Here is a 56819-nt window from a genome sequence, read left to right as displayed (position 1 = left end):
CGCGGACGACGCGAAGGCGTTCCTCTCCCTGCTCGCCGACCACGCGCACGCGAAGGGCCTTGCCGTCGGCCAGAAGAACACCGCGGAGCTGGCTCCCGCCCGCAGGGACGTCGGCGCCGACTTCGCCGTGGTGGAGGAGTGCGGCCAGTACGACGAATGCGGGGACTACACGGACGCCTTCGGTGACCACGTGGTCGTGATCGAGTACACCGAGCAGGGCATGGAGCGGGCATGCGAGGGCTGGGGCGACAGGATCAGCGTCGTCCGGCGGGACCTGGACCTCGTGGCCCGCGGCCAGGACGGCTACCACCGCGAGACCTGCGGGGGAACCGCCTGACCGGATCGGGTCGGCGCGTGGGCGGTGGGTGAGGTGGCTCGTTTCCCCCATGACGACCTCCCCGGCCGGGGAGGATGAGTCCATGACAGCCCACTCCGGTACCGCCTCCTACCTCGATGCCACGGCGCACGCCTACGACGATGTCGCCGACCTCTACTTCGGCCTGGTCCGCGACTCGCTCGACGGACTCCCGCTGGACCGCGCGACGCTCGCCGCGTTCGCGGAGGTCGTGCGGGCCACCGGGCCCGGCCCCGTCGCCGAGTTGGGGTGCGGTCCGGGGTATCTGACCGCGCACCTGCGGGATCTGGGACTGGACGTCTTCGGCGTCGACCTGTCGCCGGTGATGATCGGTCTGGCCCGTGAGGCCTACCCGGACCTGCGGTTCGAGGTCGGTTCCATGGACGCCCTCGCCGGCCTGGGGCTGGCCGACGGCGCGCTGCGCGGCATCGTGTCGTGGTATTCGGTCATCCACGTCCCGCCGCGCGAGCTGCCCCCGTACTTCGCCGAGTTCGGGCGGGTGCTCGCGCCCGGCGGTCACCTCCTGCTCGCCTTCTTCGAGGCGGAGGGGGGACCGGTCACGCCGTTCGACCACAAGGTGACGACGGCCTACCGGTGGCCGGTCGACGAACTCGCGGGGCTGGCCGGTACGGCCGGGTTCGTCGAGGTCGGCCGGATACTGCGGGAACCGCTGGAGGGGGAACGGTTCCGGCGGGGGCATCTGCTGATGCGCGGGGCGGGCGACCCGGCCGAGAGCCTGTCGGCCGGCCTCTGACGGACGGTACCGCCCCGCGCGGCGCTCCCCGTACCGTTCCGGCCCGCACCGCGGGCCCCGTTCCGGCCCTGCCGCGCGGGGCGGACGGGCCGGAGCGGGCCGGGACGGCGGTGGGGCCGGAACGGCGGTGGGGTCAGATGAGCCCCTGCGCCAGCATCGCGTCCGCGACCAGTTCGAAGCCGGCGATGTTGGCGCCGACCACGTAGTTGCCGGGGCTGCCGTAGCGCTCGGCCGTGGTGTAGCAGGAGTCGTGGATGTGGCGCATGATCTCCGCCAGGCGCTCCTCCGTGTGGGAGAAGGACCAGGAGTCCCGCGAGGCGTTCTGCTGCATCTCCAGGGCGCTGGTGGCCACACCGCCCGCGTTGGCGGCCTTGCCGGGCGCGAAGGCGACGCCCGCCTCCTGGAGGACGCGCACGGCCTCCGGGGTGGTGGGCATGTTGGCGCCCTCGGCGACCGCCTTCACACCGTTGCCGACCAGGGCCACGGCGTCGGCCTCGTGCAGTTCGTTCTGGGTGGCGCAGGGCAGGGCGACGTCACAGGGGACGTTCCACACTCCGGAACCGGCGACGTACGTGGCGTGCGAGCCGCGGCGCTCCGCGTAGTCGGAGACCCGGCCGCGCCCGGCCTCCTTGATCTCCTTGAGCAGGGCGAGGTCGATGCCCTTCTCGTCCACGACGTAGCCGTTGGAGTCGGAGCAGGTCACCACGGTCGCGCCGAGCTGCTGGGCCTTCTCGATCGCGTAGATCGCGACGTTGCCGGAGCCGGAGACGGCGATGCGCTGGCCGTCCAGGGACTCGCCGCGGCTGCGGAGCATCTCGGACGTGAACATCACACAGCCGTAGCCGGTCGCCTCGGTGCGCGCCTGGGCGCCGCCCCAGCCCAGGCCCTTTCCGGTGAGGACACCGGACTCGTAGCGGTTGGTGATCCGCTTGTACTGGCCGAACAGGTAGCCGATCTCCCGGCCGCCGACGCCGATGTCGCCCGCCGGAACATCGGTGTACTCGCCGAGGTGCCGGTGGAGCTCGGTCATGAACGACTGGCAGAACCGCATGATCTCGGCGTCGGAACGGCCCTTCGGGTCGAAGTCCGCACCGCCCTTGCCGCCGCCGATGGGCATGCCGGTGAGCGCGTTCTTGAAGATCTGCTCGAAGCCGAGGAACTTCACGATGCCGAGGTTGACCGAGGGGTGGAAGCGCAGTCCGCCCTTGTACGGGCCGAGCGAGCTGTTGAACTCGACCCGGAAACCGCGGTTCACGTGGATGTCGCCGGAGTCGTCCGACCACGGCACGCGGAAGATGAGCTGGCGCTCCGGCTCGCAGACCCGCTCGATGATCCGGGCGTCGACGAACTCGGGTCGCTTGGCGAGAACCGGGCCGAGGGTCTCCAGGACCTCCCGCACCGCCTGGTGGAACTCCTTCTCGCCCTGGTTGCGGCGGAGAACCTCCGCGTACAGGGGCTCGATGAGGCGGCTCTCGACGGCGTGCGGGGTGACGGTTTCAGGGGTGGTCTGCATCTGATCAAGACCTTCCATGGGTCGGCGTCGCGCGCGAAGGTGCCCCCGTCCCGGGGGACACCAGCGGTCCCCCTCCCCATTGAGGGCGTCGCCCAGACATCGCACGCTCTGGCGGCTCACGAAGGCGACGTACAGAACCGTTGTGGCACATCATTGTCCCAGTGGCTCCGCGAGAGCCGGAACGGCATCCACATAGTGGGCCCGATCTGCCCTGAAGCCGCCCGTCAATTCATGACAGAAGTGGTCAATACCTCAGGCGTCGTGGCGTTCGCGGAGCATCCACAGGCCCGTACCGGCTCCGAGTACGACCACACCGGACACCACGCTGACGGTGATCCGCACGCCCTCCTGGAGCGTGCCCAGGCTCGCGAAGGCATTGGTGGCGAGGGCGGCGACGAGGACGATCCAGAGCAGCGACTTCATGACGGTTTCCTCCGTGGTCGGTGAGGTCTCCATCGTCGTCGGCGGGCGGGCCGGGCACGAGGGAACGTCCACCCGGAACGGGGGTACAGCCGGCTACACCACGAACCGCCCCTCAGCACGCACCCCGCCGGGGCGGGGCGTACGAGGAACCGATCCGGTACTCCCCGGCCGCCGGCACCCTCAGCCGGGTCCACCGCCCCGCGCGCTCCAGGCATCCGGCGTCCGGTCGCAGCCACGGCGAGTAGGCGACGCGGACCGTCACCGACCCGCGCTCGCGGACCCGTACGACGAGCTCGGCGCCGTCCCGGCCGACGACGGACGCACCGGCGCCGGACACCAGGGGCGTCGCGTCCTCGACCCGGTAGACGCGCCAGTGTGCGTCGCGCCACACGAGCCGCAGCCAGTCCGGCCGGTCGCGGACGAGGGCGGCCTCCTCCTCCGCCGCCCAGTCCGGGGTGCCGTCGGGAAGGACGACGTAGCCGACCGCCCAGTGGTCGAGCCAGGAGCGGTAGGTCTCGGCGGAGAAGGTCCCGTCGTAGAAGAGGGCCCCGCGTTCCACGTCGATCTGGCGATTCCAGCCGCGGGCCAGGTCGACGTGCGGGCCGAGGACGGTCGTCTCCCGGTGGTCGACCGCCGGTACCGCCTCGACCCGGGTGCGGTCGGCACCGAGGCGGTCGAGGGCGGCCACCACGCCGTGCGCCTCCGCGGCCCATACCGGGACGGGGGTCGACATCCTCAGCACGTGAACGGCATGCTCCGTCACCCACTGCAGGGACAGCGCCAGGGCGGCGGCGAGGGCGACCCTCCGCCATATCCGCACCCCGTGGGCCAGGATCGCGGCGAGCAGGACCGGGGCGGCGAACAGTTCGGCGAGGCGGACGACGTTCGACCCGACCGGCGACGGAACGAGGAAGGTCAGCACGACCCCGGCCGCGTAGACCCAGGCGCCGTGGCGCAGCGCCCGCCACTCGCGCGGTGCCAGCGCGAGGAGCAGGACGCCGAAGAGCACCGGCTTCCAGATGTCGCCGGGCGACATCGGCATCTCGCCGCCGAAGGGGAACACCAGGGTGGTCGCTCCGACCACGGCCGCGGGCGGGACGCACAGAACGGCGGCCTTGCGCCAGTCCCGGTCGAGCAGCCACCCCGCACCCGCGACCAGCAGGAACAGTCCGGCGACCGGGCTGGCCATGGACGCCAGCGCACCGAGCACACCCGCGAGGACCGGGCGCCGCGACGTCCCCGTCAGCACCAGGCACGCCCCCAGGGCGAGGGCCACGCCGAGGGCGAAGGTGGAACGCCCGGACGCCACGTTGCACCAGAGGGTCAGCGTCGCCAGCAGGGCGGGCCACAGCGGCCGGTCCGTCCCGCTGCGCACGAACAGGGCCGCCGCCAGCCAGGAGGCGGCCGCGCCGGAGAGGACGGTGACGGTCCGTACCCCGAGCAGGGCCATCAACTGCGGTGCGAGGACGCTGTAGTTGCCGACGTGGATGCCGCCGTACCAGGAAAGGTTGTACGGGGCGCCGGGGTGCCGCGCCACGAAGTCGGTCCAGGACACCTGGGCCGCCAGGTCTCCGCCGCCGGTGGCGAGGAAGGCCGCCCAGAGCGCGTACAGGGGCAGGGACAGGGCGGTGGCCAGGAGCGGCACGCGCCACCGCGGCGGCAGGGGCGCGAGGGCCCGCCGGGACTCGCCGCGGTACGCACCTCGGGCGGCCGGTGCTGTCGTTTCGGCGGTGCGCTGTGCGGAGGATCGCACGGTGGTTCCGATCGGTAGTCGGGCGGGGGCGGCGGACACCGCCGCTCCCCCGCGCGCCGGGCCGTCGGGCCGACGCGTTCTCCGTGATCGAGACCTCGCCCTTGCGGATCGTGACCGGTCGCGGCGCCCGTCGGGCGATGGCGTTGTCGTGCGTGACCATGATGAAGGCAAGGCCCTGTTCCTTCCACACGCTCTCCAGCACCTCCGTGATCTCGTCGGTCTCGTCACGTTCAGGCCGATTCCGGCGACGGCGCCCGCGGCCCCGTCCTGTCCGCGCGTCGTCGTTGTCCTTGGAGTCGAACTCGGACCTCGGGTACGGGGACGCCGAAGGCGGCGGAGCCGCGGATCCTGGAGGATCCGGGCACCGCCGCCTTCGTACGGGGTTCGGTGCTGCGGGAGGAGTGGCGCGTGCGCGCCGGTCAGGCGACGGCGCCCGCCTTCCAGTCCGCCCAGTTCATGTTCCAGCCGTTGAGGCCGTTGTCCGGGGTGATGGTCTTGTCCGGGGAGTTCTTGACGACGACCACGTCACCGACGAGGGAGTTGTCGTAGAACCAGGCGGCGGGCTGGCCGCCGTCGCCCGCGCCCTTCACGTCGGCGAGGCCGACACAGCCGTGGCTGGTGTTGGCGCTGCCGAAGATCGACCGCGCGCCCCAGTAGTTGCCGTGGATGAAGGTGCCGGAGGTGGACAGTCGCATGGCGTGCGGGACGTCCTTGATGTCGTACTCGCCGCCGAAGCCGACGGTGTCACCGTTCATCCGGGTCTCCTTGTACTTCTCGGAGATCACCATCTGGCCGTTGTACGTGGGGTTCGAGGAGGAACCTGCCGATATCGGGATGGTCTTGATCGTCTTGCCGTCCCGGGTGACGGTCATGGTGTGGGTCTTGGCGTCGACCGTCGAGACCTGGTTACGGCCGATCTTGAAGGTGACCGTCTTCTGCTGCACGCCGTAGACGCCGTCCGCGCCCTCGACGCCGTCGAGGGCCAGCTTCAGCGTGACGGTGGAGCCGCCCTGCCAGTAGTTCTCGGGGCGCAGGTCCAGGCGCTGGTTGTTGAACCAGTGGCCGACGACCTCCTGGCCGCTGCTGGACGTCACGGTGATGCCGGCCTGGACGGCCTTCCGGTCCGTGATCGGCTTGTTGAAGTTGACCGAGACCGGCATCCCGACACCGACGGTGGAACCGTCCTCGGGGGTGAAGTTGCCGATGAAGCTGTTGGCGGGCGACACGGTGGTGAAGGAGGAGTTCTCGTGCGCCTCGCGGCCCTTCGAGTCCTTCGCCGTCGCGCTGATCTTGTACGTGGTCGAGCGCTCGAGCTGGCCGTCGGGCTTCCAGCTCTTGCCGTCGGCGGCGAGCGTGCCCTTGACCGCCTCGCCGGTCGACGTGGTCATGGTGACCTCGCCCAGCGAGCCCTTGGCGACGGTGACCTTGGCGGCGTTGTTGATGCTCGCGTTGTCCGAGCCGTCCTTGGGCGCGATGGATATCTGCGCTTCCGACGTCTCCTCGGCTGCCGCCTTGTCGACCTCGGAGGTCTGCGACTTCTTCGAGCCGTCGGCGCTGCTGTCGGCGCCGCCGTCGTTGCAGGCCGTGAGCACCAGTACGCCACCGAGCAGTGCGGACGCGGCCATGAGGCCCCTGCGCCGCTTGCTGTCCGTCATCACACGCTTCTCCATCGTTGCCGAATCCCCAGAAACCCCGAGCGGATTCGCCGGTGAACGGCGAAACCCGTCAATGTTCCAAGAACCCATGGACAGGGTCCTTCGTTCCACATCCGCGAAGGATGTGGGGAACAACACTGATCGACGCGCTCCGGGCCGCGGCGGTTCCCGGCGTCGGCCGCGATCCGTGAAACGGCCGATGACAGGGCCCCGCCCGACGCGGTCCCCTCGACGGGGGACGCCTTTGGCACCTCTGCCGTTCCGCCGTTCCACGGGGAAGGGACCGGGGCGTCTTCCCCACCGTGGTCCGTGTCCTTCCCCGCGGTACCGCTGCGGAACCGTGCGATCCGTGGCGCCCGGGAAATACGCGCGCTCCGGCGTACGAGGGGGCTCGGCCGCACACCTCCCGCGCGACCCGGCTCCCGCCCGCTGTTGCTCCCCGGCTCGTAAGTATCTCCCGGCCGACCGGGATTCCCGGCGGGCCCGTCGGGAATCCCGGACCCGCCGGGCCCGTCAGGCCAGCGGCCCGGTCACCGGTTCGACCGCGGCGACCAGACGGCCCGTGCGGACGAAGGCGTCCGCGGCGGCCAGGTCCGGCGACAGGAACCGGTCCGGCCCCGGCCCCTCGACGCCCGCCGCGCGCAGCGCCTCGACGGCGGCCCGTGAGGCGGGCGCGGGGGTGAGGCCCTGCGCGGCGCGCAGCTCGATGGCGCGGGTCGCCGCGTACAGCTCGACGGCGATGATCCGGGCGAGGTTGTCGACGGCGGTACGGAGCTTGCGCGCCGCCGACCAGCCCATGGACACGTGGTCCTCCTGCATCGCCGACGACGGGATCGAGTCGGCCGAGGCGGGGACGGCGAGCCGCTTCATCTCGCTGACCAGGGCGGCCTGCGTGTACTGGGCGATCATCAGACCGGAGTCCACACCGGCGTCGTCGGCGAGGAACGGCGGCAGCCCGTGCGAACGGTTCTTGTCCAGGAGCCGGTCGGTACGGCGCTCGGTGATCGAGCCGAGGTCGGCGGCGGCGATGGCCAGGAAGTCGAGGACGTACGCGACGGGCGCGCCGTGGAAGTTCCCGTTGGACTCGACCCGGCCGTCGGACAGCACGACGGGGTTGTCGACGGCCGCGGCGAGTTCGCGGTCGGCGACGGTGGCGGCGTGCGAGAGGGTGTCGCGTCCGGCGCCGTTGACCTGGGGCGCGCAGCGCACGGAGTAGGCGTCCTGCACGCGCGGGGCGTCGTCCTGGTGATGACCGGTCAGGCCCGATCCGGCGAGGACCCGCAGCATGTTGTCGGCGCTGGCTCCCTGGCCCGGGTGCGGGCGGATGGCGTGCAGCTCCGGGGCGAGCACCTTGTCCGTGCCGAGCAGCGCCTCCAGGGACAGCGCGGCGGTGATGTCGGCGGAGGTGTAGAGGGTCCTCAGGTCGGCGAGCGCCATGACGAGCATGCCGAGCATGCCGTCGGTGCCGTTGAGAAGGGCGAGGCCCTCCTTCTCGCGCAGTTCCACCGGGGTGATGCCGTGGGCGGCGAGCAGTTCGCCGGCCGGTCGCACGGTGCCGTCGGGTCCCTCCGCGTCCCCCTCGCCCATCAGCGTCAGGGCACAGTGCGAGAGCGGGGCCAGGTCGCCGGAGCAGCCGAGCGAGCCGTACTCGTGGACGACGGGGGTGATGCCCGCGTTGAGGACGTCGGCCATGGTCTGCGCGATCTCGGGGCGTACGCCGGTGTGCCCGGAGGCGACCGTCTTCAGCCGCAGGAACATCAGGGCGCGCACGACCTCGCGTTCGACCCGCGGGCCCATGCCGGCGGCGTGCGAGCGGACGATGTTGCGCTGGAGCCGGGCGCGGAGGTCCTGGCCGATGTGCCGGGTGGCCAGGGCGCCGAACCCGGTGGAGACGCCGTAGACCGGCTCGGGCTTGGCCGCGAGCGCGTCCACGATCTCGCGGGCGGCGGCGAGCGCGCTCACGGCGGTCGCGGAGAGCTCGACGCGAGCGTTGTCGCGGGCCACGGCGATGACGTCCCGGGCCGTGGCACCGGACGTCCCCACCACGACTGTGTGCATATCCATATTCAGCAGCGTACGGACTGAATCCCGTCATGTCACGAGTGGATGCGCCGTTGACCCCTTACGACCCCGCACCACGACCTCGCCCGGTGCCCCCGCCTGCGCACTGGGACCTGCGACCCCGCCCTCGCCCGCGGCGCGGCCACCGGGCCGGCCGCGCCGTCCGCCGATCCGGCCGCCCGGTCAGGGGCGGCTGCCGCGCAGATGCCGACGGTCGTGCGCGGACCTGGGCGGGGCGTCGGCGAGCCGCAGGGCCTCGTCGTCGCGCCCCGCCACCACCGGTCCCGTCGAGCGCGCCGCCTTCGCCCGGTACTGGGCCGCGTCCGCGAGCCGGAACAGCCGCCGCGCCGACACCACCGGCCCGATCGGGTCGCCGGTCGACGCGATTCCGCACGCCACCCCGTCGCCGAACTCCAACTCGGCCGCCCGGTCGCAGAGTTCGACGGCGACCCGGATCACGTCGTCCTCCTTCGGGCCCACCGCGAGGAGGCAGAACTCGTCCCCGCCGAGCCGGGCCGCGAGCGCGCCGGGAAGCATCGCGCCGCAGCGGGACAGCACCGAGCCGAAACGTTCCAGCAGGCGGTCGCCGACGGCGTGGCCGTACGTGTCGTTGACCCGCTTGAGCCCGTTGAGGTCGCAGACCACCAGGCTGATCACCGCCCCTTCCGCCCGGTGCCGCTCGATCGCCTCGTCGAGCCGTGTGTCGACGGCGCGCCGATTGGCCAGCCCGGTCAGCGGGTCGGTGAAGGCGAGCTTGCGGACCTCTTCGAGCCGCTCGGTCTGGGAGATCCCGGCGGCGACGACGGCGGCGAGCACGGTGGCGAAGTCCGCGTCCTCCCGCCCGAACACCGGCCACCCCGCCGGGCGGGCCACGTACAACTCGCCCCAGGCCCGCCCGTGCAGCACGATCGGCGCGACCACGCAGCAGCCGCGCCCGCGCCGGCGCAGTGCGGCCACCCGCTGATGGCGGCAGCCGCTCCCGTACCCGTGCGCCCCCGCGTCCGGGGCTCCGTCCGCCGGGGCGTCGGCGGTCTCCACCCAGGCGTCGGGCTCACCGCCACCGGCCCATCGTTCGTGCAGGAACTCGGTGATCTCCGGGAACCGGTGCACCGGATAGGTCTCCTCCTCGGGGAACTCCTCCTCCCCCTCGGCCCGTTCACCCGCGTTCACCAGCACCCGCAGCCGCCCCCGCCCGCGCTCCCACACGGAGAGCGCGGCGAAGGAGCCGCCCAGCGCCTCGCACGCCCCCAGCGCGGCGGCCCGCCACGATCCCCGCGGGGTATGTGCCGCCGCCATCGCCTGCGCAAGCGAAACCACGGCCCGCAGCCGTGCATCCTCACCACCCATCACCACAGCTTATGTAGCTTTGTGGTGATTTGATCAGCTTGGGGTGCCTTGATTGTCCACTGCGTGTCTCTTTGAACGCACAACATCACTCACCCTGGACGCACGACCTCACTCACCGGGCCAGTTCGGCTTCCTCTTCTCGTTGAACGCGGCCACACCCTCGGCCCGGTCGCCGGAGAAGGCCACCGACCGCCACGCGGCGTCCTCGACCTCCAGGCCGGCCCGCAGATCGAGACCGTGCCCGACCCTCAGGGCCCGCTTGGCGGCCCGCAGCCCGACCGGGGAGTTGGCCGCGATCCGCCCTGCCAGCGCGAGCGCGGCCTCGCGGTCCCGCCCCGCCTCCACCAGCTCGTCGACCAGGCCGGTCCCGTGCGCCTCGGCCGCCTCCACCCGCCGGGCCGTGAAGACCAGCTCGGCCGCCCGCGCCGCTCCGACCCGCCGCGGCAGCAACTGCGTGCCGCCCCCGCCCGGGATGACACCGACCGACACCTCGGGCAGGCCGACCACGGCGGTGCGGTCGGCGACGATCAGGTCACAGGACAGGGCCAGCTCGAAGCCACCGCCGAGCGCGAATCCGTGCACCGCCGCGATCGTCGGCATCGGCAGCTCCAGCACCCCGGTGTACGCGGCGCGGGCGGTGGGACGCTGACGCAGCAGTTCGGCGTCGGTGAAGGAGTTCCGCTCCTTCAGGTCGGCGCCCACGCAGAAGGCCCGCTCATGGCTGGAGGTGAGGACGGTGACCCGTACGGCCGGGTCGGCGGCGAGCGCGGCGCAGGCGGCGGCGATCGAGCGGGCCATGTCCGTGGACACCGCGTTCATCGCCTTCGGGCGGTCGAGGACCAGTTCGGCCACGTGGTCCTGCCCCTCGTGGACCCGCACCACGACGTATTCCCCGAACCGCTGCTCGGACGTGACGGCCATGACTTCACTCCTCCGGTTAACGATCGTTACCGGGGGGATCCTATGGGGGACCTCGGACACGGGTCCCGGCCGCGGTCGCAGGGATTTCGCGGGCGGTACGGGAGCGGTGTCCGTCCCCACCGCGGCGGACGCGTCCTCAGGACGTGCCGGGGGCGGGGCGTCGGGCCAGCAGCCAGGGTTCCACGACCCCGAGCCCGCGCACCGGCCGCTGCCACATGGGCTGAAGCCCGTAGCGGTACCTCGGCAGGGCCTTCGGCTCCAGGCCCTCCCGGCGCTCCTTCTCGGCGACCGCCGCCTCCTCGGCGGCCCGCGCCTCGGAGGCCGGGGCGTCGCCGGTGCGGGTCAGTTCCTCGGCGAACGCGCCGTCCACCAGCACGGCGTCCTTCGGCGCTATCGAGGTCAGCCGACTGGCGAGATTGACCGTCGTGCCGAAGACATCACCCATCCGGGTCGTGACGGTGCCGAAGGCGATGCCGACGCGCAGGGCGGGCATCGTCTCGTCCTGGGTCATCGCCTCGATGAGGCGCAGGGCGATCTCGGCGGCCGTGCCCGCGTCGTCGGCGGCGAAGAGGACCTCGTCGCCGAGGGTCTTGATGAGCCGGCCGCCGTGGGCGGCGACCAGGTCGGCCGAGGTGGTCTCGAACGCCTCGACCAGTTCGCCGAGCTCCTCCTCCTCCAGGCGTCTGGTCAGCCGGGTGAATCCGACGAGGTCGGCGAAGCCGACGGCGAGCCGCCGGTCGACCATCTCCTCGTCGTCGGCGGCCTGCACGACCCGGCCGGTGGCGGCGGCGAGCTGGCGCCGCCACACGTACACCAGGAACTCCTCAAGCTCCGGCAGGAGCAGTTCGACCAGCGGATAGGTGACCTCGGTCCGGGTCATGCCGGGCTCGGGCGGCTCGGTGAGCCCCTCCAGGAACGAATCGATCTGCCACTCCGCCAGCCGGGCGGTGGTCTGCCCGGTGGACCGGGCGACCTGGATCGCCATCGGCTCGCTGAGCAGCCCCGCCTCGACGAGACCGGCGAGACGGCGCAGCGCCAGTACGTCGGCCTCGGTGAGCGCCCGGGCCTGCCCGATGTCGGCGAAACCCATGGCCCGCCAGAACCGGGAGGCCAGATCCATCGAGACGCCCGCGCTACGGGCCGCCTGGAAAGGCGTGTAGCGGCGGTCGGCGCCCAGAATGAGCTGTTCCAGGCGGATCGCGAGGGGGTCGTCGGTCGGTTCCGCCGTGTGGTCGACTTCGTGATGCGGTGTGGGGTGGACCGAGGGCTCCGACCGGGGCTCCTTGCCCGCGCCGGAGGTCGTGTCGTCGACGGTCACCAGCCGCCTCCTGCCCGTTCCCTGCGCACTGTCCTGCCGATCTGTCGGTGGATCGCCTCAACGATACGGCAGGTGTGCCGTGGCTCACGTCCGCGAGCCGCCCGGAACATTCCCGGAGCATCGTCGAACGCACCCGGCGCGCCCCGGATACGCCCGGGTCGCATCACCGGAAACGGGCCGGGGACGGGCGCGGGCCCGGGTCAGGTGCGGACCTGGAACGAAGACGCACCTGCGGGTGCGGGCCCGGAACGGATACGGGCCGGAAACGGGTGCGGGCCCGGAACGGATGCGAATACGGATACGGACCGGGGCGGGTGCGGGGCGGTGCGTGACCCCGACGGATCACGTCCACGGCGCGGGCCTTCCCCGCACGGCAGTCAGGTCAGCCCGCCCCCGGCTCCCCGCAGATGCACGATGTCGCCCGCGGACAGGGGCTCGCGCAGGCCCTCGTCGGTGGACAGGACCAGTCGGCCGTCGCCGTCGATCGCCACGGCCTCGCCGGTGAGTGTGCGGTCGCCGGGCAACTGGGCCCGTACCGTGCGGCCGAGCGTCGCGCAGCCCGCCGCGTACGCCTCCCGGAGGCCGCCGGCCGCCGCGTCCCCGTCGGCCGCGCGCCACCGGCCGTACCACTCCTCCAAGGATCGCAGCACGCCGCGCAGGAGGGTCTCCCGGTCGGTGGAGACCGCTCCCGCCAGGGAGAGCGATCCGGCCGTGGGGGCGGGGAGTTCGGCGGCGCGCAGAGTGACGTTGAGGCCGGTGCCGATGACGACGCCGTCCCCGGCGCGTTCGGCGAGGATGCCGCCCGTCTTGCGTTCCTCGCCCGCCACCGTGACGAGGATGTCGTTGGGCCACTTCAGAGCGGTGTCGACGCCCGCGGCACGGGCCAGACCGGTCGCGACGGCGACGCCGGTGAGCAGCGGCAGCCAGCCCCACCGCTCGACGGGGATGTCGCCGGGCTTCAGGAAGACCGAGAAGAACAGCCCCGAACGGGCCGGAGCCGTCCAGGTGCGGTCGAGCCTGCCGCGGCCCGTGGTCTGCTCCTCCGCGACCAGCACGGTCCCCTCGGCGAGCCCCGAGGCCGCCCGCGCGGCAAGGTCGGAATTGGTGGACCCGGTGGTCTCCACGACGTCGAGCGAGGTCCACAGACCGCCCGGCCGCACCAGCCCGCGACGCAGCGCGGCAACGTTCAGGGGGGGCCGGTCCAGATCCGACCAGCGGCTGTGAGACGCATCCGAAGGTGTCATGCAAGCCAGACTAGATGTGGTAAACGACGCACTGCCGATCCGTATCCGCGCCGATACGCTACGGATCAGTAGGTGTGCCAGAAGCTGACCGGCCGGTGTTCCGGGCCTGATCAGCAGCACAGTCGTCCCCCGTGACCAGGCAGGGAGCCGCCACCCGATGTCCGAGCCGGAAGAGACCGACATCCACACCACCGCGGGCAAGATCGCGGACCTGCGCCGCCGCATCGACGAGGCGACGCACGCGGGCTCCGCACGCGCGGTCGAGAAGCAGCACGCGAAGGGCAAGCTGACCGCCCGGGAGCGGGTCGACCTGCTGCTCGACGAGGGTTCCTTCGTGGAGCTCGACGAATTCGCCCGGCACCGCTCCACCAATTTCGGCATCGAGAGGAACCGCCCGTACGGGGACGGCGTCGTCACCGGTTACGGCACGGTCGACGGCCGCCCCGTCTGCGTCTACTCGCAGGACTTCACGATCTTCGGCGGTTCGCTCGGCGAGGTCTACGGTGAGAAAATCGTCAAGGTGATGGACTTCGCGCTGAAGACCGGCTGCCCGGTCATCGGCATCAACGACGGCGGCGGCGCGCGCATCCAGGAAGGAGTCGCCGCGCTCGGCCTGTTCGCGGAGATCTTCCGCCGCAATGTGCACGCCTCGGGCGTCGTCCCGCAGATCTCGCTGATCGTCGGGCCGTGCGCGGGCGGCGCGGTCTACTCCCCCGCGATCACCGACTTCACCGTGATGGTCGACCAGACCTCGCACATGTTCATCACCGGTCCCGACGTGATCAAGACCGTCACCGGCGAGGACGTCGGCTTCGAGCAGCTCGGCGGCGCCCGCACGCACAACACCACCTCCGGGGTGGCGCACCACATGGCGGGCGACGAGAAGGACGCCATCGAGTACGTCAAATCGCTGCTGTCGTACCTGCCTTCGAACAACCTCTCGGAGGCTCCGGCCTTCCCGGAGGAGGCGGACCTCGCCACCACCGACGAGGACCGGGAGCTCGACACCCTCATCCCGGACTCGGCGAACCAGCCGTACGACATGCACCACGCCATCGAGCACGTGCTGGACGACGGCGAGTTCCTGGAGACCCAGGCCCTGTTCGCGCCGAACATCATCACCGGTTTCGGGCGGGTGGAGGGCTACCCCGTCGGGATCGTCGCCAACCAGCCGATGCAGTTCGCGGGCTGCCTGGACATCAACGCGAGCGAGAAGGCGGCCCGGTTCGTCCGCACCTGCGACGCGTTCAACGTGCCCGTCCTGACCTTCGTCGACGTCCCCGGTTTCCTGCCCGGCGTCGACCAGGAGTACGGCGGCATCATCCGGCGCGGTGCCAAGCTGATCTACGCCTACGCGGAGGCCACGGTCCCGCTGATCACGGTGATCACCCGCAAGGCGTTCGGCGGGGCGTACGACGTGATGGGCTCCAAGCACCTGGGCGCGGACATCAACCTCGCCTGGCCGACCGCGCAGATCGCCGTGATGGGCGCGCAGGGCGCGGTGAACATCCTGCACCGCAGGACGCTCGCCGCCATCACCGATCCCCGGGAGGCGGACACGACCCGCGCCGAGCTGATCGCGGACTACGAGGACGCGCTGCTCAACCCGTACGTGGCGGCCGAGCGCGGCTACGTGGACGCGGTGATCATGCCGTCCGACACCCGCGCCCACATCGTGAAGGGGCTGCGTCAGCTCCGCACGAAACGGGAATCACTGCCTCCGAAGAAGCACGGCAACATCCCCCTCTAAGAAAGGTCCCTGGCCATGATCAAGGTCGTACGGGGCAACCCGACTCCGGAGGAACTGGCCGCCGCGCTCGCGGTGGTCCGGGCGCGTGCCGCTGCGACGGCCTCCGGCACGTCGTCCGGGGGCCCGGCGCTGCCCGGGCAGTGGTCCGACCCGGGCCGCGTCGCCCGCCACGAGCACCGGGTACCGGGGCCGCGCGCCTGGGCCCGGACGTACTGGCCCGGGTAGTCGGCACACCGGCTCGGGCGTACGTTCGCCCGCCCATTCGCCCGTGCGCGCGTGCGGAGGTCCGGGCTCCCGGCGGTCGCCGGGTCCGGGCCTCCGGCGCGTCGGGACACGATCTGGTCCACACGCGCCACGGCGCCTGAGTACCCGTACTCAGGCGCCGTGTCCGGCGTCGCAGCAGGATCGGTCCATGCTGTGGTCCGACCCGGAGAACAAACCACCGAAGGAACTGCGCGACGCGCAGAACATGATGCGGCGCGCGGGGCTCGTCCTCGCGCTCGCGATGGTGGTCCTGATGCTGGCGCTCGGAACACGCTGAGACCGGCGGCACTCCTCGGCCGCCGCACGCGGACGGCCGTGCCGGGCCGTCGCCCTGCCGGGCCGGGTGCCGCGTCGCCCCTTCTACGATGGCCCGTATGACTGATCAGCGCCGTCTCGTGCTCGCCTCCGCCTCCCCCGCCCGTCTCGGTCTGCTGCGGCAGGCCGGATTCGCGCCCGAGGTGATCGTCAGCGGGGTGGACGAGGACGCCCTGAGCGCCGCGACGCCGTCCGAGCTGGCGCTGGTGCTCGCCGAGGCGAAGGCCGCCGCGGTGGCCGGTCGGCCGGAGGCGGCCGGCGCCCTGGTCGTCGGATGCGACTCGGTCCTCGAACTCGACGGCGAGGCGCTGGGCAAGCCTGCCGACGCCGAGGAGGCCACCGCCCGCTGGAAGTCCATGCGCGGCCGGGCCGGTGTGCTGCGGACCGGTCACAGCGTGATCGACACCGCGACCGGGCGCACGGCTTCGGCGACCGCGTCCACGACCGTCCGTTTCGGCGAGCCGACGGACGCCGAGGTCGCCGCCTACGTGGCCTCGGGCGAGCCGCTGCACGTGGCGGGCGCCTTCACCCTGGACGGCCGTTCGGCGCCGTTCGTCGACTCCATCGAGGGCGACCACGGCAACGTCATCGGACTCTCGCTGCCGCTGCTGCGCCGTCTGCTGGGCGAGCTGGGGATCTCCGTCACCGATCTGTGGGTCTGACCGGTTCCTCGGGTCCCGCCCGGCTCCACGGCCCGGCCCTGCGGGTCCCACCCGGTTCCGCGGGTCCCACCCGGCCTAGGACGTGTCTGACAATTCCGCGTGGATCAGCGGGCGTCGTCCTGTGCGGTGCGTCGCAAGGCGCCGGGAAGTCCTTGTAGCGGAGCTACCAGGGCTTTTCGGCAACGCGGCGAGGTCCCGTGCGGGGCGGCGCCCGCCCGCGTGGAATGGTCAGACACGGCCTAGCGGATTCGCCCCGGTCGCCCCGGCGGCCGGGGGCTCGGGCACGACACCGCTCCGGGCTCGGAGCCCGTCCGGGTGACCTTCGACCGGAAGCGTGCGTGCCAGGACGTGGCAGCCCGGCCAGAGGCCACCCGGCAGGCTCTCAGACCGCCGCCGGTGCGACCGGCCCGGACTCGTCTCCGGGCCCGCCGTCGGTGGACCCGCCACCCGCGTGGCGGTCCCCCTCCGGACCCCGGTCCTTCTCCGGGCCGTACACCACCAGGGTGAGCACGATCAGCCCGAACGTCACCATCAGGCACGCGAACGCGGCCCAGCCGACCGGCCCGACCGCCAGCGCGCCGAACACCCCGTGCCCCACGGCACAGACGATGAGGGCGATGCGGCCGATCCGGCCGGGTATCCGGTCGCGCGCGCCGGTCAGCAGCAGCACCAGCCCGCACAGCACCAGGCAGAGACCGAGCACGCCGCCCGCCGCCCAGGCGCCGTCGGCCATGGCGGCGGGTTCCAGCCCGGCCAGTGACATGTCCTGGTTCCTGACCACCGCCGCCAGGACGACGTTGACCAGCACGACGCCCGCGGCTTCCGCGAACAGCACCAGCGCGGCAACGAACGCCACCGTTCTGCGCACCACGGCGCCCACCCCCTGTTACCTGTAGTACGTGGTTACCTGTAGTACGTGCGACAGCGCGGACCCTACTCATCGGTAACGCCCGGGACAAGGCTTCGTGCGGCCGAGGCCGCCGTTGCCCTGCCGTCGCATGCCCGTCGCACGCCCGTTCCGCTCCCGACGTGCTCCCGTTCCCGCCGGGCCCCCGCCCGCGGCACCCGCTCGCGCGCTCCCGCGCGCCCCGTGTTCGCAGCGCTCGCGCGTCGGGCAAAGAATCGTTCGCCCATTAGTGGGGACTCCACAAAGAAACGCCGAGTCGGGCTGCTTGCATGAACAGAGACCTGGACCACACCTTGCGACTACTGTGCGGTCATGAGTCCCGGCGTACCTTGGTGCCACAAGGGATTTCGCGACTGGAGCAAGCCTCGAATCACACTCCGTGTGGGCAAGCTCACCATTGGGGACGGGTCGTAGGGCCGTGTCGGTAGTCCCTAAACTCAGCTTGTTTCAAGGAGGGAGCCATCGTGCGCAAGGTGCTCATCGCCAACCGTGGCGAAATCGCTGTCCGCGTTGCTCGGGCATGCCGGGATGCGGGGATCGGGAGCGTGGCCGTCTACGCCGACCCGGACCGTGACGCTCTGCATGTTCGCGCGGCCGACGAGGCATTCGCCCTGGGCGGTGACACCCCGGCCGCCAGTTACCTGGACATGGCCAAGGTGCTCCAGGCTGCCAAGGACTCCGGTGCGGACGCGATCCACCCCGGCTACGGCTTCCTGTCGGAGAACGCCGAATTCGCGCAGGCGGTCATCGACGCGGACCTGACCTGGATCGGCCCGCCCCCGCAGGCGATCCGTGACCTCGGTGACAAGGTCGCCGCCCGGCACATCGCGCAGCGCGCGGGTGCCCCGCTGGTGGCCGGTACCCCCGACCCGGTCGAGGGCTCCGCCGAGGTCGTGGCGTTCGCGGAGAAGCACGGTCTGCCGATCGCGATCAAGGCCGCCTTCGGCGGCGGCGGTCGCGGGCTGAAGGTCGCCCGCACGTTGGAGGAGATCCCGGAGCTGTACGACTCCGCGGTGCGCGAGGCCGTCGCGGCGTTCGGCCGGGGCGAGTGCTTCGTGGAGCGTTACCTCGACAAGCCGCGCCACGTCGAGACGCAGTGCCTGGCGGACCAGCACGGCAATGTCGTCGTGGTCTCCACCCGTGACTGCTCGCTCCAGCGCCGCCACCAGAAGCTGGTGGAGGAGGCCCCCGCCCCGTTCCTCTCCGAGGCGCAGAACGCCGAGCTGTACGCGGCGTCGAAGGCCATCCTCAAGGAGGCCGGATACGTCGGTGCGGGCACCGTGGAGTTCCTCGTCGGCACGGACGGCACCATCTCCTTCCTGGAGGTCAACACCCGCCTCCAGGTCGAGCACCCGGTCACCGAGGAGGTCACCGGCCTCGACCTGGTCCGCGAGATGTTCCGCATCGCCGACGGCGAGGAGCTCGGCTACGGCGACCCCGCCCTGCGCGGGCACTCCTTCGAGTTCCGGATCAACGGCGAGGACCCGGGCCGGGGCTTCCTCCCCGCCCCCGGCACCGTGACCGTCTTCTCCCCGCCGACCGGCCCCGGTGTCCGCCTGGACGCCGGCGTGGAGTCCGGCAGTGTGATCGGCCCCGCCTGGGACTCGCTCCTGGCGAAGCTCGTGGTGACCGGTGCGACCCGTGAGCAGGCGCTGCAGCGGGCGGCCCGCGCACTCGGCGAGTTCAACGTCGAAGGCATGGCCACCGCCATCCCGTTCCACCGCGCGGTCGTCGTCGACCCGGCGTTCGCCCCCGCCGACGGCACCCCGTTCACGATCCACACCCGTTGGATCGAGACAGAGTTCGTCAACGAGATCAAGCCGTTCACCGCCGCCGCCGACGCGGAGGCCGAGGACGAGGCGGGCCGCGAGACGGTCGTCGTCGAGGTCGGCGGGAAGCGCCTTGAGGTCTCCCTGCCCTCGTCGCTGGGCATGAGCCTGGCCCGTACCGGACTCGCGGCAGGCGCCAAGCCGAAGCGCCGCGCGGCGAAGAAGAGCGGCCCGGCCGCCTCCGGCGACACCCTGGCGTCCCCGATGCAGGGAACCATCGTCAAGGTCGCCGTCGAGGAGGGCCAGCAGGTCCAGGAGGGCGACCTCGTCGTCGTCCTGGAGGCCATGAAGATGGAGCAGCCGCTGAACGCGCACCGGGCCGGCACGGTCAAGGGGCTCAGCGCCGAGGTCGGCGGCTCGGTCTCCTCCGGCGCCGTGATCTGCGAGATCAAGGACTGATCGGGCGGCACCCGACGCTTCACCGGGGCCCTGCGGAGTCGGACGACTCCGCAGGGCCCCGGTCGCCGTTCGGCGGAGGCGGGCATCACCCGGTTCGCAGGCCCTCTCCGGACGTGCGGTGGCATCCTGGACCCCGGGGCGGATGACGAGGGAGGACCTGGCCATGGTGACGAGCACGGCGCGGAAGCCGTCCCGGCCCATGCGCGCCGACGCGCGCCGCAACTACGAACGGCTGCTGGGCGAGGCGCGTGCCGCCTTCGCGGAACACGGCACGGACGCGTCGCTGGAGGACATCGCGCGGCGCGCGGGTGTCGGGATCGGCACGCTGTACCGGCACTTCCCGAGTCGGCACGCGTTGATGAACGCCGTCTTCCAGGAGGCCCTGACAGCCCTGATCGACCGTTCCCACGAGCTGGCCGCCGCCGAACAGCCCTGCCGGGGCCTGGTGGAGTGGCTGGGGGCGATCATCACGCACGCGGGCGAGTACCGCGGGCTGGCCCAGGCGCTCATGTCGACGTCACGGGACGAGACTTCGGCGCTGTCGCCGTGCAACGTGCCCTTGCGCGAGGCGGGCGCGGTGCTGTTGGCGCGGGCGCAGGAGAGCGGGGCCGTGCGGGCGGGTGTGTCCATCGACGACCTGCTGCAACTGACGAACGCGATCGCGCTGGCGTCGGAACAGTCCCCGGACGATCCGGAACTGGCGGGAAGGCTGCTGACGTTGACCCTGCTGGGGCTGAAGGGGACTGCCGCGGAAGCGGGTTGAGGGGAGCCCCGAAGGGGCGGTCCGAAGCCGCGGGGACAGCCCGAAGGGGCAGCCCGAGGGGGAAATCCGAAGGCGCGGTCCGAGGGCGGCGGGCGCAGGAGGTGCCCGCCGCGGCACGTCGGTGCCGGTCCGTCGGCCGGACGCTATCGGCGCCGCAGGTCGGCCACCCTGGACCGGTCCCCCTGTCCCTGGTCCGCCAGCACGGCGGCTCCCCGCAGTTGCTGCGGGCCCGGCGTCCCGGGACCGCCGCCACGGGTACGGCGCTGGCCGGGCAACGGCATCTCGCGGCGCGGCTGCCGACTCGGCGGGGGCGCCTCGGCCGGTGCCGGACCGCCGCCGGCTCCGGCCACCGCGATCTGCACCCCCTGGTCCGCCAGGGCCTGGAGTTCGGTGGCGGCCCGGTCGTCGTGCGCGGGCGGCTCGTCCGTCACCAGGCGGGTGATGAGATCGGTGGGCACCGTCTGGAACATGGTGTCGGAACCGAGTTTGGTGTGGTCGGCCAGGACCACCACCTCCGCCGCCGCCTGCACCAGGGCCCGGTCCACGCTCGACGAGAGCATGTTGGACGTGGACAACCCGCGCTCCGCGGTGAGTCCGCTCCCGGAGAGGAACGCCCGCGAGACCCGCAGCCCCTGGAGGGACTGCTCGGCCCCGCTGCCCACCAGGGCGTAGTTCGAGCCGCGCAGGGTGCCGCCGGTCATCACCACCTCGACCCGGTTGGCATGGGCCAACGCCTGGGCGACCAGCAGGGAGTTGGTGACGACGGTGAGGCCGGGGACGCGCGCGAGTCTGCGGGCCAGCTCCTGTGTGGTCGTACCGGCGCCCACGACGATGGCCTCGCCCTCCTCGACGAGCCCGGCGGCCAGGTCGGCGATGGCCGTCTTCTCGGCGGTGGCGAGATGGGACTTCTGCGGGAAGCCGGACTCCCGTGTGAACCCGCCCGGCAGCACCGCACCGCCGTGCCGGCGGTCGAGCAGCCCTTCCGCCTCCAGCGCCCGCACGTCGCGCCGTACGGTCACTTCGGAGGTCTGGACGACGCGGGCGAGCTCACGGAGCGATACAGCCCCGTTGGCGCGCACCATTTCGAGGATCAATTGACGACGTTCTGCAGCGAACACGAAACTGACAGTAACGCGCCCACCCGAGCGTTTTCAGCAGTTTGCACCGAATAACAGAAGTTGCACACACAAGAGGTCGTCAAGTGGTATAAGCGGCCCCGTCGTTGCTCCGCACCGATCGTCCTACGGTCGTTCCGGCCGCCCGAGTTGCCAGGAGATGCCGGGGATCACCGGATTCCCGGCAGGGCCACGAGCGGCCTCGAAGGCGCTACTCCTCGCCCGTCTGCTTTCGGGTGTGCAACTGACGGGCCACCTCCGCGATCGAACCCGACAGGGACGGGTACACGGTGAAGGCGTTTGCGATCTGTTCCACTGTCAGATTGTTGTCGACCGCGATCGAGATCGGGTGGATCAGCTCGCTCGCCCGCGGCGCGACGACACAGCCGCCGACCACGATGCCGGTGCCGGGCCGGCAGAAGATCTTGACGAAGCCGTCGCGGATGCCCTGCATCTTGGCGCGCGGGTTGCGCAGCAGCGGAAGCTTGACCACTCGGGCGTCTATGGCGCCGGAGTCGACATCGGCCTGACTGTAGCCGACGGTGGCGATCTCGGGATCGGTGAAGACGTTCGAGGAGACGGTCTTCAGGTTCAGCGGGGCCACCGCGTCGCCGAGGAAGTGGTACATCGCGATCCGGCCCTGCATGGCGGCGACCGAGGCGAGCGCGAAGATCCCGGTGACGTCACCGGCCGCGTAGACGCCGGGGGCGCTGGTGCGGGAGACCCGGTCGGTCCAGATGTGGCCGGACTCCTTGAGCCGGACCCCGGCCTCCTCCAGGCCCATGCCCGCGCTGTTCGGAATGGCGCCGACGGCCATCAGACAGTGCGAACCGGTGATGACCCGCCCGTCGGCGAGGGTGACCTCGACCCGGTCGCCGACACGTTTGGCGGCCTGGGCGCGGGAGCGGGCCATGACGTTCATGCCGCGGCGCCGGAAGACGTCCTCCAGCACGGCGGCGGCGTCCGGGTCCTCGCCCGGCAGCACCCGGTCCCGGGACGAGACCAGGGTGACGCGGGAGCCGAGCGCCTGGTAGGCGCCCGCGAACTCGGCACCCGTCACACCGGAGCCGACCACGATGAGTTCCTCGGGAAGCTCGTCGAGGTCGTACACCTGGGTCCAGTTCAGGATGCGTTCGCCGTCGGGGAGCGCGTCCGGGATCTCGCGGGGGTGGCCGCCGGTGGCGATCAGCACGGCGTCGGCGGTGAGCCGCTCCTCGGTGCCGTCGGCGGCGGTCACCACGACGGTGCGCGACCCGTCGGCCGCCTGGAGGCCCTCCAGGCGGCCCCGGCCGCGGACCACGCGCGCCCCCGCACGGGTGACGGAGGCGGTGATGTCGTGGGACTGGGCGAGCGCCAGGCGCTTCACCCGCCGGTTGACCTTGCCGAGGTCGACGCCGACCACGCGGGCCGCCCGGTCGACGGGCGGGGTGTCGTCCGCGACGATGATGCCGAGTTCCTCGTACGAGGAGTCGAAGGTGGTCATCACCTCCGCCGTGGCGATCAGGGTCTTCGAGGGCACGCAGTCGGTGAGCACGGACGCGCCGCCGAGGCCGTCGCAGTCGACGACGGTCACCTCCGCACCGAGCTGGGCGCCCACCAGCGCCGCCTCGTAGCCGCCGGGTCCGCCGCCGATGATCACGATCCGGGTCACGAAAAGTCCGCCTCGCGTATGTCATCCCGCGGCCGTCCGCTCCCCGGCCGGGGGTCCGGGGGGTCGCCCCGGGGAATGCAGTACGTACTTCATTGTCCCGCACGCGCCAAGCTGCTTCGCCCCGGGGCCCTCCATCCGTGCGCGGGGCGTCCGGCGCGGGGCTCCGGCGCCGCCCCGGCGCGAACCGGAAGCCCGCGCCGGAGGAATCCGTACGCCCCCCGTACGGGGTCTTGCGCCCGGGAGCCGACGTTCCGGCCTCCGCCTCCCGTACCCTCGATCACATGTCGCTCTACGCCGCGTACGCCGGCAACCTCGACGCGCGGCTGATGACGCGCCGCGCACCGCATTCCCCGCTGCGCGGCACGGGCTGGCTCAACGGCTGGCGGCTGACCTTCGGCGGCGAGCAGATGGGCTGGGAGGGCGCGCTCGCCACAGTGGTGGAGGCGCCCCGGTCGCAGGTCTTCGTCACGCTGTACGACCTCGCGCCGATGGACGAGGACTCCATGGACCGGTGGGAGGGTGTCGGCCTCGACATCTACCGGCGGATGCGGGTGCGCGTGCACACCCTGGACGGCGAGGAGCCGGCCTGGATGTACGTGCTGAACGGGTACGAGGGCGGGCTGCCGTCCGCCCGCTACCTGGGCGAGATCGCCGACGCCGCGGAGTCCGCGGGCGCCCCGCACGACTATGTGATGGAACTGCGCAAGCGTCCCTGCTGACCTGCCGACCCGGCCGACCAGCATTTTTGTGTGATTGCACGAGGAACCGTGCGCAGACTCTTGCGGGAGGGCATCTACGCGCGTAGGGAATCAGCGGTTACGCTCATCCGCGTGAACGCATCAGTTATTCCGGACAACATCCAGGGCGACCCCCGGGCCGCCGCCGACGCCGCCGCCGCGCGCCTGCGCGAGCTGACCGGCGCCGAGACCCACGACGTCGCGCTCGTGATGGGTTCCGGCTGGGCTCCGGCGGGTGACGCGCTCGGCATTCCGGAGGCCGAGTTCCCGGTGACCGAGCTGCCCGGTTTCCCGGCGCCCGCCGTCCAGGGACACGGCGGCACGATCCGCTCGTACCGGATCGGCGGGAAGCGCGCCCTGGTCTTCCTCGGCCGCACGCACTTCTACGAGGGCCGCGGCGTCTCCGCCGTCGCGCACGGGGTGCGTACCGCCGTCGCCGCGGGCTGCAAGACCGTCGTCCTGACCAACGGCTGCGGCGGTCTGCGCGAGGGGATGCGTCCCGGGCAGCCGGTCCTGATCAGCGACCACATCAACCTGACCGCGACGTCCCCGATCATCGGCGCCAACTTCGTCGATCTGACCGACCTGTACTCGCCGCGGCTGCGCGCGCTGTGCAAGGAGATCGACGGCACCCTCGAAGAGGGCGTGTACGTGCAGTTCCCCGGCCCGCACTACGAGACGCCCGCCGAGATCAACATGGTCCGGGTCATGGGTGGCGACCTGGTCGGCATGTCCACCGTGCTGGAGGCCATCGCCGCCCGCGAGGCGGGCGCCGAGGTGCTGGGCATCTCCCTGGTCACGAATCTGGCGGCCGGGCTGAGCGGCGAGCCGCTCAACCACGAAGAGGTGCTCCAGGCGGGGCGGGACTCCGCCACGCGGATGGGCGCGCTGCTGGCCCGGGTGCTCGAACGGATCTGACGGCCTCGCGGCTGCCCGTCGGGGAGGCCGCGAGCCGGGCCGACCGGGAACGCCGGGCCACCGGGCCACCGGGCCACCGGGAATGCACGGTGTGGCTCCGCACGGGGGCGGGCCGTACGGACGGGGCGGCCTCCCGGGCCGTACCGGTGGGGCGGCCTCCCCGGCCGTACCGGTGGGGCGGCCTCCCCGGCCGTACCGGTGGGGCGGCCTTCCGGGGTCGCCTCCCGTTCCGCACGGCCCGGACGCGTGCCCCGGACACACGGTCCGGGTACACGGGTCGCGGGACACACCTCGCGGGCCCGCGTCGCCGCCCTCCCCGCCGCCCGGCCCATCCGGATGATCCGGATGCCGATTCCTCCAACCCACCCCGCAGAAAGGCGGACACCGTGCAGCAGGACCTCATCGCGCGGGCCAGGACGTGGCTCGCGGAGGACCCCGATCCCGAGACCCGTGACGAACTCGCCGCGCTCATCGACGCCGGGACCACCGGGAGCGCCGACGAACTCGCCGCACGGTTCGCCGGCACGCTCCAGTTCGGCACGGCCGGGCTCCGCGGCGAACTGGGCGCCGGACCGATGCGGATGAACCGTGCCGTCGTCATCCGCGCCGCCGCCGGACTCGCCGCGTATCTGAAGGCCCGGGGGCAGGGCGACGGGCTCGTCGTCATCGGCTACGACGCCCGCTACAAGTCCGCCGACTTCGCCCGCGACACGGCGGCCGTGATGACCGGCGCGGGCCTGCGCGCCGCCGTGCTCCCGCGCCCGTTGCCCACCCCCGTGCTCGCGTACGCCATACGGCACCTGGGCGCCGTCGCGGGCGTCGAGGTGACCGCCAGTCACAACCCGCCGCGCGACAACGGCTACAAGGTCTACCTCGGTGACGGCTCGCAGATCGTCCCCCCGGCGGACGCGGAGATCGCCGCCGCGATCGCCGCGATCGGCCCGCTCGACGGCGTACCGCGCCCCGGCGACGGCTGGGAGATCCTCGGCGACGAGGTGCTGGACGCCTATCTGGCGCGTACGGACGCCGTGCTCACCGCCGGGTCGCCGCGCACCGCACGGGTCGTGTACACGGCGATGCACGGCGTCGGCACGTCCGTGCTGACCGCCGCCTTCGCCCGGGCCGGATTCCCGGAACCGGTGCTCGTCGCCGAACAGGCCGAGCCCGACCCGGCGTTCCCCACCGTGGCCTTCCCCAACCCGGAGGAGCCCGGTGCGATGGACCTCGCCTTCGCCACCGCCCGCCGCACCGGCCCCGATCTGATCATCGCCAACGACCCGGACGCCGATCGCTGCGCCGTCGCGGTGCCCGACCCGGCCGCCGACGGCGGCTGGCGGATGCTGAGCGGCGACGAGGTCGGGGCTCTGCTCGCCGCCCACCTGGTGGACAGCGGAGCGACCGGTGTGCTCGCCGAGTCGATCGTGTCCTCCTCGCTGCTCGGGCGGATCGCCGAGAAGGCGGGGCTGGGGTACGAGGAGACGCTGACCGGTTTCAAGTGGATCGCCCGGGTGGACGGCCTGCGCTACGGGTACGAGGAGGCGCTCGGCTACTGCGTCGATCCGGAGGGGGTGCGCGACAAGGACGGCATCACGGCCGCGCTGCTCGTCGCCGAGCTCGCCTCGGTCCTCAAGGGGCGGGGGCGCACGCTCCTCGGTCTGCTGGACGACCTCGCGGTCGAGCACGGACTGCACGCCACCGGTCAGCTGTCGGTCCGGGTGGAGGACCTTTCGGTCATCGCGGACGCCATGCGACGACTGCGCGAGCACCCGCCCGTCTCGCTCGGCGGCCTCGCCGTCACCTCGGCCGAGGACCTGTCGCGGGGCACCGCACAGCTGCCGCCCACCGACGGGCTGCGCTACCGCCTCCGGGGCGCCCGGGTGATCGTCCGCCCGAGCGGCACCGAGCCGAAGCTCAAGTGCTACCTGGAGGTCGTGGTACCGGTCGGCGCGGCGGACGGACTGCCCGCGGCCCGCGCCAGGGGCGAGGAACTGCTGGCCGGGATCAGGCGGGACCTGGCGGCGGCGGCCGGTATCTGACACCGCGGGGGCGTCGCACGACCGCACCCCCGCACGACCGCACCCCCGCACCCCCGCACCACCACGACGCACCACCCATCGCAACGCGCCACGCATGACGTGCCACGCACACGCATGACGTGCCAGGCGCCGGACTCCGAGCCCGGGACCCGTACGAGGTCCCGGGCTCCGTCGATTCGCGGGAGACCATCCGTTCGATATGCCCGACATGACACGGATGATGAACATACTTACGCTCAGTCACGGGCCGACTACCGGGTCGGCCGCTCCCGGACAGGAGAAGTGACATGCCCACGCGTTCCACCATCATCACCGCCACCACCACTGTCGCCGTCGCGGCCGCGGCCGCGGCGGCCCTCGCCGCGACCGGCGGCACCCTCACCCCGAACACCCCCGACAAGGCACCCCAGGCGGCACCGGCCGCCCGGCACGCCACGGTGCCCGCCGCACCCCCGGCCGACGGGGCCGCCGCCCGAAAGGACGACACGAGCAAGGGCAGCACCGGCGAGAACGCCGCCGGGGACAGAGGCGGCGACGGCGACCGCGGCAACGGGGAAGGAGGAAACGACGGGGAGCGGGGCCGCGACGAGGGCGGGGGCCGCGACGGCGACCGGGGCGACGACGGGGGCCGCGACCGGGGCGACGGCGGCTACGACCGCGGCCGGGGCGGCGGCGAGGGCGGCGGACGGGACCGGGGCCGGGACCACGACGAGGTGGGCCGGATCCACTTCAACGAGCGCACCTACGCCGCCTACCCCGGCGGCTGCGTCACCGCGGCCAGCGGCCTCGGCGCCACCAGCTTCAACATCTTCAACGACAGCCGCATGACCGTCGAGGTCTTCTCCGGCGCGACCTGCGACAACGGCGGCCCGGTCGCCGTCGTCGGCCCCCACGGCGCCACCGCGGGCGTGTTCCCGCAGCACGTCCAGGGCGGGATCTCCGTGTTCAACGGAGTGGGCGCGAGTTTCCGGGTACTCGGACACGACGACTGGGACTACTGAGCCACTCGCCCCACGCGTCACCCGCCCCACGCGTCACCCGGGCGACGCGGCACGACGCGACGAGCCGTCGCCTGACGGCGCACGGGGCCCGGCCCGCCGGAATCGGGCCGGTGCCCCGTCCGCCCGCACACGCCCCCCGACCCCGATCCCCGATCCCCGCACCGCACCCGCACCCGCACCCGCACCCGCACCCGCATCTTCGGCATCAGTAGGTAGACTGGTCTACCTACCGACTGAGAGGGGCAGCCATGTCCGACACCGGGACCGCCGGGAAGCAGTCCGCGGCACGGGGGCGCGGCAGTGCGAGGGGCCGGATTCTGGATGCCGCGGCACGCCGCTTCTACGCCGACGGCGTGGCGGCGACGGGGATCGACACGATCACCACCGAGGCCGGCGTGGCGAAGATGAGCCTTTACAACAACTTCGACTCCAAGGCCGACCTCGTCCGCGCCTACCTCCAGGCCCGGCACGAGGAGTGGCTGGACCTCTACCGGCGTCGTCTGGCCGACGCGCGGGGCCCGCGCGAGGCCGTGCTCGCCGTCTTCGACGCGTACGCGGACCACGCCGATCTCGGCTACGAGCACGGGTTCCGGGGCTGCGGGCTGCTCAACGCCGCCGCCGAACTCCCCACCGGCCACGAAGGCAGGACGGTGGTGCGCCGCCACAAGGAGGAGGTCGAGGACCTGCTGACCGGCCACCTCCGGGAACTGCTGCCCGGCCGGGACGAGCGGGCCCGCACCACCGCGGAACACCTGGCGTTCGTACTCGAAGGAGCCATCGTGCGCGCGGGCCTCGAAGGGGACGGGTCACGCATGCGGCACGCCCGCGACCTGGCGGCATGTCTGCTGGACGAGCTGTGACGCGGCCGGACGGGCATCCCGCCGGCTCGGTGGCCGCGGCCACCGACGGGGCGACGGCCGGTGCGGGCGGCCGGCCGGGCACGGGGGCCGGGGCCGGGGCGCTCGCCGTGCTGGTGGCCTCGGTGCTGTGGGGCACCACGGGCACCGCCGCCACCCTCGCGCCGCAGGTGGGACCGTTGGCGATCGGTGCCGCGGCGATGGGACTGGGCGGCCTGCTCCAGGCGGCGGTGGCCGGACGGGGCATCGCGCGGGCACGGGCGGTGCTCGCGGCGCGGTGGCGGATCGTACTCGTCGGCGGGGCGGGCGTGGCCCTGTACCCGCTCGCCTTCTACACCTCCATGCGACTGGCCGGAGTCGCTGTGGGCACGGTCGTCTCCATCGGTTCGGCCCCGCTCGCGTCGGCACTGATCGAGCGGATCGCCGACCGCCGTCGCCTGTCCCGGCGCTGGACGGCCGGTGCGGCGCTGGGACTGGCCGGCACCGTGCTGCTGTGCGCGGCGGAGGCCGCGCGGTCGGGTTCCGGACCGGGTGCCGAGTCCACGGGGCGGACCGTCGCCGGTGTGGGGCTCGGGCTGGTCGCGGGTGTGACATACGCCGTCTACGCCTGGGCGGCGCACCGGCTCATCACCCGTGGTGTCCCGTCCCGCGCGGCCATGGGCGCGGTGTTCGGACTGGGCGGGCTGATGCTGGTACCGGTGCTGCTCGCCACCGGTGCGCCGCTGGTCGCCTCGTGGACCAACGCGGGCGTGGGCCTGTACATGGCGCTGGTACCGATGTTCACCGGGTACGTGCTCTTCGGCTTCGGCCTGGCCCGCATCCCGGTCAGCACGGCGACCACGCTGTCGTTGCTGGAGCCCGCCGTGGCGGCCGTCTTCGCGGTGCTGGTCGTGGGCGAGCACCTGCCCGCCCTCGGCTGGGCCGGGATCGTCCTCGTGATCGCCTGCCTGGGCGTGCTGACCGTCCCCTCCCGGCGCCCGCGCGCGCTCCGCCGGGTGCCCGTGCCCGTCCCCGCGCAGCCGCACCACCAGGAGATGACCGCTACCACGACGGACCGGTGAGTGGTGACCGGTGAGTGGTGAGTGGTGAGTGGTGGGTGGTGACCACTCCGGCAGGAGGCCCGAGTCCCGCGCGAGGATTTCCGGCCGGTACGGCATCCCCCGGCCGTATCACCTGTCGCCCATACCGCCCGGCGCCCGGCCCGAGCGGGCCGGTGACCCGAGACCCGTCCCGGCGCCCTGGAACCGCACGCACCATGCCGCGTCCGCCTTCCGGCCGAAGGCCACCGGACAGGCTCTCAGCCGATCGCGAGCAGCACCACGAACAGCACCGCGCCCGCCACCGCCGGAGCGATCACCTCGTACGCCCAGCGCACCGCGACCGACGGCTCGGCGGCGGTGGCGACAGCGGCGGCGGTGCCCGCGTCGGCCGCGGTGTCCGGCTCCGCCGGGGCCGCTTCGGCCGCCGCGGTCCGCGCGGACGCCCGCGCCCGCTCGGCCAGCTCCCGCAGCTCCGTCATGGCCCGGTCGGCCGGGGCCATCCGGGACGAGGTGTCACGCGCGCCGGTGGGCGGCGAGGTCCGGCCGGAGGCGCCCACCGCCACGTCCCGGGACTGCTGCCGGGCCGCCCGCTTCCGCTGCCGCAGCGACACCGGAACCGCCCACATCTGGTACTTGGCGCCGCCCTCCGTGAACAACTCGCTCGAATACCCGGCCCGCAGATCCGCGACCTCGGTCCACGGCGCGACGATGGTCCGGAACGGGTTGCGGACCCGGATGCGCTGTTCGTTGGCGGACACGACCGGCCGCACCGTGAACGCGACGACGAGGGGCACCACGGTCAGCATCCCGGCCAGGGCCAGCCAGGGCACCCGCCCGTGCCCCCGGATCAGGGCGTCCCCGCCGAGCCAGCAGATGAGCAGCAGCAGCATGACACCGCCGGCGATCCCGGCGGGCGACCGGAAGGTGCGGTCGGCGTAGGTCGGCTCGGCGGGCGGTGTGGGGCTCGTCATGCGCCCGATTGTGCCTGACGGCCCCGGGGGGTGCCGGAGCGGCCGCCCGGTACCGCGGGGGGCGTGCCGCACGGCGTCTCGCGCCCCCGCGAGGGGGCGGGCCCCCTGTACAGGCCGCTACGCGCGTAGATATGCTCCTCTGGTGACCATGCCCACCACAGCTCCCTCCCCCAAGCTCTCGGCTGCGTTCGAGCAGGGCGGTACCCCCTTCGCCGGCGCAACAGCGTCCGACGGCGCGCTGCGCCGCTTCCTGCACGGGCTGCCCGGCGTCGACGCCGTCGGCCTCGAAGCGCGCGCCGCGTCCCTCGGAACCCGTTCGATCAAGACCACGGCCAAGGCGTACGCCATCGACCTGGCCATCTCGATGATCGACCTGACGACGCTGGAAGGCGCGGACACCCCGGGCAAGGTCCGGGCCCTCGCCGCCAAGGCCGTCCATCCCGAACCGCTCCGCTACACCCCGCACCGGCTGGCGACCGATCCGTCGGACGCCGAGCCCGACCGCCCCGCCCCGCGCACCGCGGCGGTGTGCGTCTACCCCGACATGGTGGAGACCGCGGTCGCCGCCCTGGCCGGCTCCGGTGTGAAGGTGGCGTCCGTGGCGACGGCCTTCCCGGCCGGCCGGGCCGCGCTCGACGTGAAGCTCGCGGACGTCCGCGACGCCGTGGCCGCCGGGGCCGACGAGATCGACATGGTGATCGACCGGGGCGCCTTCCTCTCCGGCCGTTATCTCAAGGTGTACGAGGAGATCCTCGCCGTGAAGGCCGAGTGCGCGCGGGCCGACGGCTCCGACGCCCGGCTGAAGGTGATCTTCGAGACCGGCGAGCTGTCCACGTACGACAACATCCGCCGCGCCTCCTGGCTCGGGATGCTGGCGGGCGCCGACTTCATCAAGACGTCGACCGGCAAGGTCTCCACCAACGCCACCCCGGCGAACACCCTGCTGATGCTGGAGGCGGTGCGCGACTTCCGGGCGCAGACGGGCGTCCAGATCGGTGTGAAGCCGGCCGGCGGCATCCGCACGTCCAAGGACGCGATCAAGTTCCTGGTGCTGGTGAACGAGACCGCGGGCGAGGACTGGCTGGACAACCACTGGTTCCGCTTCGGCGCCTCCAGCCTGTTGAACGATCTGCTGATGCAGCGCCAGAAGCTCAGCACAGGCCGTTACTCCGGCCCCGATTACGTGACGGTGGACTGATCCCCATGGCATCTGCATTCGAGTACGCACCCGCCCCCGAGTCCCGCGCTGTCGTCGACATCGCGCCCTCGTACGGCCTGTTCATCGACGGCGAGTTCACCGAGGCGGCGGACGGCAGGGTCTTCAAGACGGTCTCCCCGTCGACCGAGGAGGTGCTGTCCGAGGTCGCGCGGGCCGGTGCCGCCGACGTGGACCGGGCGGTGGGGGCGGCCCGCGGGGCGTTCGAGAAGTGGTCGGCGCTGCCCGGCTCCGAGCGCGCCAAGTACCTCTTCCGGATCGCCCGGATCATCCAGGAACGCAGCCGCGAGCTGGCCGTCCTGGAGACCCTGGACAACGGCAAGCCAATCAAGGAGACCCGCGACGCGGACCTGCCCCTGGTCGCGGCGCACTTCTTCTACTACGCGGGCTGGGCCGACAAGCTGGACCACGCCGGATTCGGCGCGAACCCCCGCCCCCTCGGGGTCGCGGGCCAGGTCATCCCGTGGAACTTCCCGCTGCTGATGCTGGCGTGGAAGATCGCCCCGGCGCTCGCCACCGGCAACACGGTGGTTCTCAAGCCCGCCGAGACGACCCCGCTGTCCGCGCTGTTCTTCGCGGACATCTGCCGACAGGCGGGCCTGCCCAAGGGCGTGGTGAACATCCTTCCCGGCTACGGGGACGCGGGCGCAGCCCTGGTCGCTCACGAAGGCGTGGACAAGGTCGCCTTCACCGGTTCGACGGCGGTCGGCAAGGCGATCGCCCGCCAGGTCGCCGGTACGGACAAGAAGGTCACCCTCGAACTGGGCGGCAAGGGCGCCAACATCGTCTTCGACGACGCCCCGGTCGACCAGGCCGTCGAGGGCATCGTCACCGGCATCTTCTTCAACCAGGGCCAGGTGTGCTGCGCGGGCTCCCGCCTGCTCGTCCAGGAGTCGGTCCGGGACGAGGTGCTGGACGCCCTGAAGCGCCGGCTGTCGACGCTCCGGCTCGGCGACCCGCTGGACAAGAACACCGACATCGGCGCGATCAACTCCGCGGAGCAGCTCGCCCGGATCACCGCGCTCGCCGACACCGGCGAGGCGGAGGGCGCCGAGCGCTGGACCGCGCCCTGCGAACTCCCCTCGGCCGGCTACTGGTTCGCCCCGACGCTGTTCACTGACGTCACCCAGGCGCACACCATCGCCCGGGACGAGATCTTCGGCCCGGTGCTGTCGGTGCTGACGTTCCGCACGCCCGACGAGGCCGTCGCCAAGGCCAACAACACCCAGTACGGTCTGTCGGCCGGCATCTGGACGGAGAAGGGCTCCCGCATCCTCGCGGTGGCGAACCGGCTCCGGGCGGGCGTCGTCTGGGCCAACACGTTCAACAAGTTCGACCCGACCTCGCCGTTCGGCGGCTACAAGGAATCGGGCTTCGGCCGCGAAGGCGGCCGTCACGGCCTGGAGGCGTACCTCGATGTCTGAACCGAACCGTCTGAGCGTCTTCAAGACCTACAAGCTGTACGTCGGGGGCAAGTTCCCCCGCTCCGAGAGCGGCCGGGTGTACGAGGTGACCACGCAGAAATCCGCCACCGGCGCGGCGGGCAGGGGCACGTGGCTGGCGAACGCCCCGCTGTCCTCGCGCAAGGACGCGCGTGACGCGGTCGTGGCCGCCCGCAAGGCGTTCGGCGGCTGGTCGGGCGCGACCGCGTACAACCGCGGCCAGGTCCTCTACCGCGTCGCGGAGATGCTGGAGGGCCGCAAGGACCAGTTCGTCCGTGAGGTCGCGGACGCCGAGGGCCTGTCGAAGTCCAGGGCGGCGGCCGTCGTGGACGCGGCGATCGACCGCTGGGTCTGGTACGCGGGCTGGACCGACAAGATCGGCCAGGTCGTCGGCGGGGCGAACCCGGTCGCGGGCCCGTTCCTCAACCTGTCCACGCCCGAACCGACCGGTGTGGTCGCGGTCCTGGCGCCCCAGGAGTCGTCGTTCCTGGGTCTGGTCTCGGTGATCGCCCCGGTGATCGCGACCGGCAACACCGCGGTCGTCGTCGCCTCGGCCCGCTCCCCGCTGCCCGCCCTGTCCCTGGGCGAGGTGCTGGCCACCTCCGACCTGCCGGGCGGTGTGGTGAACATCCTTTCGGGGCGGACCGCGGAGATCGCGGCGCCGCTCGCCTCGCACCAGGACGTGAACGCCATCGACCTCACCGGCGCGGACCCGGACCTGGCGAAGGAGCTGGAGATCGCCGCGGCGGACAACCTGAAGCGGGTCCTGCGTCCACAGCCCGTGGACGCAGGGCGCGCGGCGGACTGGACGGCCGACCAGGACACCCACCGTCTGACGGCGTTCCTGGAGACGAAGACGGTCTGGCACCCGACGGGCGCGCTGGGCGTGTCGGGCTCCTCGTACTGAGAGCCTGCCGGGTGGCCTTCGGCCGGAAGGCGGACGCGGCATGGTGCGTGCGGTTCCGGGGCGCCGGGAGGGCCCGGTGACGGAGCTGCACGGCCGTCCCGGCAATGCCGGAGGCGCGCGTGCGAGGACGTGGCCGCCCGGCCAGAGGGCGCCCGACGGGCTCTGAGCCCGGCGCACACCGGACACGGCCCGCTTCCCGGGGTATCCGGGGAGCGGGCCGTGTCCGCGTACGTATCCCTGTCAGCCGTGCAGCACCTGCGCCACCTGTCCCGCCACCGGCAGGTCCTTCAGCGCGCCGCCGCTGGTCAGCGGGTCGGTGACGAGGGTCGTGGAGACCGGCTTGAAGTCGGCGACCTGCGTTCCGACCGCGTTGTTCAGCGGGTCCGTGCCCGTACCGGCCAACGGGTCGAGCTTCAGGTGCGTGACCGGCGCGACCCCGCTCCTGAGCGACTGCCCGAGCGCCCCGGTCACCGCGTTCCCGGCCGCTTCGAGGTTGCTGTCGGAGCCCGTGGCCGGGGCGAGGGGCAGCGGCGCCGCCTGGGCCGCCGCACCCCCCGCGCCGAGTGCGGCGCCCACCGCGGTGACGGTCAGTCCCGCCCTCAGCAGGGCGCGGCGCCGGGACTTGTTCAGTGCGTGACGAGCCATGGAGTTCCCACCTGATCGAGACGATCGAGTAATCAACTGAACGCTCAGCGTAGTTGAGGTGTGATGCTCGATACCAACACGACCACCGGGGGATCCCCTGCGCGGGTCAATGCCTCACACTGATGTCCTGTGAGTTCCCAACCCATCCCGACCCGCGTCGTGCTGCTCGCCGGCCCCTCCGGCTCCGGCAAGTCCCACCTCGCCGCCCACACCGACCTGCCGGTGCTGCGCCTCGACGACTTCTACAAGGAGGGCGACGACCCGACGCTGCCGCTCGTGCCCGGCAGCACGGACATCGACTGGGACTCCGCACAGTCCTGGGACGCCGACGCGGCGGTGACGGCGATCGCGGAGCTGTGCCGCACCGGACGCACCGAGGTCCCGGTGTACGACATCTCCACGAGTTCCCGGGTGGGCGGGGAGACACTTCACATCGCGCGTACTCCGCTGTTCGTGGCCGAGGGGATCTTCGCCGCGGACATAGTCGAGCGGTGCCAGGATCTGGGCGTGCTCGCGGACGCGCTGTGTCTGCGCGGCCGTCCGGCGACCACGTTCCGCCGTCGGCTGCTGCGCGATCTGCGGGAAGGCCGCAAGTCGGTGCCGTTCCTGCTGCGGCGCGGCTGGCGGCTGATGCGGGCGGAACGGCGGATCGTGGCCCGGCAGACGGCGCTTGGCGCGTACCCGTGCGGCAAGGAGGAGGCGCTGGGACGGCTGGCCGCCGCCGCGGCGGGCCGCTGCCGCCGCGCCCCCACGACGCGCGACCTGGTGTAGCGGCCCTACCCACGCGGCCCGGCTCCTGCGGCCCGGCTCCTGCGGTCCCGTCCTTGCGGGCCGACGGCGTCGTGACGGTCCTGTCGGCACACGCTCCGGGCGTTCGTTCCGAACGGCACCGACGCCACCGCCCCGCACACGCCGACGGGGCCGGACAGGACCCCCCGGCCCATCCGACCCCGCAACGTTTCCCCCGTACTCCGCCGCCTCCCCCGAAGCAGCGGTCCCACTTCCCCCGTGGGTCCCCCGTGAGCCCCCGCGTCCCCCGCGGGCTCCCGTTCCCCCGTACCTTCAGGCCACCAGCTCGCCGAAGGACTCCTCCTGGTCACGGCCGAAGCTGAGGACCTCGTCCTCGCGCAGCCGGCGGAGCGACCGCCAGATGCTGGACTTCACCGTGCCGACACTGATGTCGAGGATGGCCGCGATCTCCGGGTCGGTGCGGCCCTCGTAGTACCGCAGGACCAGCATCGTGCGCTGGAGTTCGGGCAGCCGCGCCAGCGCCTGCCAGAGCACGGTGCGCAGTTCCGTGCCGCGCATCGCGTCCGTGTCGCCGGGCGTCTCCGGCAGTTCCTCGGTCGGGTACTCGTTGAGCTTGCGCCTGCGCCAGGCGCTGATGTGCAGGTTGGTCATGGTGCGGCGCAGATAGCCCCCGAGGGCCGCCTTGTCACTGATCCGGTCCCATGCCCGGTACGTCGAGAAGAGGGCGCTCTGCAGCAGGTCCTCGGCCTCGAACCGGTCGCCGGTCAGGTGGTAGGCGGTCGCGTACAGGGAGGCACGGCGTTCCCTGACGTAGGCCGTGAACGCCACGTCGGCGCTCTCGGCCCACGCCGGGGTCTTCCGCTCCCCCGTGGTCTCCCCGTTTCCCCCCGCGGGTGTGTCGACCACCGTCATCCAGGACCTGCGCCCCGTCTCGGCGGACGACGTGTACGGACGTCCGGCGCCGCGGGCACACCCCCGTGCTCCCCCGTGCTCCCGGCCCCGTTCGAGCAGGGCGGTCCCCGCTCCGGCACCGGCCTTCTCGGCGCTCCGACCGACATCGTGAAGACGCGTGACAACTGCGCTTGCGGTGATGCTGTGAGTTGCGTTCATCTCGCGCCCCCCATCGGTGGAGTCCGGATCGTTCCGTGTGCCAATGAGCTTGCCGGGGCAGTTTCATCACGCTGTCCCTCGACTGTCACAGGCCTGTCACAGGGCCTGTCGTGCCCGTGCCTTCGGTGCGCCGGGCGCACGAGTCGGCGTCAACGGTCGAACTGAGGCTCCACCATGGGTCAGAATGACCAGCGTGCCTTTCCTGTTGCTGATCGAGGACGACGATTCCATCCGCACGGCCCTCGAACTCTCGCTGTCACGCCAGGGCCACCGTGTGGCCACCGCGGCGACGGGAGAGGACGGCCTGAAACTGCTGCGCGAGCAGCGGCCGGATCTGATCGTGCTGGACGTGATGCTGCCCGGCATCGACGGCTTCGAGGTGTGCCGGCGCATCCGGCGCACCGACCAGCTGCCGATCATCCTGCTGACCGCGCGCAGCGACGACATCGACGTCGTGGTCGGCCTGGAGTCCGGCGCCGACGACTACGTGGTGAAGCCCGTGCAGGGCAGGGTGCTGGACGCGCGCATCCGGGCGGTGCTGCGCCGCGGGGAGCGCGAGTCCACCGACTCCGCGGTGTTCGGGAACGTGGTGATCGACCGGTCCGCGATGACGGTGACCAAGAACGGCGAGGATCTCCAGCTCACACCGACCGAACTGCGGCTTCTGCTGGAACTGAGCCGCCGTCCCGGTCAGGCCCTGTCGCGGCAGCAGTTGCTGCGTCTGGTCTGGGAGCACGACTACCTCGGTGATTCCCGGCTGGTGGACGCGTGTGTCCAGCGGCTGCGCGCCAAGGTCGAGGACGTGCCGTCCTCACCGACCCTGATCCGTACCGTTCGGGGCGTGGGCTATCGGCTGGACTCGCCTCAGTGACTGCCGCCGCTGTTCGGGGCCTGCTCACCGGGCTCCGCTGGACGAGCCTGCGCCTGCGCCTCGCCGTCGTGTTCGGGCTGGTGGCGCTCACCGCCGCGGTGTCCGCCTCGGGAATCGCGTACTGGCTGAACCGTGAGGCCGTGCTGACCCGCACCCAGGACGCGGCGCTCGGGGACTTCCGCCAGGAGATGCAGAACCGGGCGGCGTCGCTGCCGCTGCGGCCCACCAAGGACGATCTGCAGAACGCCGCCGTGCAGATGGCGAGCAGTTCGCCCGGCTACAGCGTGCTGCTGGTCGACGAGCGGGACACCGGCAAGCCGATCGTCGGCAACTCCGACCTGGACTCCTTCACGCTCGACAACGTGCCGCGCTCCTTGCAGAAGGCGGTCACGGAGAAGCAGAAGGTGGGGCCCGGCAACAAGTACGAGTACCACCTGTTCTGGCAGCGGATCAGCATCGGCGGGGCGCCGTACCTGGTGGGCGGCACGCGGATCATCGGCGGTGGCCCGACCGGCTACCTGCTGAAGTCGCTCGACCAGGAGCGGCAGGACCTGAACTCGCTGGCCTGGTCGCTGGGGATCGCCACCGCGCTCGCCCTGATCGGCTCGGCGCTGCTGGCACAGGCCGCGGCGACGACGGTCCTGCGGCCCGTGCGACGGCTCGGCGATGCCGCGCGCAAGCTCGGCGAGGGCAAACTCGACACCCGGCTCGTGGTGTCCGGCACCGACGAACTCGCCGACCTTTCCCGGACGTTCAACAGGACGGCAAGTTCGCTGGAGAAGCGGGTCGCGGACATGAGCGCGCGGGACGAGGCGAGCCGGCGGTTCGTCGCCGACATGTCGCACGAACTGCGCACCCCGCTCACCGCACTGACCGCCGTCACCGAGGTGCTGGAGGACGAGGCGGACGGCCTCGACCCGATGATCGCGCCCGCGGTGCATCTGGTGGTGAGCGAGACCCGGCGCCTGAACAACCTGGTGGAGAACCTGATGGAGGTCACCCGCTTCGACGCGGGCACGGCCCGTCTCGTCCTCGACACCGTCGACGTCGCCGACCAGGTCACCGCCTGCATCGACGCCCGCGCCTGGCTGGACGCGGTGGATCTGGACGCGGAGCGCGGCATGTTGGTCCGTCTGGATCCGCGCCGGCTCGATGTGATCCTGGCGAACCTGATCGGCAACGCGCTGAAGCACGGCGGTTCACCGGTACGGGTCGCGGTGCGGACCGAGGGCGACGAACTGGTCATCGAGGTCCGCGACCACGGTCCCGGCATCCCCGAGGACGTGCTGCCGCATGTCTTCGACCGCTTCTACAAGGCCAGCGCCTCCCGGCCGCGTTCCGACGGCAGCGGTCTCGGGCTGTCCATCGCGATGGAGAACGCGCACATCCACGGCGGTGACATCACGGCCTCGAACTCGCCGGACGGCGACGGGGCGGTGTTCGTGCTCCGCCTGCCGCGCGATGCCGAACGGCTCACCCGTTCCGGCGACGACGACCCGGACGGTCCCGGCGGCGCGACCGGGGATCGTGACTCCGGCGCCCGGGGCGAGGAGGACGACGCGACGTGATGGCCAGCAACCACCGGGCCCGCCGTACGGTGACGGCCGTGGCCGGTGCCGTGCTCGCGGCGGCACTGGCCGCGGGCTGCGGGATCAGAACCACCTCGGTGCCGGTGGACGCCGGGCCCGCACCCTCCCAGGTGCCGTGCACGATGTCCCCGGACGACGTGACCACGCAGGCCCTCCGGGGCGTACCCGTGCAGATCTATCTGCTCTGTTCCTCGCAGTTGGCCACCGTGGACCGTGCCGTGCGGGTCGACGGGACGGCATCGGAATCGAACCGGGTCGAGCTCGCCCGGGCGCTCCTCGCGGAGTTGTCGCAGAAACCGACCGCCGAGGAGCGGCAGGCCGGGTTCACCACGGCGGTCCCGGAGCAGCTGCGGGTCGGCCCGGCCCGCAGCGGCGACTCGCGGTACACGCTGCGGCTCGGCGAACAGCCGGAGGACCTGCCGGCCGAGGCGCTCGCGCAGATCGTGTGCACGTACGCGAAGAGCACGACGCTCGCTCCCGGGGGCACCGTGGTGCTGGGCGGGCCCGGAAAGTACCCGGCGCACGACTATCTCTGCACCGCGGAGACGAAGGCCAAGCCGCGGGCGGTCACGCTGCCGAGCACGGATTCGGAACCGGGAACGGAACCGGGAACGGGAACGGGTCTGGGCTCCGGAGCGGGAACGGGCGGCGGCTGAGCACCGGGACGCAGGCGGGCGACCGGACCGCACGTCCGCGCCGGGCCCGCCCTCCGCGCCCGGGTCCGGGGCCCGCCCCGGCCACAACCGGCGCCCGATACGCCCCTCCCCTCCCCGCCCCTCCCCGTTCTCCGCCTCCTGCCTCCCGTCGCATGTCGCATGTCGCGTGCCGCGTGCCGCGTTTCGTGTGCCGCGTTCCCGGCGGGCGGAACCGATCCTGCCGCTCGGCGCGTCTTGGGTGACGTGCGTCAAGGTTCGGACAGTGAAACTGTCATCCGTTTCCGCGCGGCCGGGGTCGTTCTCCTCCTCGCGCATCTTTTGTTCGTCGGGTGGCTGACCCTGCGTCCGCTCGATGTGCCCTGGATGACCGCCTCGAACCTGCAACCCTTCGCCGGGATCAGGGCGGATCTGTCCCTCGGCCCCGTCGAGGCGACCCGTCGGATCGGCAAGGGGCTGCTGCTGCTCGCTCCGCTCGGCGTCCTGCTGCCGATGGCCGGGGGGCGCCTCACCGTCTCTCCCTGGGCCTCGATGGCCCGTACCGTCGCGGCGGGGGCGATGATCTCGCTGGCCATCGAACTGGGCCAGACCGGGGTGCCCGGACAGCGCGTCGACGTCGACTCCCTGCTGCTGAACACCACCGGAGTGGCGCTGGCCCATCTTCTGGTCGTGCCCATGTGCCGGGCGCGGCTGCGCCGCAGGAAGCGGCAGCGGATCAGGGAGGCCCCCCGCTCGGAGGACGAGACGGTCCGGGGCTCGACCCCGACGATTCCCAGGGTCGGAATGGCACCATAGAGCGACGCTTCGCCCCGGTTTGCCGGGCGACCATGGATGCATCGGGAGCACGACGGAACGGCTCCCCGCAACGGTTCACGAAGGAGCCACCATGGCCGGACTCGCCCGCCCCCGTGACGGACGCATGATCGGCGGAGTGTGCGCGGCGCTGGCACGGCGCTTCGGCACCTCCGCGGGAACCATGCGCATCATCTTCCTGGTCTCCTGCCTGCTGCCGGGGCCGCAGTGCCTGCTCTACCTGGCGCTGTGGGTGCTGTTCCCGGCGGAAAAGACGGCGTCCACCGCCTGGTGACACCCAGCGCACGACACGCCTGTGGGGCGGGTACCCGGACTCGGGTACCCGCCCCACAGGCGTGCGCCGCAGACGTTCCGTACGGCCGGTACGGGCTCAGCCGCCGAGCGGGAGCCCGTTGACCGAACCGCCGGCGGTGTTCAGGCCGCCCGCGGGCAGACCACCGAGGAGGCCCTTGACCGGGCCGGTGACGCCGCCGACGAGCTTCTGCTGGCCGGTGCCGAGGAGCTTGGTGGCCGTGTCGTCGACCGGCAGGGTCTTGGTCGCGTTGCCCAGCGCCGCACCGGCGACCGGCAGGGCGGTGCCCGCGACATCGGCCGGCAGCACGGCGGCGGAAGCGGTACCCGCGGCGGCAGCGGCGAAAGCGGCACCGAGAACGGCGGCACCGAGGGTCCTGGCAGCAGACTGCTTCATGTGAAATTCATCCTTGGGGAAGGGGGTGTGAGCGGCTCCGAAACGTAGTCAGCCCACTACCGCTTCCGCAAACAACCCCGACACGGAAAACGGCCGGGAAATCCTCGGAATTCCGGGGACCCGACCGTCTTCCACGCCGTGTCGATCAGCCCGCAGAGGCGGAAGAAACGCTGGTCGCAGCCGTCTGCTGGAAGAGCCACTCCGACTTCAGCTCGGCATAGCCGGGCTTGATCACCTCATTGATCATCGCCAGACGTTCATCGAAAGGAATGAACGCGGACTTCATCGCATTGACGGTGAACCACTGCATGTCGTCGAGCGTGTATCCGAAAGCCTCGCCCAGCTTCTCGAATTCGTGGCTCATGCTCGTGCCGCTCATCAGCCGGTTGTCCGTGTTCACGGTGGCCCGGAAATGCAGCTTCCGCAGCAGTCCGATGGGGTGCTCGGCGTACGAGGCGGCGGCCCCGGTCTGGAGGTTGGAGGTCGGGCACAGCTCCAGCGGGATGCGCTTGTCCCGTACGTAGGAGGCGAGGCGGCCCAGCTTCACGCCGCCGTCCTCGGAGACCTCGATGTCGTCGATGATGCGGACACCGTGGCCGAGCCGGTCGGCACCGCACCACTGGATGGCCTGCCAGATCGACGGCAGGCCGAAGGCTTCGCCCGCGTGGATGGTGAAGTGGTTGTTCTCGCGCTTGAGGTACTCGAACGCGTCGAGGTGCCGGGTGGGCGGGAAGCCCGCCTCCGCGCCCGCGATGTCGAAGCCGACGACTCCCTGTTCGCGGTAGCGGTTGGCGAGTTCCGCGATCTCCAGGGAGCGGGCGGCGTGCCGCATCGCGGTGAGAAGGGCTCCGACGCGGATGCGGTGCCCGTCCTGCCTGGCCCGCAGCTCACCCTCGCGGAAGCCCTCGTTGACCGCCTCGACGACCTCTTCCAGGGTCAGTCCGGCTTCGAGGTGCTGTTCGGGGGCGTACCGCACCTCCGCGTACACCACACCGTCCGCGGCCAGGTCCTCGGCGCATTCGGCGGCCACCCGGACCAGGGCCTCACGGGTCTGCATGACGGCGCAGGTGTGCGCGAACGTCTCCAGATAGCGCTCCAGCGATCCGGAATCCGCCGCCTCGCGGAACCAGATGCCGAGCTTGTCGGGTTCGGTCTCGGGAAGTCCGTCGTATCCGCTCGCGAGAGCGAGGTCGACGATCGTTCCCGGGCGGAGACCACCGTCGAGGTGGTCATGGAGAAGGACCTTCGGGGCGCGCCGGATCTGATCCCGGCCGGGCACGTGCGGGGTGGGGCTCGTCATCTGGGTACTCTAACGCCTACGCGCGTAGATCACCGCTTGTCGATACGTAACAGTGACCGCGAGGACGGGTGGAGTACACCCGTCCTTCTGACACTGTTCTGTCATGGCACAGCGCGCACTCACCCTGCCTGCCGCGAGGCTGGGACGGGCCATCGGCACGGCCGGAACACCGACTGCGGTCAGCGGCGTCGTCCTGCTGCTCCCGGACGGCGGACCCGACTCGCACCGCCGCCCCTCCCCCCTCTCGTACGCCCTCCAACTACCCCTGGCCCGGGCCCTGGCCCGCGCGGGCCGGGCGGACGACCTCACCGTGCACGTGGTCCGCTACCGCCACCGCGGCTGGAACGCGCCCGACGCGGACCTCGCGGCGGACGCCGAATGGGCCGCCGACGAGGTCGTACGACGCTACGGCGACGTCCCCGTCTGCCTCGCCGGCCACGGCATGGGCGGGCGCGCGGCCCTCCGGGCGGGCGGCCACGAGGCGGTCAACTCCGTTCTGGCGATGGCTCCCTGGCTGCCCGAGGACGATGCGCGCGACCCGGAACCGGTCAAGCACCTGCTCGACCGCCGGGTCCTGATCGTCCACGGCACCAACGACGCCCGCACCGACCCCGAACTCTCCTTCCGACTGGCCGAACGCGCCAAGAAGACCAACCGCGACACCTGCCGCTTCGAGGTCCACTCCGACGGCCACGCCCTGCGTCAGCACCGCTTCGAAGTCACCTCCCTGGCAACGGACTTCGTCCTCGGCTCCCTCTTCGGCCACGCCTACTCCCGCCCGGTCGCCGATGCCCTGGCGGCCCCGCCGCCACTGGGCCTGCGCATGCCCCTCGCGGCGGGGTTCGGGAAGACGCTGCGGGGGTGAGGGCATCAGGGAGCGGCGGTTGGGGATGGAACGCGCGTCGATGTCGGCAGGTGCAGGACAGTACGGGCGGAGACATTGCGGTGGCGGTGGCGGGAGCAGACCGGCGGATGTCGTTGTGGGACAACCGGCTTACGCCTCTCAAGTCTGTTCCGTCGAGCTACTGTCTTCCGGGACGCGAGGAGAAGCACATGGGCGATGCGAGCCGGTTGCCGAGGTTCGTGGAAGTAAGTGAAAACCGCGCCTTCCCGCGATAAAACCCCAGGTCATTTAGTGTGGTCCCCGCGTGTGCGGGGACGGTCCTGCGCATCGGATTCACGGACGGGCAGCTGCTGCGTGGTCCCCGCGTGTGCGGGGATGGTCCGTGGGGCTGGGACCAGGCGAGTACCGACGCGGAGTGGTCCCCGCGTGTGCGGGGATGGTCCCTCTTCCCGGTCGGGCGGTTCGGTGTTCATTCGGTGGTCCCCGCGTGTGCGGGGATGGTCTCCTGACAACGAGGGGATGGCCCAGGACATGGAGCAGGGTGAAGTGTCGGTGGTGCCAGCTAGGTTCTCCTCATGAACGATGCCGAACTCGCCTCGCTCCTCGCCGGGTGCACTCACTGCCCCTACCCCGGGACCTGGCAGATTCCCCCTTTCACGGAACGCGCGGTGGACGGTGCGCGGTATGCCCTGGTCGCGGTCGACCCGGGGGCGAGCGCGCTCGGCGTGCGTCGTGACGACGGCTCGCTGTGGGGCTTGCCGGAGGACGGCGTTCCACACCTGGTGAACTCCGGCGTCGAGGCGTTCGTCGCCTTCGACCGGGCCTATGCCGAGGCCGCCACCGAGGCCGCCGCGTACGAGGGGCCCGGCGACGATCTCGACGAGGACGAAGCCGTGGACCGGGCGGAGGAGGCCGCCGACGCGCTGACCGAGGCGTTGGTGACACGGTTCGAGGCCCTCGATACCGAGGCGGTTGCCGACGAGAGCTCCTTCTGGTGCATTGCCGCCGAGGAGCTGGGTTACGGCATGAGCGTGTGAGCGCACAGTCCATCGGTGGGCGCCCACTCCCGTTCTCCTGAAGCGGGGAGCCCCACCGCGCACGCGTTCCGCGCGATGGGGCCGATGCCAGTACCGGTACGGATAGTGACGGTTCGTCAGTTGAGCGTGAGATCACCGGACTTGGCACCCGCCACGAAAGAGGCGAACGCACCGGCCGAAAAATCCAGCACCGGACCGCTCGGATTCTTCGAGTCACGGACGGGGACCACGCCGCGCGCGGCGACGAGATTGACGGCGACCTCGACGCAGGCGCCACCGTTGTCGCTGTAGGAGGACGTGAACCAACGGGGGGATTCGGTCGTCACGGGGAGCCCTTTCGCAACTGGCTGATCAGGCGGATACAGGTGTCGCTCGGGACAATGCCTCAGCATCAAGTCGATGGTAGGCCGCCGCCGGGGTACGGACCGAGGCTCTTCCCGGCCGAAAGGGCTTCGGGGCATAACTCTTGTTGTGTCCAGCCGGGTTCGCTCCAGCGGTCGCGCCATGCGTGTTCATGGCCACTCGGCGTACCGACCCAACAAGGAGCCCCACCGCGCATGCGTTCCGCGCGATGGGGCCGCCAGGACCGGTACGTATGACGCCGGTTGGTCAGTTGGCCGCGAACTCTTCGGACTTGACACCTGCCACGAAGGAGGTGAACGCACCGGCCGAAAGGTCCAGCACCGGACCGCTCGGATTCTTCGAGTCACGGACGGGGACCACGCCGCGCGCCGCGACGAGGTTGACGGCGACCTCGATGCACTGGCCGCCGTTGTTGCTGTAGGAGGACGTGAACCAACGGGGGGATTCGGTCGTCACGGGGAGCCCTTTCGTAACTGGCTGATCATGGCCACGGACGCCGCTTGGGACAACGCCTCGGCCTGTAGCTGATGGTAGGCCGTCAACAGCGGTAGTACCGACACGCTTTCCCGGTCGAGATGGCCTCGTTGGGCGGACTCCGCGTACGACATCAACTGGCGGTCCGGCAGCGTCACGAGAGTTACCGGCAGGTCGAAGGGGCGGTGCTCTCCCATGTCGAACGGGGCGATCTGGAGGACGGTGTTCGGCAGCTCCGCGAACTCGATCAGGCGCGCCAACTGCCCGTCCATCACGGCGGATCCACCCACGGGTCGCCGGAGGCAGCTCTCGTCCAGCACCACCAGGACCAGGGGTGGGGGCATCCGCACGAGTGTGGCCTGACGCTCCACCACGAGCGAGACCCGCTCACTCGCCTGGTCGCTCGTGATCGCGCCCCGCTTGACCGCGCTCTCCGCGAGGACCGTCGCGTATTCGGGCGTCTGGAGCAGCCCGGGAATGACACCCACTTCGTACAGGCGGATCTCCGCCGCCCTGCCCTCGTGCCCGACGTACTCGGGGAAGCCCTCCAGCATCGCGCCGTGCCGGATCTCGCGCCACTGACGTTCGAACGTGTCAGCGGTGCCCTCGGTCCCGAAGACGCGGTCCGCACTGCGCGAAAGACGCAAGGTCGGAAGCTTCCGACCAGTTTCGACCGAGGAAATATGCGTACTGGAATATCCCATCCGTTCGGCCAGTTCCTCCTGCGTCCAGCCGCGCCCCTCCCGCGAGCTGCGCAGACGCGCCCCGAAGGCCGCCTGGGGAGAGCTTTCCGGATCCAACTCCTTGCGATTCAACGGATTATCACCAACCTTTCGTCCTCCTGCGGCACGTTGAATGGTTCCTGACGGTAGACCACGCTGAGCCGCCTCGGTAAGGGAATCATTACGGAGAGGAGCGCAGTGGTGGTGCCCGTTGAGCACGTTCCCTCGAACGGGAAGAAATCCCCGCATGTCCCGGCTCCCGGCACGCTCATGGCCGACACCGGACACGGCGACCGCGTCGGCGAGTTCCGTGGGGTGGCCGGACCGTATTGGTCGTTGCGGCCGGTCCGGGGCGGGACCGAGTGGGAGGCCCCGCCGGAGTGTGTTCGCCGACTCACCTCGTCGGAACGGCTTCGCGCGGAGACGGCCCGGGCGAACGCCCGCAGTCGTGGCGAGTTGTTGTGAGGGGGAGGGAGAAGAGGAGTACCGAACGTCCCTTCACGACATCGGAGTTCACCCGCACCGGGCTCGTCGATCGGCGTGCGGGCTCGACGACCTCGCCCGCCGAAGGGCGCACATCGAAAGGAGACCCGCATGCCGCTCCTGGCCCCCTATGTGGCCTCACGGGACAGTGACCTCCCCGGCCGCACCTCGGAGTTGACTGTCGAATTCGGCAGCAAGGGGCCCCGGATCGCGTATCGGAACACCCGCTCCACCGACCGGGATCACCACGGAAACCTGTGGGTGCGTGTACGGGAGTCCCCGGGTGGGCGCGTTCTGTACGACTGCATGAACCCCCAACGGCAGCGTGTGTGCATGGAGCGGATGCTGTGCCAGGTGTGCGGCGGACCCGCCGACCGGAACGAGCAGGGGTGGCTGTTCCTCGACTGGCGGCGCGCGGACTCGCCGCCGACCTGGCCGGAGAGGTCGATCACCTCCATGCCGCCGCTGTGCGCCGAGCACGCACGGGTCTCCGTCCGGCAGTGCCCGTTCCTGCGGAGGAACGAGCACGCCGTCCTGCGGGTGCGAAAACCTCGGCTCCACGGGGTGTCGGGGACCGTCTACACCCTCACGGCCCGCGGCTGGCACGCCTCCGAGAACGACTGCCTCTCCGCATACGACGAACCCCGCATCCCCGGCCTGCTCGCCTCCCGTCTCCACCGGGAGCTGCGCCGGGTGACGGTCGTGGACCGCCCGTAGCCGGGGTCGGGGAACGAGTGCCATACTCGCGGTCATCAGACGAAGACATCAGATGATGACATGAGTGTCACGACATGCACGAGTGACACCACACGAGGGGATGGGCCGGTCCGTTGCCTCCGATATCCACGTCCTCCCGGCGGCAGCGGGCCCTGGTCCCCGTGCTGGTCTCGCTCGGCATGCTGGTCGCGATCATCAGCAGTCTGGGTGCCCCGCTGATCCCGACCATCGCGGACGTGGATCACGTCTCCGTCTCCGGCGCCCAGTGGTCGCTGACGGTCACGATGCTGGTGGGGGCCGTCGCCACTCCGGCCATGGGGCGTCTGGGCGACGGCCCGCACCGCAGGAAGGTGATCCTCACCGGTCTCGTCGTGGTGCTGCTGGGCAGTCTGCTGGCGGCGCTGCCGTTGGGTTTCGCGTGCCTGATCGTGGGCCGGGCTCTTCAGGGGGCCGGGATGGGGCTCGTTCCGCTGGCGATCGCGACCGCCCGCGACTCCCTGCCGCCGGAACGGGCACGGTCGGCGCTGGCGACGCTCTCGCTGACGACCGCCGCCGGGGTCGGCCTCGGCTACCCCGTCACCGGGCTGCTCGCGGAGTACCTGGGGATGTACGCCGGGTTCTGGTTCGCGGCGATCGCCACGGCGCTGGCCCTGGTCGCCGCCGTCCTCGTGATCCCCGTTCCGCCGAGCCGTCCGGCACGGCCGATGGACATACCGGGTGCGGTACTGCTGGCCCTCGGCATGTCGGGGCTGCTGTTCACGCTCAGCCAGGGGGAGCACTGGGGCTGGGGGTCGGCGCGGCTGCTCGTCCTGGTCGCCGTGTCGGTGTTCCTGCTGGGTGGCTGGGTGCTGCACGAGCTGCGCACCGAACATCCCCTGGTGGAACTGCGCCTCGTCCGGGACCGAGTGGTCCTCGCCGCCCACCTGACCACCTTGATGGGCGGCGTCGGGATGTACCTGCTGATCTCGTCGGTGACCCGGTACGTGCAGACGCCGACGGACGCCGGGTACGGATTCGGGGCCTCGATCGTCGTCACCGGACTGGTCCTGGTGCCGTTCTCGGTAGCGAGTCTGGTGGCCGGCCGTGTGGTGCGGCTCCTCGCCCGTACCCAGCCGCTCGCCCGGCTCCTGCCGCTGAGCTGTGTGATCTCCCTCGTGTCCATGCTGACCTTCGTGTTCGCCCGGGGAGCCCTGTGGGGTGTGTTCGTCACCATGGCCGTGGCCGGGCTCGGTGTCGGCTTCAATTTCGCGATCACGCCCGGGCTGATCGTCGGCGGGGTACCTGCGCATGAGACGGGCAGCGCGATGAGTTTCAATCAGGTCGTGAAGTACATCGGTTACTCGGCCGGCAGCGCGCTCAGCGCCATGGTCCTCCAGGCCGCCACCGCGCCCGGCCGGAGTCTGCCCTCCGGCGACGGCTACCGCACGACCGGGCTGCTCGGGTCGGGAGTGTGGGCCGCGACCGCTGTGGTCGGGCTGATCCTGCTCCGGTCGTTCGCGCGCACCCCGTCGCGGACGGCCGGGAGCACCGTGGCCATGAGCCCGGCGGTCGGGACGGGCGGCCCCGGCACCTCAAGCGGCTCCGACGGTTCCGGCACCTCAAGCGGCCCCGGCGGTTCCGACGGCTCCGACGGCTCCGGCGCCTCCGACAGCTCCGACGGCTCGGTGTCCGGACGGAATCCAGGACCGGGCGCGACGGCGGAGACGCGCGCGGAGGTGGAGCGGTGAGCGAGGGCGGAACGGTGAACGGGACGGCACCGGCACGCCGTCGCGACTCGGCCCGCAGCCGCGAACTGCTGCTGCGGGCCGCGAGCGAACTGTTCGGCGAGCGTGGTTTCGACCGTACGACGATCCGCGACATCGGCGAACGCGCCGGCGTGGACCCGGCGTTGATCGCCCGCTACTTCGGCAACAAGACCCTGTTGTACGTCGCCGCGCTCCAGGCGGAGCAGGGCGACGAGACACCGGCCGACCTCTTCGACCCGGACCGGCTGCACCAGATCTTCGAACGGTCCGACCGGCGCGGTCCCGTTCCGCTGCTCCAGGTGGCGGTGCAGCCGCTCAGTGACCCGAGGGCACAGGACGCCACGCGTGCGGCGCTGCACGCCCGGCTGGTCGAGCCGTTGCACGAGCGCTTCGTACGGGAGGGGCTGGACCGGCCGCAGCTGCGGGCCGAAATGGTGGTCGCGGCCGTTTCCGGGATACTGCTGGGCCGCCACTCGGGGGCGTTCGACGCACTGGCCGGGGCCGAGCACGAGGACCTCGTCGACCTGCTGCGGGACACGCTGCTGAGCGGGCGCTGAGCACGAGCCCGGTCCCGCTCGCCGCCGGACGGGCCGCGCCTTCGCCGCAGCACCATCGCAATCGTACGAAAGACCTGCCAAGGCTTCGGTTTCTCGTCGCGCAGAGTCCGGGCATCCTTGTGAGTTCGGCCTCGATGCTGCCGTCGATCGGACTGACATCGAGGCGAAGCCGGTCATCGCGGCAGGGAAAACAGGGAGCGGCGGAAAAGAAAAAAGGAAAGGAGACTTCTTTGCTCCTTTCCACTCTCAACGTATAGCGCACCGGGGGCCTTGCGGCAAGGCCCCCGTCGTGACGCAGAATCTCGGGTCGAGGCCGGAATCCGTGGACGTGGGAGCCGCGACGTGCTCGCGCCACACCTGCGTTCCCCGCGACCGGACCGGTGGCCGGACCGACGACCTGACCGGCACCCGGGCCGCCGACGGAACGGCGACCGGAACGACGACGGGAATGATGAACGAACGACGACGGCTCCGGGGCCGTCGGGCGGCACGCCGCGTGGCCCGGCCGCAAGCAACCCCAGATCGGAGCCCCTCCGCATGACCCCCATGACCCCCCTGCCCACCGACGCGTTCGCCCTTCCCGACCGCCTCTCCCCCAAGGCCGCCCCCAAGCTGATCGCCGACGACCGGCAGCGCTTCGCGGCCATCGCCGAGTGCCTGGACCGGACGATCGCCGAGCTGTCGGAGCGTCTCGCGGAGGCGCGCAGGGCACCCGGCGGTGTCGGCCGGGAGGCGATGGAACGGGATCTGGAGGTCCACCGGCTGACCGGCCGGCTGCGCACGCTGCGCCGCTTCGGGCTGGACCTGTGCCTCGGGCACATGGTCGGCGCGGACGGCTCCGAGCCCGTGTACGTCGGACGGCTCGGCCTGACGGACCGTGCGGGCCGTCGGCTGCTGATCGACTGGCGCTCCCCCGCGGCCGAGCCGTTCTTCGGCGCCACCCACGCCAACCCGATGGGGCTGGCGAGCCGCCGCAGGTACCGCTGGACCGGTGGCCGGATCAGCGACTACTGGGACGAGGTGTTCACCCCGGACGGGATCGTCGGGCACGCCGCGCTCGACGACCAGTCCGCCTTCATCGCCAGTCTGGGCGGCAACCGGTCGGCGCGGATGCGGGACGTGCTCGGCACCATCCAGGCCGACCAGGACGCCATCATCCGGGCGGGCTCCCGCGGCGCGCTCGTCGTCGACGGCGGCCCGGGGACCGGGAAGACCGTCGTCGCCCTGCACCGCTCCGCCTACCTCCTCCACTCCGACCCCCGTCTCGGGCACCGCAGGGGCGGCGTGCTGTTCGTCGGCCCGCACCGGCCCTACCTTGCCTATGTCGCCGATGTCCTCCCCAGCCTCGGGGAGGAGGGGGTGCAGACGTGCATCCTGCGGGACCTCGTCGCCGAGGGGGCCGCGGCGACGGCCGAGACCGACCCCGACGTGGCCCGCCTGAAGTCTTCCGCGAAGCTGGTCGAGGCGATCGAGACGGCCGTCAGGTTCTACGAGGAACCGCCCGCCCGGGGCATGGCGGTCACCGTCCACGGCAGCGACATCCCGCTGGGCGCCCGTGACTGGGCCGTGGCGTTCGACGCGGCGGACCCCGGTGTTCCGCACAACGAGGCGCGCGAGCAGGTCCGGGAGGAGTTGCTCACGATCCTGGAGGACCGGTACGACGGCGACGCACCGGCCGCGCTGGTCCGCAGGGCACTGCTGCAGAACAGGGAACTGCTCGGGGCCTTCGACCGGGCGTGGCCGCTGCTCGAAGCGGCGGACCTCGTCGGTGACCTGTGGTCGGTCCCCGCCTACCTGCGGATGTGCGCTCCCTGGCTCGGCCCCGACGACGTGGCGAAGCTGCAACGCGGCGACGCTCAGGCCTGGACGGTGTCCGACCTGCCGTTCCTGGACGCGGCACGGCAACGGCTCGGCGACCCGGAGACGGCCCGGCGCAGACGTCGGCACAACGCCGCGGTGGCCGCCGAGCGCGAGCAGATGACCAAGGTCATCGACAACCTGCTCGCGGCGGACCCCGACGGCGAGGGCGCGGTGACGATGCTGCACGGGCAGGACCTGCGGGACACCCTGGTCGACGGGGACGCGCTGCCCGGCACCGAACCGGACCTGCTCGCCGGCCCGTTCGCCCACGTCGTGGTGGACGAGGCCCAGGAACTCACCGACGCGGAGTGGCAGATGCTGCTGCTCCGGTGCCCGTCCCGGAGCTTCACCATCGTCGGGGACCGGGCCCAGGCCAGGCACGGGTTCACGGAGTCGTGGCGGGACCGGCTGGAGCGGATCGGGTTCGACCGGATCGACCTGGCCACCCTGACCATCAACTACCGGACGCCGGAGGAGGTCATGGCGGAGGCCGAGCCGGTCATCCGCGCCGTGCTCCCGGATGCCAACGTGCCGACCTCCATCCGTTCCGCCGGCGTACCCGTCCGGCACGGATCCATCGCGGACCTGGACGCGGTCCTCGACGCCTGGCTCGCCGAGAACACCGACGGGATCGCCTGCGTCATCGGCGATCCCGCCTTCCGGGCGACGCCCCGCGTCCGTTCGCTGACCCCGGAGCTGTCGAAGGGGCTCGAATTCGACCTGGTCGTCCTCGTCGACCCGGAGGCGTTCGGCGGGGGCGTGGACGGAGGCAGGAGCGTGGACGGAGGGGAAGGCGTCGAGGGAGGCAAGGGCATCGAAGGAGCGGTCGACCGCTATGTCGCGATGACCAGGGCGACCCGGCAGCTCGTCGTCCTCACGAGCCCCTGACGCCGGACGGACCGACCACCGCCGCCCAACGAGCCGGGGAGCGACAGAGGGCGGGCTCGCGACCCCCTATCGCTCCCCGGCTCGAAAGCCGTCCCGGCCCTGCGAGGCATCCGCGTCCCGGCTCCGCAGCGCCCCCAGAATCCAGGGCACGTCGTCCGCCGTCGCGGCGATGACCACCGGGGTCGTGCCGTCGCGGCACTCCACCACCCGCAGACCGTTCAGCGCGGCGGCGCCCGGGTCGGTGCGGTACGGCGGACGGACCCGGACCGGGGTCAGCGAGGACGGAAGGCGGCGGCGGGCCACCCGGCCGGTCGGGTCGGGGGTGGCGGCGAGCAGACCGGGGCCGATCACCAGGTGGTCGAAGCCGTCGACGCTGTACGGCACATCACCGAGGACCAGCGCGCGCAGGCAGCGTTCGCCTTCGGGCACGCGCGGCACGACGGTCATGGTGTCCGTGGTGCGGCGCAGTCGGCGGCGGATGATCAGCACGGTCGGCACAGCGATGACCAGCGCCGCGACGACCGTCGTCATCAGCACGGCCGGGACGGAGTCCGTGGCGAACGCGGCCACCGCCCCGGCCCCGGCGAGGCACAGGAACGCGCCGGTGGGGACTCTGATCTGCCACGGGTCCAGCGCGGGCGAGTCGGCCGACCGGCGGGCCCACCAGTAGCCGCCCCAGAGGAACGCGGCACCCAGCATCAGCATCGCGAGCCCCGCCGCGAGGAACAGGCGGCGGGCGCCGCCCGGGACGGCGCCGGTGCCCTGTCGCAGGTGTCCGAAGGCGACCGAACGGGCCTCGCCGCGCCAGTACGTCACCCTCACCCGGTCGCCCGCCGTCACGGCACCGAAGACCGGGGAACCGCTGCTCATCTCCAGCCGGAACTCGCGCGCCGCGCCATCGCCCGCGACGGACGCGGTGGGCGAGGGGGGCGCGGTGAGGAACAGGTACCGGTAGGTGGACCTGCCACGCCGCCCGGATTCCGTACGGACGACCACGGCGGGCGATTCGGCCAGGCAGTCGCGGTCCGGCTCCCGCGACGCCCGCGGCTTCCCCGGCTCTTCCACCGGGCAGGCGGTCGCGGCCGTGTAGTCCCGGTGGTCGGCGCGCGAGGCGGGCAGGAGGCCGAACATGAACACGGCAGCCCCGACGACGAACGCGAGACCGACGAGACCGGTGAACCACGCGCCGCCACGCCCCCCGGCCGGCCGGGACGGCGGGGACGGGGGCTCCGCGGCGGCGGAGGACACGGAATCCGGGCTCGTCATCCGGGCATTCTCCCCGGTCGTGCACGCGGCCGGGCGACTGGGCGGGCAGCCGACTGGCCCCGTACGGTGTCCGGCCGTCCTGCCGTCCTGTCGGCCGACCAGCAGCACAGCAGAACGGCAGGGACGGCAGGGACGGCAGGGGTGGCAGGGACGGCAGGGACGGCGAAGACGGCAAGGACCGCAGAACGCCCGGCCGGCGGGGCGGCCCCGTACGGGGTCAATCAGGCAGCAGGTGGCCCCGGCGCGACAGCAGGAAGCGTTTGAAGGCGGCCACCGGAGGCGTGTCCGGGTGGCCGTCCAGCCAGGCGACGCCGATCTCGCGGGCCGCCCTCGGCGCCGTGACGGTGAGTTCGACGACGCCGGGGCGGGCCACCGCGGGCGGCGGCAGCAGGGCCACGCCGAGGCCCGCCGCGACGAGCCCGCGCAGCGTCTCCGCCTCCTCGCCCTCGAAGGCGACGCGCGGGGTGAAACCCGCCTGCGCGCACAGGTCGTCGGTGATCCGGCGCAGGCCGTACCCCGGTTCCAGGGTGACGAACTTCTCGTCCGCGGCCTCCGCCAGCCGGATGCGCCGGCGCGAGGCGAGCCGGTGGTCCTCGGGGACGACGAGGCGCAGCCGCTGTTCGTCGAGGCGGCGGGCGACCAGGTCGGGGGCGTCCGGGACGGGTGAGGTGAGGCAGAGGTCGAGGCCGCCGGCGCGGAGACGTTCGAGCATCGCCTCCCCGTAGTTCTGCACGAGCTGGAAACGGACCCGGGGGTGATCGGCACGGAAGGCGCGGAGCAGGGCGGGCACGGTCTCGGAGCCCATGGTGTGCAGGAAGCCGAAGGCGACCTTGCCGGTGGCCGGGTCGGCGTCGGCCCGTACCGAGTCCGCGGCCTTCTCGACCTCGGCAAGAGCCCGCTCGGCCGAGCCCAGGAAGGTGCGGCCCGCGGGGGTGAGGGAGACGGTACGGCCCTTGCGGGCGAACAGGGCGACTCCCAGGTCCTGTTCGAGCCTGACCATCGCCCGCGAGAGGGTCGACTGCGGGATGCCCAGCTCGTGCGCGGCCCGGGTGACGTGCTCGTGGCGGGCGACCGCCTCGAAGTGCGCGAGCCGCGGCGCGAGGACGGCGCGAATGTCTTCTTCGTAACTACTCGGTGACAGCCGTGGCTGTGAGCTGCGTTCATGCGCCATGGGATTGATTATTGCGGTTTCATGCATTGGACGCATGAAACCGGGAGGCCTACGTTCGGAGCATGCCTCCTGCCAGTACCGGGGCGTCCACGATCGTCGTGGCCGCCTCGCCCCAGCCGTCCCCCGTCGCCGACCCGGACCGCGCCGCCGCCACCGCCGGCCCCTCCGCCTCCGCCGCGACCGCAGGCCCCTCGGCGCCGGACCGTCTCGCACCGGGCCGCCCCGGATATCGCCGGATGAGCCTCGCGCTCTTCGCCGCGGGGGTCGCGACCTTCGCGCTCCTCTACTCCACACAGGCCCTGCTGCCGGCCGTCTCCTCCTCGCTGGGCGCCACGGCCGGGCAGGCGAGCTGGACGGTCTCCGCCGCGACCGGCGCGCTGGCGCTGTGCGTGCTGCCGCTCAGCGCGCTCTCCGAACGGTTCGGGCGGCGGCAGATGATGACCGCCTCGCTGACGGTCGCCGTGCTGGTCGGGCTGCTCGTGCCCTTCGCGCCCTCGCTGGGCTGGCTGATCGCGCTGCGCGCCGTCCAGGGCGCGGCACTGGCCGGACTGCCCGCCTCCGCGATGGCGTACCTGGCGGAGGAGGTGCGGCCCAAGGCGTTGGTGGCCGCGATCGGACTGTTCGTGGCCGGTAACAGCATCGGCGGGATGAGCGGCCGCATCCTCACCGGCTGGATCGCCCAACTGTGGGGCTGGAGGGCGGCGCTGGGCGCGGTCGGGCTGCTGGCCGCGGCCTGCGCGGTGGCCTTCCACCTCCTGATCCCCCGGGCCCGGCACTTCACCCCCGGGTCGCTGAACCCGAAGGCGCTGGCGAAGACGGTCGTCGGGCATCTCGCCGATCCGTTGCTGCGGCGGCTGTACGCGATCGGCGCGCTGTTCATGACGGTGTTCGGCGCCGTGTACACGGTGATCGGCTACCGGCTGGTGGAGGCGCCGTTCGGCCTTCCGCAGGGTGTCGTCGGGTCGATCTTCCTCGTCTACCTGGTCGGCACGGTCTCCTCGGCCGCGGCCGGCAAGCTTGTCGAGCGGCTGGGCCGCCGGGGCGCCCTGTACCTCGCCGTCTCCACCACCGCCGCCGGACTCCTGCTCTCGCTCGCCGACGATCTGACCACCGTCCTGCTCGGTCTGGTGCTGATCACCGCGGGCTTCTTCGCCGGGCACGCGGTCGCCTCCTCGTCCGTGAGCCGTACCGCGACGAGGGGCCGGGCGCAGGCGTCGGCGCTGTACCAGTCCGCCTACTACCTGGGTTCCAGCGCGGGCGGCACACTCGGCGCGGTCGCCTTCCACGCCGGGGGCTGGGCGGGGACGGTGTCGCTGGGGCTGCTCGCGGTCCTCGGCGTGGTCTCGATCACGCTGTACGGCTCGCGGGCCGCGGCGCGCGCCGCACGGCGGCGGCCGGTGCCGGTGGTCTCCCCGCAGAGCTGAAAGCGGAACTGAACGGGGGTGCGCGTCGGCGTGCGGGTTTCCTCGCACGTCGTCGACGGCGGAGTCACACAGCGGGTTCCTCCGTTCTCAGGACCGGGGGAACCCGCGTTCGACTGCCGTGCGGGGGGAGTCAGCTGGGCTGGTCCCCGGTGTAGCGGTAGATGTTCCCCGCCGCGTTGACGTGCCAGACGGTGCCGTCGGCGCCCGCACCGATGTCGCTGCCGTTTCCGGCGACCTGGGCCCAGGGACTCGCGTCGTTGTTGGTGTAGCGGTAGAGGTTCCCGGCCGAGTTGACGCCCCAGACGTTCGTCCGGGACCCGGCCGAGATGCGGGCCAGGGCGCCCGAGACGAGCTTCCAGTGGGTGGAGCTCTCGTCGCCCGTGTAGCGGTAGACGTTGCCCGCCGCGTTCACCCCCCACACCGTGCCGTCCGCGGCCGCGCCGATGTCCGTCAACGCACCCGGGATCTGCACCCACGGACTCGCGTCGTTGTTGGTGTAGCGGTAGATGTTCCCCGCCGCGTTCACCCCCCACACATTCGTCCGCGACCCCGCCGAGATGCGGGCCAGGGCTCCCGGGATCTGCTTCCAGTGGGTGGCGCTCCCGTCGCCCGTGTAGCGGTAGATGTTCCCCGCCGCGTTCACCCCCCACACCGTGCCGTCCGCGGCCGCGCCGATGTCCGTCAACGCACCCGGGATCTGCACCCACGGACTCGCGTCGTTGTTG

Annotated in this window: 54 protein-coding genes, 1 pseudogene and 1 CRISPR repeat array (1 of these 56 running past the window's edge); of the genes and pseudogenes, 31 read left to right on the top strand and 24 right to left on the bottom strand. The window is 72.0% G+C overall.

The window, feature by feature from the left end; all coding sequences use genetic code 11:
• Both ACF1CT_RS29720 and ACF1CT_RS29715 read left to right on the top strand, forming a co-directional pair.
• On the top strand, positions 1-337 hold the 3' portion of the coding sequence (locus ACF1CT_RS29720) for an endo alpha-1,4 polygalactosaminidase (protein ID WP_391787058.1). The gene continues 569 nt to the left of window position 1, outside the view; only the last 337 of its 906 coding nucleotides appear in the window; its start codon lies beyond the left edge, outside the window; it ends in the stop codon at positions 335-337.
• A gap of 82 nt (positions 338-419) precedes the next feature.
• The gene (locus ACF1CT_RS29715) at positions 420-1109 is read left to right on the top strand and encodes a class I SAM-dependent DNA methyltransferase (protein ID WP_391787057.1); all 690 of its coding nucleotides are present in this window, start codon (positions 420-422) and stop codon (positions 1107-1109) included.
• A 133-nt stretch (positions 1110-1242) separates the two neighbouring features.
• Here ACF1CT_RS29715 and gdhA read toward each other — a convergent pair whose 3' ends face one another.
• The 10 genes and pseudogenes from gdhA to ACF1CT_RS29665 all read right to left on the bottom strand — a co-directional run bounded on the left by gdhA (position 1243) and on the right by ACF1CT_RS29665 (position 13344).
• Positions 1243-2622 (bottom strand): NADP-specific glutamate dehydrogenase, encoded by a 1380-nt coding sequence (gene gdhA / locus ACF1CT_RS29710; RefSeq protein WP_391787056.1) that lies wholly within the window; start codon positions 2620-2622, stop codon positions 1243-1245.
• Between the two features lie 252 nt (positions 2623-2874).
• The gene (locus ACF1CT_RS29705) at positions 2875-3045 is read right to left on the bottom strand and encodes a hypothetical protein (RefSeq protein ID WP_391787055.1); all 171 of its coding nucleotides are present in this window, start codon (positions 3043-3045) and stop codon (positions 2875-2877) included.
• A 112-nt stretch (positions 3046-3157) separates the two neighbouring features.
• On the bottom strand, positions 3158-4798 hold the full coding sequence (locus tag ACF1CT_RS29700) for a hypothetical protein (RefSeq protein WP_391787054.1): 1641 nt from the start codon (positions 4796-4798) through the stop codon (positions 3158-3160).
• A gap of 67 nt (positions 4799-4865) precedes the next feature.
• Positions 4866-5015: pseudogene (locus ACF1CT_RS29695) on the bottom strand (ABC transporter ATP-binding protein); the annotation flags it as partial.
• A gap of 202 nt (positions 5016-5217) precedes the next feature.
• Positions 5218-6468 carry an Ig-like domain-containing protein gene (locus tag ACF1CT_RS29690; protein ID WP_391787053.1) on the bottom strand — a complete coding sequence of 417 codons (1251 nt, stop codon included), beginning with the start codon at positions 6466-6468 and terminating at the stop codon, positions 5218-5220.
• Between the two features lie 498 nt (positions 6469-6966).
• The gene (gene hutH, locus ACF1CT_RS29685) at positions 6967-8517 is read right to left on the bottom strand and encodes a histidine ammonia-lyase (RefSeq protein WP_391787052.1); all 1551 of its coding nucleotides are present in this window, start codon (positions 8515-8517) and stop codon (positions 6967-6969) included.
• Positions 8518-8697: 180 nt separating this feature from the next.
• Positions 8698-9861, bottom strand: a complete 1164-nt coding sequence (locus ACF1CT_RS29680; protein ID WP_391787051.1) for a diguanylate cyclase domain-containing protein — start codon at positions 9859-9861, stop codon at positions 8698-8700.
• A gap of 108 nt (positions 9862-9969) precedes the next feature.
• Positions 9970-10782, bottom strand: coding sequence for an enoyl-CoA hydratase/isomerase family protein (locus ACF1CT_RS29675; RefSeq protein WP_391787050.1), 813 nt, complete (start codon positions 10780-10782; stop codon positions 9970-9972).
• Positions 10783-10918: 136 nt separating this feature from the next.
• A complete protein-coding gene (locus tag ACF1CT_RS29670; RefSeq protein ID WP_391787049.1) occupies positions 10919-12100 on the bottom strand; it encodes an adenylate/guanylate cyclase domain-containing protein in 1182 nt (393 codons plus the stop codon).
• Positions 12101-12477: 377 nt separating this feature from the next.
• Positions 12478-13344 carry a biotin--[acetyl-CoA-carboxylase] ligase gene (locus ACF1CT_RS29665; protein ID WP_391787048.1) on the bottom strand — a complete coding sequence of 289 codons (867 nt, stop codon included), beginning with the start codon at positions 13342-13344 and terminating at the stop codon, positions 12478-12480.
• Between the two features lie 157 nt (positions 13345-13501).
• Between ACF1CT_RS29665 and ACF1CT_RS29660 the strand changes: the two genes are divergently transcribed.
• The 4 genes from ACF1CT_RS29660 (at position 13502) to ACF1CT_RS29645 (ending at position 16335) form a co-directional block, all read left to right on the top strand.
• Positions 13502-15094 (top strand): acyl-CoA carboxylase subunit beta, encoded by a 1593-nt coding sequence (locus ACF1CT_RS29660; RefSeq protein ID WP_391787047.1) that lies wholly within the window; start codon positions 13502-13504, stop codon positions 15092-15094.
• A gap of 15 nt (positions 15095-15109) precedes the next feature.
• Positions 15110-15319 (top strand): acyl-CoA carboxylase epsilon subunit, encoded by a 210-nt coding sequence (locus ACF1CT_RS29655; protein ID WP_391787046.1) that lies wholly within the window; start codon positions 15110-15112, stop codon positions 15317-15319.
• Between the two features lie 187 nt (positions 15320-15506).
• The gene (gene mmpB, locus ACF1CT_RS29650) at positions 15507-15635 is read left to right on the top strand and encodes a morphogenic membrane protein MmpB (RefSeq protein WP_391787045.1); all 129 of its coding nucleotides are present in this window, start codon (positions 15507-15509) and stop codon (positions 15633-15635) included.
• Positions 15636-15723: 88 nt separating this feature from the next.
• Positions 15724-16335 carry a nucleoside triphosphate pyrophosphatase gene (locus tag ACF1CT_RS29645; RefSeq protein ID WP_391787044.1) on the top strand — a complete coding sequence of 204 codons (612 nt, stop codon included), beginning with the start codon at positions 15724-15726 and terminating at the stop codon, positions 16333-16335.
• A 382-nt stretch (positions 16336-16717) separates the two neighbouring features.
• On the opposite strand, the gene ACF1CT_RS29640 is transcribed toward ACF1CT_RS29645, so the two are convergent.
• On the bottom strand, positions 16718-17215 hold the full coding sequence (locus ACF1CT_RS29640; RefSeq protein ID WP_391787043.1) for a hypothetical protein: 498 nt from the start codon (positions 17213-17215) through the stop codon (positions 16718-16720).
• A gap of 491 nt (positions 17216-17706) precedes the next feature.
• On the opposite strand from ACF1CT_RS29640, the gene ACF1CT_RS29635 reads away from it, so the two are divergent.
• Positions 17707-19470 (top strand): acetyl/propionyl/methylcrotonyl-CoA carboxylase subunit alpha, encoded by a 1764-nt coding sequence (locus tag ACF1CT_RS29635; protein ID WP_391787042.1) that lies wholly within the window; start codon positions 17707-17709, stop codon positions 19468-19470.
• 199 nt (positions 19471-19669) lie between these two features.
• Positions 19670-20233, top strand: a complete 564-nt coding sequence (locus tag ACF1CT_RS29630) for a TetR/AcrR family transcriptional regulator (RefSeq protein WP_391787115.1) — start codon at positions 19670-19672, stop codon at positions 20231-20233.
• A gap of 143 nt (positions 20234-20376) precedes the next feature.
• On the opposite strand, the gene ACF1CT_RS29625 is transcribed toward ACF1CT_RS29630, so the two are convergent.
• Both ACF1CT_RS29625 and ACF1CT_RS29620 read right to left on the bottom strand, forming a co-directional pair.
• Entirely contained in the window at positions 20377-21351 is a 975-nt protein-coding gene (locus ACF1CT_RS29625; RefSeq protein WP_391787041.1) for a DeoR/GlpR family DNA-binding transcription regulator, read from the bottom strand.
• A 208-nt stretch (positions 21352-21559) separates the two neighbouring features.
• The gene (locus tag ACF1CT_RS29620; RefSeq protein WP_391787040.1) at positions 21560-22999 is read right to left on the bottom strand and encodes an NAD(P)H-quinone dehydrogenase; all 1440 of its coding nucleotides are present in this window, start codon (positions 22997-22999) and stop codon (positions 21560-21562) included.
• Between the two features lie 281 nt (positions 23000-23280).
• Between ACF1CT_RS29620 and ACF1CT_RS29615 the strand changes: the two genes are divergently transcribed.
• The 6 genes from ACF1CT_RS29615 (at position 23281) to ACF1CT_RS29590 (ending at position 29609) form a co-directional block, all read left to right on the top strand.
• Positions 23281-23718, top strand: a complete 438-nt coding sequence (locus tag ACF1CT_RS29615) for a gamma-glutamylcyclotransferase (RefSeq protein ID WP_358857946.1) — start codon at positions 23281-23283, stop codon at positions 23716-23718.
• 111 nt (positions 23719-23829) lie between these two features.
• The gene (locus tag ACF1CT_RS29610) at positions 23830-24654 is read left to right on the top strand and encodes a purine-nucleoside phosphorylase (protein WP_391787039.1); all 825 of its coding nucleotides are present in this window, start codon (positions 23830-23832) and stop codon (positions 24652-24654) included.
• Between the two features lie 386 nt (positions 24655-25040).
• A complete protein-coding gene (locus tag ACF1CT_RS29605; protein WP_391787038.1) occupies positions 25041-26690 on the top strand; it encodes a phospho-sugar mutase in 1650 nt (549 codons plus the stop codon).
• Between the two features lie 287 nt (positions 26691-26977).
• Positions 26978-27691, top strand: a complete 714-nt coding sequence (locus ACF1CT_RS29600) for a hypothetical protein (protein ID WP_391787037.1) — start codon at positions 26978-26980, stop codon at positions 27689-27691.
• 248 nt (positions 27692-27939) lie between these two features.
• Positions 27940-28551, top strand: a complete 612-nt coding sequence (locus tag ACF1CT_RS29595; protein ID WP_391787036.1) for a TetR/AcrR family transcriptional regulator — start codon at positions 27940-27942, stop codon at positions 28549-28551.
• A gap of 107 nt (positions 28552-28658) precedes the next feature.
• Complete coding sequence (locus ACF1CT_RS29590; protein WP_391787114.1) at positions 28659-29609, top strand: DMT family transporter; 951 nt, start codon at positions 28659-28661, stop codon at positions 29607-29609.
• Between the two features lie 236 nt (positions 29610-29845).
• Here ACF1CT_RS29590 and ACF1CT_RS29585 read toward each other — a convergent pair whose 3' ends face one another.
• On the bottom strand, positions 29846-30559 hold the full coding sequence (locus tag ACF1CT_RS29585; protein WP_391787035.1) for a PH domain-containing protein: 714 nt from the start codon (positions 30557-30559) through the stop codon (positions 29846-29848).
• A gap of 148 nt (positions 30560-30707) precedes the next feature.
• Between ACF1CT_RS29585 and deoC the strand changes: the two genes are divergently transcribed.
• From deoC to ACF1CT_RS29570, 3 genes are read left to right on the top strand one after another with little or no spacing between them, the layout of a single operon-like run.
• Positions 30708-31757 (top strand): deoxyribose-phosphate aldolase, encoded by a 1050-nt coding sequence (gene deoC, locus ACF1CT_RS29580; protein WP_391787113.1) that lies wholly within the window; start codon positions 30708-30710, stop codon positions 31755-31757.
• Positions 31758-31762: 5 nt separating this feature from the next.
• Positions 31763-33199, top strand: a complete 1437-nt coding sequence (locus ACF1CT_RS29575) for an aldehyde dehydrogenase family protein (protein ID WP_391787034.1) — start codon at positions 31763-31765, stop codon at positions 33197-33199.
• On the top strand, positions 33192-34124 hold the full coding sequence (locus ACF1CT_RS29570; protein ID WP_391787033.1) for an aldehyde dehydrogenase family protein: 933 nt from the start codon (positions 33192-33194) through the stop codon (positions 34122-34124). Before ACF1CT_RS29575 ends, ACF1CT_RS29570 begins: the two co-directional genes overlap by 8 nt.
• A 240-nt stretch (positions 34125-34364) precedes the next feature.
• Here the strand turns inward: ACF1CT_RS29570 and ACF1CT_RS29565 are convergent, their stop codons facing one another.
• Positions 34365-34769, bottom strand: coding sequence for a hypothetical protein (locus tag ACF1CT_RS29565; RefSeq protein WP_391787032.1), 405 nt, complete (start codon positions 34767-34769; stop codon positions 34365-34367).
• A gap of 129 nt (positions 34770-34898) precedes the next feature.
• Between ACF1CT_RS29565 and ACF1CT_RS29560 the strand changes: the two genes are divergently transcribed.
• Positions 34899-35540: a uridine kinase gene (locus ACF1CT_RS29560; RefSeq protein WP_391787031.1), complete on the top strand. Its 642-nt coding sequence runs from the start codon at positions 34899-34901 to the stop codon at positions 35538-35540.
• 291 nt (positions 35541-35831) lie between these two features.
• On the opposite strand, the gene ACF1CT_RS29555 is transcribed toward ACF1CT_RS29560, so the two are convergent.
• The gene (locus ACF1CT_RS29555; RefSeq protein ID WP_391787030.1) at positions 35832-36629 is read right to left on the bottom strand and encodes a SigE family RNA polymerase sigma factor; all 798 of its coding nucleotides are present in this window, start codon (positions 36627-36629) and stop codon (positions 35832-35834) included.
• Between the two features lie 193 nt (positions 36630-36822).
• On the opposite strand from ACF1CT_RS29555, the gene afsQ1 reads away from it, so the two are divergent.
• The 5 genes from afsQ1 (at position 36823) to ACF1CT_RS29530 (ending at position 40829) form a co-directional block, all read left to right on the top strand.
• Positions 36823-37500 (top strand): two-component system response regulator AfsQ1, encoded by a 678-nt coding sequence (gene afsQ1, locus ACF1CT_RS29550; RefSeq protein ID WP_391787112.1) that lies wholly within the window; start codon positions 36823-36825, stop codon positions 37498-37500.
• On the top strand, positions 37497-39068 hold the full coding sequence (locus ACF1CT_RS29545) for an ATP-binding protein (protein ID WP_391787029.1): 1572 nt from the start codon (positions 37497-37499) through the stop codon (positions 39066-39068). Before afsQ1 ends, ACF1CT_RS29545 begins: the two co-directional genes overlap by 4 nt.
• Complete coding sequence (locus ACF1CT_RS29540) at positions 39068-39745, top strand: hypothetical protein (protein ID WP_391787028.1); 678 nt, start codon at positions 39068-39070, stop codon at positions 39743-39745. The genes ACF1CT_RS29545 and ACF1CT_RS29540 overlap by 1 nt, the downstream gene beginning before the upstream one ends.
• A 243-nt stretch (positions 39746-39988) precedes the next feature.
• Complete coding sequence (locus ACF1CT_RS29535; RefSeq protein WP_391787027.1) at positions 39989-40537, top strand: VanZ family protein; 549 nt, start codon at positions 39989-39991, stop codon at positions 40535-40537.
• Between the two features lie 91 nt (positions 40538-40628).
• Positions 40629-40829, top strand: a complete 201-nt coding sequence (locus ACF1CT_RS29530; RefSeq protein WP_391787026.1) for a PspC domain-containing protein — start codon at positions 40629-40631, stop codon at positions 40827-40829.
• Positions 40830-40925: 96 nt separating this feature from the next.
• Here ACF1CT_RS29530 and ACF1CT_RS29525 read toward each other — a convergent pair whose 3' ends face one another.
• The gene (locus ACF1CT_RS29525) at positions 40926-41243 is read right to left on the bottom strand and encodes a hypothetical protein (RefSeq protein ID WP_391787025.1); all 318 of its coding nucleotides are present in this window, start codon (positions 41241-41243) and stop codon (positions 40926-40928) included.
• A 145-nt stretch (positions 41244-41388) separates the two neighbouring features.
• On the bottom strand, positions 41389-42543 hold the full coding sequence (locus ACF1CT_RS29520; RefSeq protein WP_391787024.1) for an adenosine deaminase: 1155 nt from the start codon (positions 42541-42543) through the stop codon (positions 41389-41391).
• Between the two features lie 103 nt (positions 42544-42646).
• On the opposite strand from ACF1CT_RS29520, the gene ACF1CT_RS29515 reads away from it, so the two are divergent.
• Positions 42647-43408 carry an alpha/beta hydrolase family protein gene (locus tag ACF1CT_RS29515; protein WP_391787023.1) on the top strand — a complete coding sequence of 254 codons (762 nt, stop codon included), beginning with the start codon at positions 42647-42649 and terminating at the stop codon, positions 43406-43408.
• Between the two features lie 272 nt (positions 43409-43680).
• Positions 43681-43890: a CRISPR direct-repeat array (repeat unit 27 nt; unit sequence GTGGTCCCCGCGTGTGCGGGGATGGTC).
• 72 nt (positions 43891-43962) lie between these two features.
• Complete coding sequence (locus tag ACF1CT_RS29510; RefSeq protein ID WP_391787022.1) at positions 43963-44424, top strand: SUKH-4 family immunity protein; 462 nt, start codon at positions 43963-43965, stop codon at positions 44422-44424.
• 116 nt (positions 44425-44540) lie between these two features.
• On the opposite strand, the gene ACF1CT_RS29505 is transcribed toward ACF1CT_RS29510, so the two are convergent.
• From ACF1CT_RS29505 to ACF1CT_RS29495, 3 genes are all read right to left on the bottom strand, one after another.
• A complete protein-coding gene (locus ACF1CT_RS29505; protein ID WP_391787021.1) occupies positions 44541-44750 on the bottom strand; it encodes a DUF397 domain-containing protein in 210 nt (69 codons plus the stop codon).
• Between the two features lie 283 nt (positions 44751-45033).
• Positions 45034-45243: a DUF397 domain-containing protein gene (locus ACF1CT_RS29500; protein ID WP_391787020.1), complete on the bottom strand. Its 210-nt coding sequence runs from the start codon at positions 45241-45243 to the stop codon at positions 45034-45036.
• Complete coding sequence (locus ACF1CT_RS29495) at positions 45240-46076, bottom strand: Scr1 family TA system antitoxin-like transcriptional regulator (RefSeq protein ID WP_391787019.1); 837 nt, start codon at positions 46074-46076, stop codon at positions 45240-45242. Before ACF1CT_RS29495 ends, ACF1CT_RS29500 begins: the two co-directional genes overlap by 4 nt.
• Before the next feature lie 177 nt (positions 46077-46253).
• Here ACF1CT_RS29495 and ACF1CT_RS29490 point away from each other — a divergent pair, with 177 nt between their 5' ends.
• The 5 genes from ACF1CT_RS29490 (at position 46254) to helR (ending at position 52233) form a co-directional block, all read left to right on the top strand.
• Positions 46254-46448, top strand: coding sequence for a hypothetical protein (locus ACF1CT_RS29490; protein WP_391787111.1), 195 nt, complete (start codon positions 46254-46256; stop codon positions 46446-46448).
• 129 nt (positions 46449-46577) lie between these two features.
• Positions 46578-47183, top strand: a complete 606-nt coding sequence (locus ACF1CT_RS29485; protein WP_391787018.1) for a hypothetical protein — start codon at positions 46578-46580, stop codon at positions 47181-47183.
• Between the two features lie 113 nt (positions 47184-47296).
• The gene (locus ACF1CT_RS29480) at positions 47297-48910 is read left to right on the top strand and encodes an MFS transporter (RefSeq protein WP_391787017.1); all 1614 of its coding nucleotides are present in this window, start codon (positions 47297-47299) and stop codon (positions 48908-48910) included.
• A complete protein-coding gene (locus ACF1CT_RS29475; protein WP_391787016.1) occupies positions 48907-49485 on the top strand; it encodes a TetR family transcriptional regulator in 579 nt (192 codons plus the stop codon). Before ACF1CT_RS29480 ends, ACF1CT_RS29475 begins: the two co-directional genes overlap by 4 nt.
• Before the next feature lie 546 nt (positions 49486-50031).
• On the top strand, positions 50032-52233 hold the full coding sequence (gene helR, locus ACF1CT_RS29470; RefSeq protein ID WP_391787110.1) for an RNA polymerase recycling motor ATPase HelR: 2202 nt from the start codon (positions 50032-50034) through the stop codon (positions 52231-52233).
• Positions 52234-52299: 66 nt separating this feature from the next.
• Here helR and ACF1CT_RS29465 read toward each other — a convergent pair whose 3' ends face one another.
• Both ACF1CT_RS29465 and ACF1CT_RS29460 read right to left on the bottom strand, forming a co-directional pair.
• Complete coding sequence (locus ACF1CT_RS29465) at positions 52300-53499, bottom strand: hypothetical protein (RefSeq protein ID WP_391787015.1); 1200 nt, start codon at positions 53497-53499, stop codon at positions 52300-52302.
• A gap of 217 nt (positions 53500-53716) precedes the next feature.
• A complete protein-coding gene (locus ACF1CT_RS29460; protein ID WP_391787014.1) occupies positions 53717-54670 on the bottom strand; it encodes a LysR family transcriptional regulator in 954 nt (317 codons plus the stop codon).
• A gap of 62 nt (positions 54671-54732) precedes the next feature.
• Here ACF1CT_RS29460 and ACF1CT_RS29455 point away from each other — a divergent pair, with 62 nt between their 5' ends.
• Complete coding sequence (locus ACF1CT_RS29455; RefSeq protein ID WP_391787013.1) at positions 54733-56094, top strand: MFS transporter; 1362 nt, start codon at positions 54733-54735, stop codon at positions 56092-56094.
• Between the two features lie 130 nt (positions 56095-56224).
• Here ACF1CT_RS29455 and ACF1CT_RS29450 read toward each other — a convergent pair.
• The coding region (locus ACF1CT_RS29450; protein WP_391787012.1) for a tectonin domain-containing protein at positions 56225-56819 on the bottom strand (595 nt) is incomplete at its 5' end.

This window comes from Streptomyces sp. NPDC014734 (assembly GCF_043083325.1).
GTDB lineage: Bacteria > Actinomycetota > Actinomycetes > Streptomycetales > Streptomycetaceae > Streptomyces.
Note: the sequence above shows the minus strand (reverse complement) of the source record. Positions and strands in the feature narration are given on the sequence as shown.

Coding starts and splice junctions, on each gene's coding strand:
- ACF1CT_RS29465 (WP_391787015.1), bottom strand. CDS start 53,499: ATGACGAGCCCGGATTCCGTGTCCTCCGCCGCCGCGGAGCCCCCGTCC.
- gdhA (WP_391787056.1), bottom strand. CDS start 2,622: ATGCAGACCACCCCTGAAACCGTCACCCCGCACGCCGTCGAGAGCCGC.
- ACF1CT_RS29615 (WP_358857946.1), top strand. CDS start 23,281: ATGTCGCTCTACGCCGCGTACGCCGGCAACCTCGACGCGCGGCTGATG.
- ACF1CT_RS29595 (WP_391787036.1), top strand. CDS start 27,940: ATGTCCGACACCGGGACCGCCGGGAAGCAGTCCGCGGCACGGGGGCGC.
- ACF1CT_RS29600 (WP_391787037.1), top strand. CDS start 26,978: ATGCCCACGCGTTCCACCATCATCACCGCCACCACCACTGTCGCCGTC.
- ACF1CT_RS29575 (WP_391787034.1), top strand. CDS start 31,763: ATGGCATCTGCATTCGAGTACGCACCCGCCCCCGAGTCCCGCGCTGTC.
- ACF1CT_RS29540 (WP_391787028.1), top strand. CDS start 39,068: ATGGCCAGCAACCACCGGGCCCGCCGTACGGTGACGGCCGTGGCCGGT.
- ACF1CT_RS29515 (WP_391787023.1), top strand. CDS start 42,647: ATGGCACAGCGCGCACTCACCCTGCCTGCCGCGAGGCTGGGACGGGCC.
- deoC (WP_391787113.1), top strand. CDS start 30,708: ATGCCCACCACAGCTCCCTCCCCCAAGCTCTCGGCTGCGTTCGAGCAG.
- ACF1CT_RS29455 (WP_391787013.1), top strand. CDS start 54,733: ATGCCTCCTGCCAGTACCGGGGCGTCCACGATCGTCGTGGCCGCCTCG.
- hutH (WP_391787052.1), bottom strand. CDS start 8,517: ATGGATATGCACACAGTCGTGGTGGGGACGTCCGGTGCCACGGCCCGG.
- ACF1CT_RS29565 (WP_391787032.1), bottom strand. CDS start 34,769: ATGGCTCGTCACGCACTGAACAAGTCCCGGCGCCGCGCCCTGCTGAGG.
- helR (WP_391787110.1), top strand. CDS start 50,032: ATGACCCCCCTGCCCACCGACGCGTTCGCCCTTCCCGACCGCCTCTCC.
- ACF1CT_RS29460 (WP_391787014.1), bottom strand. CDS start 54,670: ATGGCGCATGAACGCAGCTCACAGCCACGGCTGTCACCGAGTAGTTAC.
- ACF1CT_RS29530 (WP_391787026.1), top strand. CDS start 40,629: ATGGCCGGACTCGCCCGCCCCCGTGACGGACGCATGATCGGCGGAGTG.
- ACF1CT_RS29665 (WP_391787048.1), bottom strand. CDS start 13,344: ATGACACCTTCGGATGCGTCTCACAGCCGCTGGTCGGATCTGGACCGG.
- ACF1CT_RS29555 (WP_391787030.1), bottom strand. CDS start 36,629: ATGAACGCAACTCACAGCATCACCGCAAGCGCAGTTGTCACGCGTCTT.
- ACF1CT_RS29680 (WP_391787051.1), bottom strand. CDS start 9,861: ATGGGTGGTGAGGATGCACGGCTGCGGGCCGTGGTTTCGCTTGCGCAG.
- ACF1CT_RS29490 (WP_391787111.1), top strand. CDS start 46,254: ATGGCCGACACCGGACACGGCGACCGCGTCGGCGAGTTCCGTGGGGTG.
- ACF1CT_RS29705 (WP_391787055.1), bottom strand. CDS start 3,045: ATGAAGTCGCTGCTCTGGATCGTCCTCGTCGCCGCCCTCGCCACCAAT.
- ACF1CT_RS29570 (WP_391787033.1), top strand. CDS start 33,192: ATGTCTGAACCGAACCGTCTGAGCGTCTTCAAGACCTACAAGCTGTAC.
- ACF1CT_RS29645 (WP_391787044.1), top strand. CDS start 15,724: ATGGCCCGTATGACTGATCAGCGCCGTCTCGTGCTCGCCTCCGCCTCC.
- mmpB (WP_391787045.1), top strand. CDS start 15,507: ATGCTGTGGTCCGACCCGGAGAACAAACCACCGAAGGAACTGCGCGAC.
- ACF1CT_RS29630 (WP_391787115.1), top strand. CDS start 19,670: ATGCGCGCCGACGCGCGCCGCAACTACGAACGGCTGCTGGGCGAGGCG.
- ACF1CT_RS29520 (WP_391787024.1), bottom strand. CDS start 42,543: ATGACGAGCCCCACCCCGCACGTGCCCGGCCGGGATCAGATCCGGCGC.
- ACF1CT_RS29585 (WP_391787035.1), bottom strand. CDS start 30,559: ATGACGAGCCCCACACCGCCCGCCGAGCCGACCTACGCCGACCGCACC.
- ACF1CT_RS29690 (WP_391787053.1), bottom strand. CDS start 6,468: ATGGAGAAGCGTGTGATGACGGACAGCAAGCGGCGCAGGGGCCTCATG.
- ACF1CT_RS29525 (WP_391787025.1), bottom strand. CDS start 41,243: ATGAAGCAGTCTGCTGCCAGGACCCTCGGTGCCGCCGTTCTCGGTGCC.
- ACF1CT_RS29675 (WP_391787050.1), bottom strand. CDS start 10,782: ATGGCCGTCACGTCCGAGCAGCGGTTCGGGGAATACGTCGTGGTGCGG.
- ACF1CT_RS29715 (WP_391787057.1), top strand. CDS start 420: ATGACAGCCCACTCCGGTACCGCCTCCTACCTCGATGCCACGGCGCAC.
- ACF1CT_RS29510 (WP_391787022.1), top strand. CDS start 43,963: ATGAACGATGCCGAACTCGCCTCGCTCCTCGCCGGGTGCACTCACTGC.
- ACF1CT_RS29485 (WP_391787018.1), top strand. CDS start 46,578: ATGCCGCTCCTGGCCCCCTATGTGGCCTCACGGGACAGTGACCTCCCC.
- ACF1CT_RS29660 (WP_391787047.1), top strand. CDS start 13,502: ATGTCCGAGCCGGAAGAGACCGACATCCACACCACCGCGGGCAAGATC.
- ACF1CT_RS29655 (WP_391787046.1), top strand. CDS start 15,110: ATGATCAAGGTCGTACGGGGCAACCCGACTCCGGAGGAACTGGCCGCC.